The organism is Enterobacter cloacae complex sp. IR5441 (assembly GCF_049238215.1).
GTDB classification, from domain to species: Bacteria; Pseudomonadota; Gammaproteobacteria; order Enterobacterales; family Enterobacteriaceae; genus Enterobacter; species Enterobacter hormaechei_C.
Map to the genome: position 1 here is coordinate 1 of NZ_JBMKIA010000022.1, position 56345 is coordinate 56345.

54 protein-coding genes and 1 pseudogene (1 of these 55 running past the window's edge) are annotated in these 56345 nt (G+C 56.6%); 33 read left to right on the plus strand and 22 right to left on the minus strand.

Translation table 11 applies throughout. The annotated features are described in order from the left end of the window. Nucleotides 1-289 precede the first annotated feature (289 nt). On the plus strand, nt 290-748 hold the full coding sequence (locus ACOTX5_RS19110; protein ID WP_045911297.1) for a YbaK/EbsC family protein: 459 nt from the start codon (nt 290-292) through the stop codon (nt 746-748). Nucleotides 749-779: 31 nt separating this feature from the next. On the opposite strand, the gene bglJ is transcribed toward ACOTX5_RS19110, so the two are convergent. Together bglJ and ACOTX5_RS19120 are read right to left on the minus strand one after the other, a co-directional pair. Beyond that, on the minus strand, nt 780-1421 hold the full coding sequence (bglJ, locus tag ACOTX5_RS19115) for a DNA-binding transcriptional activator BglJ (protein ID WP_058687070.1): 642 nt from the start codon (nt 1419-1421) through the stop codon (nt 780-782). Continuing rightward, entirely contained in the window at nt 1418-2155 is a 738-nt protein-coding gene (locus ACOTX5_RS19120; protein ID WP_017383841.1) for a helix-turn-helix transcriptional regulator, read from the minus strand. Before ACOTX5_RS19120 ends, bglJ begins: the two co-directional genes overlap by 4 nt. A gap of 389 nt (nt 2156-2544) precedes the next feature. Between ACOTX5_RS19120 and ACOTX5_RS19125 the strand changes: the two genes are divergently transcribed. From ACOTX5_RS19125 to ACOTX5_RS19165, 9 genes are all read left to right on the plus strand, one after another. Continuing rightward, the gene (locus ACOTX5_RS19125) at nt 2545-3321 is read left to right on the plus strand and encodes a threonine/serine ThrE exporter family protein (RefSeq protein ID WP_017383842.1); all 777 of its coding nucleotides are present in this window, start codon (nt 2545-2547) and stop codon (nt 3319-3321) included. Further along, nucleotides 3312-3785 (plus strand): threonine/serine exporter, encoded by a 474-nt coding sequence (locus tag ACOTX5_RS19130; protein ID WP_015572605.1) that lies wholly within the window; start codon nt 3312-3314, stop codon nt 3783-3785. The genes ACOTX5_RS19125 and ACOTX5_RS19130 overlap by 10 nt, the downstream gene beginning before the upstream one ends. 44 nt (nt 3786-3829) lie before the next feature. Continuing rightward, complete coding sequence (locus ACOTX5_RS19135; protein ID WP_015572604.1) at nt 3830-4282, plus strand: MarR family winged helix-turn-helix transcriptional regulator; 453 nt, start codon at nt 3830-3832, stop codon at nt 4280-4282. Between the two features lie 84 nt (nt 4283-4366). Then, nucleotides 4367-4795 carry an organic hydroperoxide resistance protein gene (locus ACOTX5_RS19140; protein ID WP_003856578.1) on the plus strand — a complete coding sequence of 143 codons (429 nt, stop codon included), beginning with the start codon at nt 4367-4369 and terminating at the stop codon, nt 4793-4795. Nucleotides 4796-4920: 125 nt separating this feature from the next. Continuing rightward, a complete protein-coding gene (dnaT, locus tag ACOTX5_RS19145) occupies nt 4921-5466 on the plus strand; it encodes a primosomal protein DnaT (protein ID WP_003856579.1) in 546 nt (181 codons plus the stop codon). Further along, nucleotides 5463-6200 carry a DNA replication protein DnaC gene (gene dnaC, locus ACOTX5_RS19150; RefSeq protein ID WP_003856580.1) on the plus strand — a complete coding sequence of 246 codons (738 nt, stop codon included), beginning with the start codon at nt 5463-5465 and terminating at the stop codon, nt 6198-6200. The genes dnaT and dnaC overlap by 4 nt, the downstream gene beginning before the upstream one ends. A gap of 84 nt (nt 6201-6284) precedes the next feature. Further along, on the plus strand, nt 6285-6767 hold the full coding sequence (locus ACOTX5_RS19155; protein WP_045911298.1) for a DUF2501 domain-containing protein: 483 nt from the start codon (nt 6285-6287) through the stop codon (nt 6765-6767). 271 nt (nt 6768-7038) lie between these two features. Beyond that, nucleotides 7039-9330, plus strand: a complete 2292-nt coding sequence (gene opgB / locus ACOTX5_RS19160) for a phosphatidylglycerol--membrane-oligosaccharide glycerophosphotransferase (protein WP_047726795.1) — start codon at nt 7039-7041, stop codon at nt 9328-9330. Further along, nucleotides 9330-9839, plus strand: a complete 510-nt coding sequence (locus tag ACOTX5_RS19165) for a GNAT family N-acetyltransferase (RefSeq protein ID WP_015572601.1) — start codon at nt 9330-9332, stop codon at nt 9837-9839. Before opgB ends, ACOTX5_RS19165 begins: the two co-directional genes overlap by 1 nt. Nucleotides 9840-10023: 184 nt before the next feature. On the opposite strand, the gene tsr is transcribed toward ACOTX5_RS19165, so the two are convergent. Together tsr and hpaR are read right to left on the minus strand one after the other, a co-directional pair. After that, entirely contained in the window at nt 10024-11688 is a 1665-nt protein-coding gene (gene tsr, locus ACOTX5_RS19170; protein WP_017383845.1) for a methyl-accepting chemotaxis protein, read from the minus strand. An 83-nt stretch (nt 11689-11771) separates the two neighbouring features. Then, entirely contained in the window at nt 11772-12212 is a 441-nt protein-coding gene (gene hpaR, locus ACOTX5_RS19175) for a homoprotocatechuate degradation operon regulator HpaR (RefSeq protein WP_017383846.1), read from the minus strand. Between the two features lie 268 nt (nt 12213-12480). On the opposite strand from hpaR, the gene hpaG reads away from it, so the two are divergent. From hpaG to yjiA, 14 genes are all read left to right on the plus strand, one after another. Then, the gene (gene hpaG / locus ACOTX5_RS19180) at nt 12481-13758 is read left to right on the plus strand and encodes a 4-hydroxyphenylacetate degradation bifunctional isomerase/decarboxylase (protein WP_032670602.1); all 1278 of its coding nucleotides are present in this window, start codon (nt 12481-12483) and stop codon (nt 13756-13758) included. After that, a complete protein-coding gene (gene hpaE / locus ACOTX5_RS19185) occupies nt 13755-15221 on the plus strand; it encodes a 5-carboxymethyl-2-hydroxymuconate semialdehyde dehydrogenase (RefSeq protein WP_017383848.1) in 1467 nt (488 codons plus the stop codon). The genes hpaG and hpaE overlap by 4 nt, the downstream gene beginning before the upstream one ends. Before the next feature lie 2 nt (nt 15222-15223). After that, complete coding sequence (gene hpaD, locus ACOTX5_RS19190) at nt 15224-16075, plus strand: 3,4-dihydroxyphenylacetate 2,3-dioxygenase (RefSeq protein WP_033486716.1); 852 nt, start codon at nt 15224-15226, stop codon at nt 16073-16075. Nucleotides 16076-16084: 9 nt separating this feature from the next. Continuing rightward, nucleotides 16085-16465, plus strand: coding sequence for a 5-carboxymethyl-2-hydroxymuconate Delta-isomerase (locus ACOTX5_RS19195; protein WP_023303044.1), 381 nt, complete (start codon nt 16085-16087; stop codon nt 16463-16465). A gap of 154 nt (nt 16466-16619) precedes the next feature. Next, nucleotides 16620-17423 (plus strand): 2-oxo-hept-4-ene-1,7-dioate hydratase, encoded by an 804-nt coding sequence (gene hpaH / locus ACOTX5_RS19200; RefSeq protein WP_015572593.1) that lies wholly within the window; start codon nt 16620-16622, stop codon nt 17421-17423. A 9-nt stretch (nt 17424-17432) separates the two neighbouring features. Next, nucleotides 17433-18227, plus strand: coding sequence for a 4-hydroxy-2-oxoheptanedioate aldolase (gene hpaI / locus ACOTX5_RS19205; RefSeq protein ID WP_017383851.1), 795 nt, complete (start codon nt 17433-17435; stop codon nt 18225-18227). A gap of 21 nt (nt 18228-18248) precedes the next feature. After that, nucleotides 18249-19592 carry a 4-hydroxyphenylacetate permease gene (hpaX, locus tag ACOTX5_RS19210; RefSeq protein WP_015572591.1) on the plus strand — a complete coding sequence of 448 codons (1344 nt, stop codon included), beginning with the start codon at nt 18249-18251 and terminating at the stop codon, nt 19590-19592. Next, a complete protein-coding gene (hpaA, locus tag ACOTX5_RS19215; RefSeq protein WP_017383853.1) occupies nt 19564-20454 on the plus strand; it encodes a 4-hydroxyphenylacetate catabolism regulatory protein HpaA in 891 nt (296 codons plus the stop codon). Before hpaX ends, hpaA begins: the two co-directional genes overlap by 29 nt. Before the next feature lie 195 nt (nt 20455-20649). Beyond that, nucleotides 20650-22212, plus strand: coding sequence for a 4-hydroxyphenylacetate 3-monooxygenase, oxygenase component (gene hpaB, locus ACOTX5_RS19220; protein WP_010427196.1), 1563 nt, complete (start codon nt 20650-20652; stop codon nt 22210-22212). A gap of 17 nt (nt 22213-22229) precedes the next feature. Continuing rightward, the gene (locus ACOTX5_RS19225; protein ID WP_017383854.1) at nt 22230-22739 is read left to right on the plus strand and encodes a 4-hydroxyphenylacetate 3-monooxygenase reductase subunit; all 510 of its coding nucleotides are present in this window, start codon (nt 22230-22232) and stop codon (nt 22737-22739) included. Nucleotides 22740-22859: 120 nt separating this feature from the next. Further along, nucleotides 22860-23117, plus strand: a complete 258-nt coding sequence (locus ACOTX5_RS19230) for an HTH domain-containing protein (protein WP_045330232.1) — start codon at nt 22860-22862, stop codon at nt 23115-23117. A gap of 219 nt (nt 23118-23336) precedes the next feature. Then, entirely contained in the window at nt 23337-25490 is a 2154-nt protein-coding gene (locus ACOTX5_RS19235) for a carbon starvation CstA family protein (protein ID WP_017694565.1), read from the plus strand. Between the two features lie 65 nt (nt 25491-25555). Continuing rightward, the gene (locus ACOTX5_RS19240) at nt 25556-25759 is read left to right on the plus strand and encodes a YbdD/YjiX family protein (protein ID WP_003856610.1); all 204 of its coding nucleotides are present in this window, start codon (nt 25556-25558) and stop codon (nt 25757-25759) included. Nucleotides 25760-25769: 10 nt separating this feature from the next. Further along, a complete protein-coding gene (gene yjiA / locus ACOTX5_RS19245; RefSeq protein WP_045911302.1) occupies nt 25770-26723 on the plus strand; it encodes a GTPase in 954 nt (317 codons plus the stop codon). Nucleotides 26724-26760: 37 nt separating this feature from the next. Here yjiA and ACOTX5_RS19250 read toward each other — a convergent pair whose 3' ends face one another. The 3 genes from ACOTX5_RS19250 to ACOTX5_RS19260 all read right to left on the minus strand — a co-directional run bounded on the left by ACOTX5_RS19250 (nt 26761) and on the right by ACOTX5_RS19260 (nt 30617). Further along, nucleotides 26761-28029 (minus strand): O-antigen ligase family protein, encoded by a 1269-nt coding sequence (locus ACOTX5_RS19250; protein ID WP_045911303.1) that lies wholly within the window; start codon nt 28027-28029, stop codon nt 26761-26763. After that, on the minus strand, nt 28016-29038 hold the full coding sequence (locus tag ACOTX5_RS19255; protein WP_045911304.1) for a glycosyltransferase family 8 protein: 1023 nt from the start codon (nt 29036-29038) through the stop codon (nt 28016-28018). The genes ACOTX5_RS19250 and ACOTX5_RS19255 overlap by 14 nt, the downstream gene beginning before the upstream one ends. A 220-nt stretch (nt 29039-29258) precedes the next feature. Next, nucleotides 29259-30617, minus strand: coding sequence for an esterase-like activity of phytase family protein (locus ACOTX5_RS19260; protein WP_126489781.1), 1359 nt, complete (start codon nt 30615-30617; stop codon nt 29259-29261). A gap of 411 nt (nt 30618-31028) precedes the next feature. Between ACOTX5_RS19260 and ACOTX5_RS19265 the strand changes: the two genes are divergently transcribed. Next, nucleotides 31029-31574 carry a YfaZ family outer membrane protein gene (locus ACOTX5_RS19265; protein WP_006810254.1) on the plus strand — a complete coding sequence of 182 codons (546 nt, stop codon included), beginning with the start codon at nt 31029-31031 and terminating at the stop codon, nt 31572-31574. A gap of 177 nt (nt 31575-31751) precedes the next feature. On the opposite strand, the gene ACOTX5_RS19270 is transcribed toward ACOTX5_RS19265, so the two are convergent. Continuing rightward, nucleotides 31752-33122: an NAD-dependent succinate-semialdehyde dehydrogenase gene (locus ACOTX5_RS19270; RefSeq protein WP_017694568.1), complete on the minus strand. Its 1371-nt coding sequence runs from the start codon at nt 33120-33122 to the stop codon at nt 31752-31754. A 153-nt stretch (nt 33123-33275) separates the two neighbouring features. Here ACOTX5_RS19270 and ACOTX5_RS19275 point away from each other — a divergent pair, with 153 nt between their 5' ends. Genes ACOTX5_RS19275 through ACOTX5_RS19285 form a run of 3 tightly spaced genes read left to right on the plus strand, consistent with a single transcriptional unit; the run spans nt 33276 to nt 35995 of the window. Continuing rightward, the gene (locus ACOTX5_RS19275) at nt 33276-34028 is read left to right on the plus strand and encodes an AraC family transcriptional regulator (protein ID WP_015572582.1); all 753 of its coding nucleotides are present in this window, start codon (nt 33276-33278) and stop codon (nt 34026-34028) included. 38 nt (nt 34029-34066) lie between these two features. Further along, entirely contained in the window at nt 34067-34720 is a 654-nt protein-coding gene (locus ACOTX5_RS19280; RefSeq protein WP_017383862.1) for a LysE family translocator, read from the plus strand. Between the two features lie 3 nt (nt 34721-34723). Continuing rightward, nucleotides 34724-35995 carry a DUF445 domain-containing protein gene (locus ACOTX5_RS19285; RefSeq protein ID WP_015572579.1) on the plus strand — a complete coding sequence of 424 codons (1272 nt, stop codon included), beginning with the start codon at nt 34724-34726 and terminating at the stop codon, nt 35993-35995. On the opposite strand, the gene ACOTX5_RS19290 is transcribed toward ACOTX5_RS19285, so the two are convergent. The 7 genes from ACOTX5_RS19290 to ACOTX5_RS19320 all read right to left on the minus strand — a co-directional run bounded on the left by ACOTX5_RS19290 (nt 35992) and on the right by ACOTX5_RS19320 (nt 40862). Next, a complete protein-coding gene (locus ACOTX5_RS19290; protein WP_015572578.1) occupies nt 35992-37068 on the minus strand; it encodes a DUF2955 domain-containing protein in 1077 nt (358 codons plus the stop codon). The two genes, ACOTX5_RS19285 and ACOTX5_RS19290, sit on opposite strands and share 4 nt — an antisense overlap. After that, nucleotides 37058-38125, minus strand: coding sequence for an HlyD family secretion protein (locus ACOTX5_RS19295; protein WP_234101248.1), 1068 nt, complete (start codon nt 38123-38125; stop codon nt 37058-37060). The genes ACOTX5_RS19290 and ACOTX5_RS19295 overlap by 11 nt, the downstream gene beginning before the upstream one ends. Continuing rightward, complete coding sequence (locus ACOTX5_RS19300) at nt 38122-38592, minus strand: MarR family winged helix-turn-helix transcriptional regulator (RefSeq protein WP_023295868.1); 471 nt, start codon at nt 38590-38592, stop codon at nt 38122-38124. Before ACOTX5_RS19300 ends, ACOTX5_RS19295 begins: the two co-directional genes overlap by 4 nt. A gap of 149 nt (nt 38593-38741) precedes the next feature. Further along, nucleotides 38742-39437 (minus strand): ArsR/SmtB family transcription factor, encoded by a 696-nt coding sequence (locus ACOTX5_RS19305; RefSeq protein ID WP_045348386.1) that lies wholly within the window; start codon nt 39435-39437, stop codon nt 38742-38744. Next, a complete protein-coding gene (locus ACOTX5_RS19310) occupies nt 39412-39807 on the minus strand; it encodes an amino acid-binding protein (RefSeq protein WP_045333469.1) in 396 nt (131 codons plus the stop codon). Before ACOTX5_RS19310 ends, ACOTX5_RS19305 begins: the two co-directional genes overlap by 26 nt. After that, nucleotides 39800-40123, minus strand: coding sequence for an antibiotic biosynthesis monooxygenase family protein (locus ACOTX5_RS19315; RefSeq protein WP_045911306.1), 324 nt, complete (start codon nt 40121-40123; stop codon nt 39800-39802). Before ACOTX5_RS19315 ends, ACOTX5_RS19310 begins: the two co-directional genes overlap by 8 nt. Before the next feature lie 259 nt (nt 40124-40382). Then, complete coding sequence (locus ACOTX5_RS19320) at nt 40383-40862, minus strand: carboxymuconolactone decarboxylase family protein (protein ID WP_045344429.1); 480 nt, start codon at nt 40860-40862, stop codon at nt 40383-40385. A gap of 102 nt (nt 40863-40964) precedes the next feature. Here ACOTX5_RS19320 and ACOTX5_RS19325 point away from each other — a divergent pair, with 102 nt between their 5' ends. Beyond that, complete coding sequence (locus ACOTX5_RS19325; RefSeq protein ID WP_017694575.1) at nt 40965-42353, plus strand: PLP-dependent aminotransferase family protein; 1389 nt, start codon at nt 40965-40967, stop codon at nt 42351-42353. 85 nt (nt 42354-42438) lie between these two features. Here the strand turns inward: ACOTX5_RS19325 and ACOTX5_RS19330 are convergent, their stop codons facing one another. Further along, nucleotides 42439-42600, minus strand: a complete 162-nt coding sequence (locus ACOTX5_RS19330; protein WP_015572572.1) for a DUF1127 domain-containing protein — start codon at nt 42598-42600, stop codon at nt 42439-42441. Nucleotides 42601-42776: 176 nt separating this feature from the next. On the opposite strand from ACOTX5_RS19330, the gene ACOTX5_RS19335 reads away from it, so the two are divergent. Then, nucleotides 42777-44192 carry a PLP-dependent aminotransferase family protein gene (locus ACOTX5_RS19335; RefSeq protein WP_045911315.1) on the plus strand — a complete coding sequence of 472 codons (1416 nt, stop codon included), beginning with the start codon at nt 42777-42779 and terminating at the stop codon, nt 44190-44192. 76 nt (nt 44193-44268) lie between these two features. Here ACOTX5_RS19335 and foxA read toward each other — a convergent pair whose 3' ends face one another. The 3 genes from foxA to ACOTX5_RS19350 form a co-directional block, all read right to left on the minus strand. Then, nucleotides 44269-46377, minus strand: coding sequence for a ferrioxamine B receptor FoxA (gene foxA / locus ACOTX5_RS19340; RefSeq protein WP_103557149.1), 2109 nt, complete (start codon nt 46375-46377; stop codon nt 44269-44271). A 121-nt stretch (nt 46378-46498) separates the two neighbouring features. After that, the gene (locus ACOTX5_RS19345) at nt 46499-47455 is read right to left on the minus strand and encodes a helix-turn-helix domain-containing protein (RefSeq protein ID WP_040117184.1); all 957 of its coding nucleotides are present in this window, start codon (nt 47453-47455) and stop codon (nt 46499-46501) included. Between the two features lie 135 nt (nt 47456-47590). Further along, nucleotides 47591-47824 (minus strand): DUF2171 domain-containing protein, encoded by a 234-nt coding sequence (locus tag ACOTX5_RS19350; RefSeq protein WP_003863067.1) that lies wholly within the window; start codon nt 47822-47824, stop codon nt 47591-47593. A gap of 219 nt (nt 47825-48043) precedes the next feature. On the opposite strand from ACOTX5_RS19350, the gene ACOTX5_RS19355 reads away from it, so the two are divergent. Continuing rightward, on the plus strand, nt 48044-48229 hold the full coding sequence (locus ACOTX5_RS19355; protein WP_015572568.1) for a hypothetical protein: 186 nt from the start codon (nt 48044-48046) through the stop codon (nt 48227-48229). 38 nt (nt 48230-48267) lie between these two features. On the opposite strand, the gene ACOTX5_RS19360 is transcribed toward ACOTX5_RS19355, so the two are convergent. Together ACOTX5_RS19360 and ACOTX5_RS19365 are read right to left on the minus strand one after the other, a co-directional pair. After that, nucleotides 48268-49389 (minus strand): cupin domain-containing protein, encoded by a 1122-nt coding sequence (locus tag ACOTX5_RS19360; protein WP_045911307.1) that lies wholly within the window; start codon nt 49387-49389, stop codon nt 48268-48270. A 134-nt stretch (nt 49390-49523) separates the two neighbouring features. Then, nucleotides 49524-50129: pseudogene (locus ACOTX5_RS19365) on the minus strand (ATP-dependent Clp protease proteolytic subunit); the annotation flags it as partial. Nucleotides 50130-50214: 85 nt separating this feature from the next. Here ACOTX5_RS19365 and ACOTX5_RS19370 point away from each other — a divergent pair. Both ACOTX5_RS19370 and ACOTX5_RS19375 read left to right on the plus strand, forming a co-directional pair. After that, nucleotides 50215-50601, plus strand: a complete 387-nt coding sequence (locus ACOTX5_RS19370; RefSeq protein WP_017383871.1) for a VOC family protein — start codon at nt 50215-50217, stop codon at nt 50599-50601. Between the two features lie 179 nt (nt 50602-50780). Further along, nucleotides 50781-51398 carry a response regulator transcription factor gene (locus ACOTX5_RS19375; RefSeq protein WP_017383872.1) on the plus strand — a complete coding sequence of 206 codons (618 nt, stop codon included), beginning with the start codon at nt 50781-50783 and terminating at the stop codon, nt 51396-51398. A 3-nt stretch (nt 51399-51401) separates the two neighbouring features. Here the strand turns inward: ACOTX5_RS19375 and ACOTX5_RS19380 are convergent, their stop codons facing one another. Further along, nucleotides 51402-56345 carry the 3' portion of a trifunctional serine/threonine-protein kinase/ATP-binding protein/sensor histidine kinase gene (locus ACOTX5_RS19380; RefSeq protein ID WP_045911308.1) on the minus strand. 642 nt of this gene lie beyond the right edge of the window, so 4944 of the gene's 5586 nt are visible here — the last part of the coding sequence; the start codon falls outside the window, past its right edge; it ends in the stop codon at nt 51402-51404.

Sequence of the window (56345 nt, forward strand, 5' to 3'; positions counted from 1 at the left end):
AGTTCGCACATCTTGTTGTCTGATTATTGATTTTTCGCGAAACCATTTGATCATATGACAAGATGTGTATCCACCTTAACTTAATGATTTTTACCAAAATCATTAGGGGATTCATCAGCACTTAGTATTAATCTCTGCATCACGCTCTGCAACCGGTTACTGTAACCGGTTTCTGTGAATGTGAAGGCGATCCAGAAATCGCCCCTGACGGATATTTGTTACTTAAGGGATATTTACAGCGACTAAATTCTTATGACAGATTACGCAGGATATTTGTCAGGAGGAATCAATGAGTTTGCAGTCTGTACAACAGTTTTTTGCCGAACACGCTCCGGATATAGAGATCATTGAGCTTAACCAAAGCACAGCGACTGTTGCCCTTGCTGCTGCCGCGCACAACGTTGAACCCGGCCAAATTGCCAAAACGCTGTCACTGAAAATTAAAAATGACGTGATTCTGGTGGTTGCAAAAGGCGATGCGCGTCTGGATAACAAAAAGCTTAAAGAGACATTCGGCGCAAAAGCCCGCATGCTCAGCAGCGATGAGGTCGTCACCCTGACGGGTCATCCTGTTGGCGGCGTCTGCCCTTTCGGACTGGAAAATCCGCTCTCTGTTTACTGTGACATCACATTAAAACAGTACGCGGAAGTGTTACCCGCAGCGGGTGCCATCCACAGTGCGGTGCGTATATCGCCCGACAGAATGGCGGAGCTGACCGCAGCAAAATGTGTCGATGTCTGCATCTAAACGTTGCGCCAGAAGAACTCTGGCGCACCACTTAACGCTGAGAGAATGAAGGAACGGTGAGAGCTGAACGACGCACTTCCCGGGCAGGGAGATGCGCCAGGATATCCGCCGCATCCAGTAATCCCACGTCAGAATTGACGCCCAGCTTTACCATTGCGTTAAACTTATGCGTCCGGATGGTTTTAATATTGCGTTCAAGCTGCGCCGCAATTTCAGGGATTGAAAAACCCGATGACATATAACGCAGTATTGCCCTTTCGGTTGGGCTTAACATACGATTCTGGCTAACACACCAGTGATTGTACATGTTGTCATTCACCTGATGCGTTTCGCTGAGTAATGTCTCCAGCCCCTCCATTAGCTGTTTTAGCGGAACCGATTTACTGATTATCCCATGCAAGCGAGAAGGCGAAAGATGGCTGACCAGCCTCGCCTCCATTTCGTCTGAGGCCAGCACGATACGCTGGACGTCGCTGTGGGTGAAGGTGAGATCCCGTAAACAGGCCAGACAGTTTCTCCGCTCTTCACGCTCATCAGACAGTGAATAGATAACCGCATAGAATGAGATATCCGAGAGCGCCGCTTTAAAGCTGGCGAATCTGCTAAACAGGTGCACATGGTAATGGCTCAGGGCGGGCATCGCAAAGAGATGCTTCAGCCCTACAGCGCTCATTGAGCAGCTTTCGATGACGGCGATATGTCTTGTTGCAGTGGTCTTTTCCATTCCTCAAACTCTCCATAAGCCGACATTAAACTGAGTTCTCGCATTCCCTGGGTACTGCTTATCCACGCGTACATATCGGCATTACTGCGAAGTGATAAGCGGCGCATTGCACTGTTTTTCTGTGCACTGATCGTTTTATTACTTTTATTCAGCAGCGTGGCAATTTGGTTGATTCCCCAACCTTTACCGAGTAAACGCAACACCTTGCGTTCAGAGTGAGTGAGTGCAATCATTTGCTCACTCTCCTCTTCAATATCGGACGTTTCCGGTATTAATAACGTCTGGCTTATTCGCTCAGCACGTTCACTGCCCGCGCGAATAGCGTTAATAACGCCTTCGATCGGTTCCATATCCGAAAGCAGCGTGCTTTCCGGACGCATAAGAAGCTCTACTGCAAGTGGATAAAGGGGACGCGAGACAAGGAATATCCAGTGAATGTCCCGATACTGATTCATTAATCCATAATACTGCTCAAGCGTGCCGCGAGGATTACGATACTCACCTGAAATATCGGCAATAACGACCCCAGCGCGACGCAATTGTAGTAGCGTCAACTCCTGCATCGAACGGCAGTACGTTATTTCAAAATCAGGAAAATGACGCGTCATGACGCCACCTAGCCCATTTTGCATAACCGGCACTCTACTAATCACCACTCCGTGTTTACCATTCAATGGCAACATAGACCCTCCCTGTCATAAATTCATTATTTAAGAACGAACTAACCCTACGAGTTTAAACACGCTTGCATCCCTCAGTACAAAACGGCTTAATACTCGCAAATCAGAAGAAATGTCACATGGGTTAAGAAACGCCCAATACTGGCTTAATATCGCATAAAGACCACAAAACTTTAATTAAGATTGCGTGAAAAGATTGAAAATATGAAATTAGAAATACTTAATATATTGTCTTTATAAATCTCTATTTTTATATTCATTAAATAAATAGAAAGTGCAGTTTTCTCCCCCTGCTCACGCGACTAATTGCACAAATGTTGATCTGGCCCAGCGCAAAGGGCCCGGCCCTTTGTGTTAAAAGTAAGCAATCTCTCTTCTCTTCAGGGCGTTTCATGCAGGCAGATCGGTCTACGCAACGTGCTACCACGCGGCTATGTATTCAGTGCGGGCTTTTTCTCTTACAACACGGGGCAGAAAGCGCCCTCGTGGAAGAACTTTCCACACGCCTTGGGCTGGCGCTGGGGATGGACAGCGTTGAGAGCTCCATCTCGTCAAATGCCATTGTGCTGACCACCATTAAAGACGGACAGTGCCTGACCTCCACCCGTAAAAATCATGACCGCGGCATTAACATGCACGTCGTGACGGAAGTGCAGCACATCGTGATCCTTGCTGAACACAAGCTGCTCGATCTGAGGGAGATAGAGAAACGCTTCAACCAGATCAAACCTCTCCGGTATCCACGCTGGCTGGTTGTGCTGATGGTGGGACTCTCCTGCGCCTGCTTCTGCAAGCTCAACGCGGGCGGCTGGGACGGCGCTGTCGTGACCTTCTTTGCCAGCAGCATCGCGATGTATGTCCGCCAGTTGTTGACGCACAGGCAACTGCATCCGCAAATTAACTTCTGCATCACGGCGTTCGTGGCGACAACCGTATCCGGCCTGCTTTTGCGCCAGCCTTACTTCGCCAGCACGCCTACTGTTGCGATGGCCGCCAGCGTATTGCTGCTGGTGCCGGGTTTTCCCTTAATCAACGCCGTCGCTGATATGTTCAAAGGCCACATCAACACCGGTCTGGCGCGCTGGGCGATAGCCAGCCTGCTGACGCTGGCGACCTGTATCGGGGTGGTAATGGCCATGACACTCTGGGGGTTACGCGGATGGGCGTGATGGATTTTCTGCTCGCACTGGCGCAGGACATGCTCCTGGCAGCCCTTCCCGCCGTTGGCTTTGCGATGGTGTTTAACGTCCCACAGCGTGCATTACCCTGGTGTGCGCTGCTGGGTGCCATTGGCCACGGCTCACGTATGATCATGATGACCTCGGGCTTTAATATCGAATGGTCGACGTTTATCGCCTCCATGCTGGTCGGCAGCATCGGTATTCAGTGGTCCCGCTGGTATCTGGCGCACCCGAAAGTGTTCACCGTGGCGGCAGTCATTCCTATGTTCCCGGGCATTTCAGCCTATACGGCGATGATCTCCGCCGTCAAAATCAGCCACTTTGGCTACAGCGAACCGCAGATGATCCTGCTTCTGAGCAATTTCCTTAAAGCCTCGTCGATTGTGGGCGCGCTCTCCATCGGCCTGTCGATCCCCGGATTATGGCTTTACCGCAAACGTCCACGCGTATAATAAAATCGCTTGCAATTGTATCGTGCGCTATCTATATTCATTTCATGGACGCAAAAACGAACGACACTACCAACGCGCTTCTGCTGGATAACCAGCTCTGTTTTGCCCTCTATTCGGCAAATCTGGCGCTTAACAAGCTTTACCGGCAACTGCTGGCGCCGCTTAACCTGACCTATCCGCAATACCTGGTGATGCTGGTGCTGTGGGAGCAGGATGATATTACGGTGTCAGACATTGGCGAGCGGCTGTTCCTGGATTCCGCCACGCTGACTCCCCTGCTGAAACGCCTGGAAAGCGCAGGATTAATCTTCCGCCAGCGTTCCCGTCAGGATGAGCGTCAGGTCGCCGTCACCCTGAGCGACGCGGGTCGGGCGCTGCAACAGCAGGCCGTGACGATACCCCACGCCGTGGGCTGTGCAGCGCAGTGTGATACCGACACCATGCTGGCGCTCAAGCAACAGCTCGAACTTTTGCGCCAACAGCTTCATCGCGCGTAAGGCTATACTTTACGCGTCTGATTCTAACTTAATACATCGCGCGCTATTTAATAGTGCATATAAACGTAAGATGAGGAACCTGCCATGTCTTTAGAAAAAGTTGTCTACACTGCCAAAGCCAAAGCAACCGGAGGCCGTGATGGCCGCGCAACGTCTTCCGATGGCGTTCTGGATGTCAAACTGGGTGTGCCAAAAGAGATGGGCGGCATGGGGGGTGAAGTAACCAACCCTGAACAGCTGTTCGCTGCGGGCTACTCCGCCTGCTTCCTGGGCGCAATGAAGTTCGTTGCGGCACGCGACAAATTCGCTCTGCCAAAAGACGCCTTTATTGAAGGCGAAGTGGGGATTGGCCCGCTGCCAACCGGTTTTGGTATCGAAGCGAAGCTGAACATCCACGTTGAAGGGATGGATGCAGCGGAAGCCAAAAAACTGGTGGATGCAGCGCATATCGTCTGTCCGTACTCTAACGCGACGCGCGGCAATATCGACGTGACGCTGAACATCATCGCGTAAACTGCCGCCTGTGATTTTAGCCCCGGTAAGCGTAACGCCGCCGGGGAAATCCTCTCCTTTCCTCTCCTCTCTCTGTGCTACCATAACCCTCAATCACGCCCGTAGTAATCAGTTGAGAAAGTGTTATGTCCTCCAGAATCCTGACCACCAGCATTGCTGGCATCGATGCCTTTATGCGCGATCCTCGCGGTGTGTTGACGCACGCCGAAGGCGGCACGCTCGCGGTATTTGCCGACAACGCCCCGGCGTTTTATGCGGTCACGCCGGAACGTCTGGCGCAGCTTCTGGAAATTGAAGCGAAGCTGTCGCGTCCGGCGAGCGATGTCATGCTGGATAATCAGTTTTTTGACGAACCCGCCAGCGCCCCGGTGGCCGTTCCAATGGGGAAATTTCCCATGTACGCCGGTTGGCAGCCGGACGCCGATTTTCAGCGGCAGGCGGCCTTATGGGGAATAGCCCTCGCGCAGCCCGCGACGCCAGAAGAGCTGGCGGCCTTTACCGCTTACTGGCAGGCTGAAGGAAAAGTCTTCCACCATGTTCAGTGGCAGCAAAAGTTCGCGCGCAGTCTGCAAATCAACCGCGCCAGCAACAATGGCCAGCCAAAACGTGATATCAATGCCTTTTCAGAACCGGACAAAAAAATCCCTGATGGATTCCGAGGTGCGAAATGAAAAACGTCGGCGACCTGATGAAACGTTTGCAGAAGATGATGCCCGCAAACGTGAAGCCCGCCTTCACCACCGGTGAAGAGCTGCTGGCATGGCAAAAAGAGCAAGGTAAAATTCGCGCGGCTGCCCTCGCCCGCGAAAACCGCGCGATGAAAATGCAGCGCACCTTTAACCGCTCGGGCATTCGCCCTCTGCACCAGAACTGCTCCTTCGAGAATTATAAGGTCGAGTCACAGGGGCAGATGAACGCCCTCAACCAGGCGCGCCAGTACGTGGATGAATTTGACGGCAACATTGCCAGCTTCATCTTTAGCGGAAAACCCGGCACGGGGAAAAATCACCTTGCGGCCGCTATCTGCAACGAGCTGCTGCTGCGCGGGAAGTCAGTGCTGATTATCACCGTGGCCGATATTATGTCCGCCATGAAGGACACATTCAGTAACCGCGAAACCAGCGAAGAACAGCTGCTGAATGATTTGAGTAACGTGGATTTGCTGGTCATCGACGAGATCGGCGTCCAGACGGAGTCCCGCTACGAAAAAGTGATCATCAACCAGATTGTCGATCGCCGTTCGTCGTCAAAACGCCCAACCGGTATGCTGACGAACCACAATATCGACGAGATGACCCGACTTCTTGGCGAGCGGGTGATGGATCGCATGAAGCTGGGTAACAGCCTGTACGTCATCTTCGACTGGGACAGCTATCGCAGCCGCGTCACCGGCAAAGAGTATTAAGATATTTCCAGGGAGCACCGGAAGAGCAGAGGTATATACTGAACCCACTTTTGGCCCAAAACGGACCTTGTTGAGTAAATCATTATGAAAAAACAGTTTCTTATCAGCATCCTTACTGGCGCCCTGCTGGTGACTGGCGCAGCGCAGGCCGCATCATGGCAGGAGTCGCTCTCCAGCGCAGCAAGTGAGTTAACCAAAGAGAGCGGCACTTCCCAGGGCGGGCTGTCAGCCTCGTCCCTCACCGGCCTGCTGAGTAACAGCTCCCAAAGCCTGAGCGCCGGAACGATGAACAACGCGGCGGGCATTCTGGAATACTGCGCGAAGCAGAAACTGGCTTCCGTTACCGATACCGAAAACATCAAAAACCAGGTGCTGGGTAAACTGGGTCTGGACACCCAGGAGCAGAAAGTGGACACCAACTATATGGACGGTATTCAGGGTCTGCTGAACGCGCAAAATGGCCAGCAGCTGAACCTCAGCACCCTTGGAAATTCATCTCTGGCGAAACAGGTGAAAACGAAAGCCTGCGATCTGGTGCTGAAACAAGGCGTTAATTTCCTCTCCTGATCGCCTCCCATTTTCTGCAACAACACGCCGGGTTTATTACGTTAGTCTTACACCGCGGCGTGAAGTGCGTTTTTTTACCCCCTGCCACCACCTCAGCCTCCGTGTGCCACGATGCGACTGTATTCAAAAATCCGATTTTATAAACCAAATCCTAACAACAGCACACTTTCGTGACACTAAAATTGCAGCTAAGCGACATCGCAATTACATTGTATTACCCAAAAAATAAGCAATTAGCCGGCTAAGCGTCCGGCATGATGAGGATCTGCTGTTGTCAGAGTTAATGTCCCTTGTCCTTTTCCTGGCTTCCATCGGCGTTTATGCCTGGAAAGCCGGTCGTCACACCTGGTGGTTTGTGGCCACCCTGGTGGTGCTCGGCATTTTTATTGTTTTAAACATTACGTTATATGCCAGCGATTACTTTACCGGCGACGGTATTAACGACGCGGTGCTCTACACGTTGACCAACAGCCTGACCGGCGCTGGTGTGGGTAAGTACATCCTTCCGGGTCTGGGGCTGGTGGTCGCCCTGGTGGGCATCTTCGCCGCGCTGGCCTGGGTTCTGCGCCGTCGCCGTCACCGTCCGCATCATCATGGCTACAGCCTGCTGGCGCTGTGCCTGGCGCTGGCCTCCGTGGATGCCAGCCCGGCATTCCATCAAATTACCGAGCTGGTAAAATCCCAGTCGCGCGATGGCGATCCGGACTTTGCGGCCTATTACAAAGAACCCTCGAAGAAGATCGACAATCCCAGACTCAACCTGGTCTATATCTACGGCGAAAGTCTGGAACGCACCTATTTTGATAACGATGCTTTCCCGAACCTGACGCCAGAGCTTGGCGCACTGAAAAACCAGGGCCTCGACTTCAGCCACACCATGCAGCTCCCTGGCACGGATTACACCATCGCAGGGATGGTGGCCTCCCAGTGCGGCATTCCGCTGTTTGCCCCGTTTGAAGGCAACGCCTCCGCCTCGATGTCGAGCTTCTTCCCGCAGAACATTTGCCTCGGCGATATCCTGAAAAACTCGGGCTATGAAAACTACTTTATGCAGGGCGCTAACCTGCGCTTTGCCGGGAAAGATGTGTTCCTGAAATCCCACGGTTTCGATCACTTGTATGGTTCCGAAGAGCTGAAAACCACGGTGGCCGATCCGGCCTACCGCAACGACTGGGGCTTTTACGACGATACCGTTCTGGATGAAACCTGGAAGAAATTCGAGGAGCTTTCCCGCGCCGGTAAACGCTTCTCGCTGTTTGCGTTGACCGTTGACACGCATCATCCGGATGGTTTCGTCTCACGCACCTGTAAACGTCAGGGCTATGACATTGACGGTAAAAACAACAAGTCGTTCAGCGCCGTGACCTGTAGCCAGGAGCATATCGCGGCGTTAATCGAGAAAATCAAAGCGTCGCCGTATTTCAAAAATACGGTCATCGTCGTCTCATCTGACCATCTGGCGATGAAAAACAGCGCCTGGGATGAGCTGAATAAGCTGGATCGCAGCAACCTGTTCTTTGTGCTGCGCGGCGATAAACCGCAGCAGGAGATCATTGCCGCTAAACGTAACTCGATGGATAACGGCGCTACCGTGCTGGATATTCTGGGTGGCGATAACTTCATTGGCCTGGGTCGCAGTACGCTGTCGGGCCAGTCCCTGTCGGAAATCTTCCTCAACATGAAGGAAAAAATCCTCGCCTGGAAGCCGGATATCATTCGTCTGTGGAACTTCCCGAAAGAGATAAAAGACTTCACCATCGATCAGGATAAAAAAATGATCGCGTTCTCCGGCAGCCATTTCCGCCTGCCGCTGCTGCTGCGCGTGTCGGATAACCGCGTCGAGCCGCTGCCGGAAAGCGAATACTCCGCGCCACTGCGCTTCCAGCTGGCGGAATTTGTCCCGCGCGATAATTTCGTCTGGGTCGACAAATGCTACAAAATGGGCCAGCTCTGGTCGCAACAGCTGTCGCTGTCCACCGACTGGTGCGTTTCTCAGGGGCAACTCGGCGGCGAGCAGACCGTGCAACACGTTGACAAACCGCAGTGGCAGGGAAAAACCGCGTTTAAAGATACGATTATTGATACCGCACGCTATCAGCGCAACGTAGACCTGCTGAAAATCGTCGACAACGACATTCGTTATAAAGCAGACAGCTTCATCTTTAATGTTGCCGGCGCGCCGGAAGAGGTGAAGCAGTTCAGCGGTATTTCACGGCCGGAATCCTGGGGGCGCTGGTCTAACGCGCAGTTGGGCGATGAGGTGAAAATTGAGTATACCCATCCGCTTCCGGAGAAATTCGATCTGGTGATCACCGCCAGGGCATTTGGTCCCAACGCAAACCGTCCTATACCGGTGCGCGTCGGTGATAAAGAACAGACGCTGACGCTGAGCAACGATGTCACCACCAGCACGCTGCATTTCGATAACCCAACGCGCAGCAATACGCTGGTCATTGTGCCACCCGATCCGCAGTCCACTAACGAAGGGAATATTCTCGGTCACGCTCCGCGCAAGCTGGGGATCGGCATGGTGGAGATTAAAATTGTGAGCAGCGCTGGCTGATGACGGCGTTCACTCTTCGCCCGACGCGCCTCGACAACGTCGCTGCCCTGCCCGCCATTGAACGCGCGGCGGGGCAGCGGTTTCGCGACGTTCCTGAGCTGGCCTGGCTGGCAGACAATGAGGTTATTTCTGTTGAAGATCACCTCGGTTACGCCGGACGCGGATTAAGCTGGCTGGCGCTGGCTGACGACAGGCCCGTGGGTTTTATTCTCGCCGAAGCTCATCCATCGTCGCTGTTTATTGTGGAACTGTCGGTTCACCTGGACTGGCAGGGACGAGGTCTTGGACGCCAGTTAATCGCCCGTGCCGCCGCGCATGCCCGCAGTCTGGGGCTGAACTCGCTGACGTTAACGACGTTTCGTGATGTCCCGTGGAATGCGCCCTTCTACAGGCGATTAGGGTTTGAAATGATGACGACGCTGACGCCGGAACTGCGCCAGAAACGCGAGGAAGAGACGGCGCACGGTTTAGCGTATGGTTCCCGCTGCGCCATGCGCCTGCCTCTGTAAGATCGCCCGGTGGCGCTGCGCTTACCGGGTCTACAAAACCCAATTCCGCCGGCCGGGTAAGGCGTAGCCGCCACCCGGCGAAACGCACAATCCGTAGGCCGGGTAAGGCGCAGCCGCCACCCGGCGAAACGCACAATCCGTAGGCCGGGTCAGGCGCAGCCGCTACCCGGCGAAACGCACAGCGTCAGAACGTTTCCCAGTTATCGCCCGCGTCTGCGGTCGCCGGTTTACGCGCCACTACCGGTGCGGCAACGCTTTTCGCCGAGGCGAACTCGCGCGCCTTCATCTGTTCCTGCTGAATACGGAACACCGCAACGGCCTGCGTCAGACGGCTCGCCTGCTCTTCCAGTGCCGCGGCCGCCGCCGCAGACTCTTCCACCAGCGAGGCGTTCTGCTGGGTCACGCGATCCATCTCAGCCACCGCCAGCCCAACCTGGTCAATACCGCGGCTCTGCTCGTCAGACGCAGACGCGATTTCGCCCATGATATCCGTCACGCGCGTTACCGCATTCACGATCTCACCCATGGTTTCACCCGCGCTTTCAACAAGCGTTGAACCAATTTCCACGCGCCCCACGGAGTCTTCAATCAGGCTCTTGATCTCGCGAGCCGCCTGCGCGCTGCGCTGCGCCAAGTTTCGGACTTCACCTGCAACCACCGCAAAACCACGCCCCTGCTCGCCCGCACGCGCCGCTTCTACCGCCGCGTTCAGCGCCAGAATATTGGTCTGGAAGGCAATCCCGTCGATCACGCTGATGATATCGGCGATTTTCTGCGAACTGCCGGCGATGTCACGCATGGTCTGCACCACGTTATCCACCACCTTGCCGCCTTTCTGCGCGGTTTCAGACGCGCTCAGCGCCAGGTTGCTCGCCTGACGGGCGTTCTCGGCGTTCTGCTTCACGGTGGCAGTCAGCTGTTCCATGCTGGCGGCGGTCTCTTCCAGAGAGGCAGCCTGCTGTTCGGTACGGGATGAGAGATCGTTATTGCCCATCGAGATTTCGCTCGCACCGCTGTAAATGGCGTTGGCGCCGTTACGCACGTCACCCACGGTACGCACCAGCTCGCCCTGCATATGGCGCAGGGAGTCAGCCAGTACACCCATCTCGTTGGAGCCTTCCACGTCGATGCGCTTCACCAGGTCGCCGCTGGCGATATGACGAATGCTGTCAATCAGACGGTTCAGCGGCGAAATTAGCGCCTGACGAATACCCAGCCAGACGGCAACAATCACCACCAGCACCGCAGCCAGCACGCTAATCAGCACCCAGATAGCCTGGCGGTAAGAGCTGTTGCTGTCTTCAACCGCGGTCTGATACAGCGCGTCGTTCTGTTGCAGGTAGTTGACGTACTGCTTCTCAAAGCCATCCTGATAGCTCTGGGTCGGCTGGTCGAAGAACTCATTGATTTTGCCCGCCCCCAGCAGCTGGATCAGCTCAGCCAGCGCGCCATGGTAAATATCGTAATTACGTTTGATTTCCAGTGCCGCAGCGTCGCTCTGACGCGGGTCGCGCGGCAGCGCTTCGTAATCCGCCCAGTTTTTTTCCGCCTGTTTCAGAGACGCAGAGGCAATCTGCATCAGCTCGGCGACGGTTGAGCCGCTGCCGATATTGTTCTGATCCATCATATAGCGGATACCCGCGCGGTTCAGGGTGTTACGGGTTTGCAGCAGCGCCACCCAGCTACCGTTCAGGGTGGATTGTTGCTGGCGAATGGTTTGCAGGATGGTGAAATTCTCTTTGTCATGCTTCAGGGCATTGAAGAAAAGACCACCAGACGTGAGTTGTAAAAGGCCAAATATCGCTAAAACCAGCAGTAAGCTGGTGACAATCTTGATTCGGTTTAACATGTTTTCTCTTTCCTCAGGCAGATACAGAATATTCGGCCTGGCATGAGAAAACTTTACGAAAATCATCCTGGAATTTAGGGTTTTTACGCTTCGTCCCTCGCGGCGATATGTCGGTTTCCAAGTTCAATAAACTCTTCCAGCAGCGCCGTGAGCTGCTTCATCTTCTCAGGCGTATATTCCGCCTCTATCTGCTGGTACGCCTCTTCCACCTGAGCCTGAGCACGCTGGTACAGCGCGTTGCCTTCTTTCGTCAGCGACACGTACAGCTTGCGCTGGTCAGTCACCGGTTTTAAGCGCAGCACCAGACCGTCGCGCTCCATCCGCGTCAGAATGCCGGTCAGGCTTGGGCGCAAAATACAGGTGCGGAACGCCAGATCGTGAAAATCCATGGAGGGATGCTCGGCCAGCACGCGGACGATACGCCACTGCTGCTCGGTCAGATTATGCCGCTTCACTATCGGGCGGAAGTAGCCCATCGCCGCTTCACGCGCCTGCAACAGCGCGATGGTTAATGAGTCATGCATCATCTACCCCTTACATCATTAACAAATAAACAATTAAAAACAGATGCTTTTATAGACAACACGTTTTAACCCAAAAAGTCTAACAGAAACAAAGCTATTTTTTTAACTTATTGATTTAAATATCAATTCACCCTTTTATGTAAATTTATTGTTATTTGCATCACAAATTATTCACTTCTGATTGCGAAACGAACAGCAAAAGCATAAAACCAGATCATTAACATATTAATGAAATCAAAACCGGACAGCCGGTTTGAGGAGTATGGGAATGAAAGGTACTGTTTTTGCCGTAGCGCTAAACCACCAAAGCCAGCGTGTGGCCTGGGCTGAGGCGTTTGAAAAAGCCCCCTATAACGCGCCGCCAAAAACGGCGGTGTGGTTTATCAAGCCACATAACACTGTTATCCGCGCAGGCGAACCGATTCCCTTCCCGCAGGGAGAAACCGTGTTAAGCGGCGCGACGGTGGCGCTGGTGGTGGGCAAAACCGCCAGCAAAGTACGCGTTGAAGAGGCGGCGGCGTACATCGCCGGCTACGCGCTGGCTAACGAAATCAGCCTGCCGGAAGAGAGCTTCTACCGTCCGGCGATCAAAGCCAAATGCCGGGATGGATTTTGCCCGCTCGGCGAACCTGTCGCCGTTGATAATGTGGATAATCTGACCATCATCACCGAGATCAACGGCCGCGAAGCGGACCACTGGAACACGGCCGATCTGCACCGCAACGCCGCCGAACTGCTGAGCGCCCTGAGCGAATTTGCAACCCTGAACCCCGGCGATGCGATATTGCTCGGCACTCCGCAAAGCCGCGTCGAAGTTCGCCCGGGCGATCGGGTACGTATTCTGGCAGAAGGATTTCCGCCGCTGGAAAACCCGGTGGTGGAGGAACGCGACGTTGCCATCGCTTCGCGCACGCCGCCGCACGCCACGCTGTTTGCCCTCGGTCTGAACTATGCCGACCACGCCAGCGAGCTGGACTTCAAGCCACCCACCGAGCCGCTGGTGTTTATCAAAGCGCCGAATACCTTTAACGGCGACAACCAGACGTCGGTGCGCCCGAACAATATCGAGTACATGCATTACGAAGCCGAGCTGGTGGTGGTCATCGGCAAAACCGCGCGCAAGGTCAGCGAAGCCGAGGCGATGGACTATGTTGCGGGCTACACGGTGTGCAACGACTACGCCATCCGCGATTATCTCGAAAACTACTATCGCCCGAACCTGCGGGTGAAAAGCCGCGACGGGCTGACCCCCATCAGCCCGAACGTGGTGCCAAAAGAAGCCATTCCTGACCCGCACAACCTTCGTCTTCGCACCTACGTCAACGGTGAACTGCGTCAGGAAGGCACCACGGCAGACCTGATCTTCAGCATCCCCTACTTGATTGCGTATCTGAGCGATTTTATGACCCTGCAACCGGGCGACATGATTGCCACCGGCACGCCGAAGGGGCTGTCCGACGTGGTGCCGGGCGATGAGGTGGTGGTGGAAGTGGAAGGCGTAGGCCGTCTGGTAAACCGAATTGTCAGTGAGGAGACTGCAAAATGAAAAAGATTAACCACTGGATCAACGGTAAAAACGTCGCCGGAAGTGAGTACTTCCAAACCACTAACCCGGCCTCCGGCGAGGTGCTGGCAGAAGTGGCCTCCGGCGGCGAAGCCGAAATCCATCAGGCCGTTGCCGCCGCCAAAGAGGCGTTTCCGAAATGGGCCAACCTGCCGATGAAGGAGCGCGCGCGCCTGATGCGTCGCCTGGGGGATCTGATTGACCAGAACGTGCCGGACATTGCCGCGATGGAAACCGCCGACACCGGCCTGCCGATCCACCAGACCAAAAACGTGCTCATTCCGCGCGCCTCGCACAACTTCGAGTTCTTCGCCGAGGTGTGCCAGCAGATGAACGGCAAAACCTACCCGGTCGACGACAAGATGCTCAACTACACCCTGGTGCAGCCGGTGGGGGTTTGCGCGCTGGTGTCGCCGTGGAACGTGCCGTTTATGACCGCCACCTGGAAGGTCGCGCCGTGCCTGGCCTTAGGGAATACCGCGGTGCTGAAGATGTCTGAACTCTCCCCGCTGACCGCCGACCGTCTGGGCGAGCTGGCCCTCGAAGCGGGCATTCCGGCGGGCGTGCTCAACGTGGTGCAGGGCTATGGCGCCACGGCGGGCGACGCGCTGGTGCGCCATCACGACGTGCGCGCCGTCTCCTTCACCGGCGGTACCGCCACCGGGCGCAACATCATGAAAAACGCCGGGCTGAAGAAGTATTCCATGGAGCTGGGCGGCAAATCGCCGGTGCTGATTTTCGAAGACGCAGACATCGAGCGCGCGCTGGACGCCGCCCTGTTCACCATTTTCTCCATCAACGGCGAACGCTGCACCGCCGGCTCGCGCATCTTCATCCAGCAGAGCATCTACCCGGAGTTCGTCAAACGCTTTGCCGAGCGCGCCAACCGCCTGCGCGTGGGCGACCCGACCGATCCGAACACCCAGATTGGCGCGCTCATCAGCCAGCAGCACTGGGAAAAAGTCTCCGGCTATATCCGCCTCGGCATTGAAGAGGGGGCAACCCTGCTGGCGGGCGGCCCGGACAAACCGACCGATCTGCCTGCGCACCTGAAAGGCGGCAACTTCCTGCGCCCGACCGTGCTGGCGGATGTCGATAACCGCATGCGCGTGGCGCAGGAGGAGATCTTCGGGCCAGTGGCCTGCCTGCTGCCGTTTAAGGACGAAGCGGAAGGGCTGCGCCTGGCGAACGACGTGGAGTACGGCCTGGCATCTTACATCTGGACCCAGGACGTCAGCAAAGTGCTGCGTCTGGCGCGCAGCATCGAAGCGGGCATGGTGTTCGTCAACACCCAGAACGTGCGCGACCTGCGCCAGCCGTTTGGCGGCGTGAAGGCCTCCGGCACCGGGCGTGAGGGCGGCGAGTACAGCTTCGAGGTCTTCGCGGAGATGAAGAACGTCTGTATCTCCATGGGCGACCATCCGATTCCAAAGTGGGGGATCTGATCATGGGAAAATTAGCCTTGGCAGCAAAAATCACACACGTTCCGTCAATGTATCTCTCTGAACTGCCGGGCAAAAACCACGGCTGCCGCCAGTCGGCCATCGACGGGCATAAAGAGATCAGCAAGCGCTGCCGCGAGCTGGGCGTGGACACCATTATCGTCTTCGACACCCACTGGCTGGTGAACAGCGCGTATCACATCAACTGCGCGGACCATTTTTCGGGCGTCTACACCAGCAACGAGCTGCCGCATTTTATTCGCGACATGACCTACGACTACGACGGCAACCCGGAACTCGGCCAGCTGATTGCCGACGAAGCGGTGAAGCTTGGCGTTCGCGCCAAGGCGCACAACATCCCGAGCCTGAAGCTGGAGTACGGCACGCTGGTGCCGATGCGCTACATGAATGCGGATAAGCACTTCAAAGTGATCTCCATCTCGGCGTTCTGCACGGTTCACGACTTCGCCGACAGCCGCAGGCTTGGCGAGGCCATCATCAGTGCCATCGAAAAATACGACGGCACCGTGGCGGTGCTTGCCAGCGGCTCGCTCTCGCACCGCTTTATCGACGACCAGCGCGCGGAGGAAGGGATGAACAGCTACACCCGCGAGTTTGACCGTCAGATGGACGAGCGCGTGGTGAAGCTGTGGCGCGAGGGTCAGTTCAAGGAGTTTTGCAGCATGCTGCCGGAGTACGCCGACTACTGCTACGGCGAGGGCAATATGCACGACACGGTGATGCTGCTGGGGATGCTCGGCTGGGACAAATACGACGGTAAGGTGGAGTTTCTCACCGAGCTGTTCGCCAGCTCCGGCACCGGCCAGGTCAACGCCGTTTTCCCGCTGCCCGCGTAAGGAGCCACCATGCCGCATTTTATTGCTGAATGTACCGACAACATCCGCGAGCAGGCCGACCTGCCAGGGCTGTTCGCCAAAGTGAACGAGGCGCTCGCCGCCACGGGCATCTTCCCCATCGGCGGCATCCGCAGCCGCGCCCACTGGCTGGACACCTGGCAGATGGCAGACGGTAAGCACGATTACGCCTTTGTGCATATGACGCTGAAGATTGGCGCGGGGCGCAGCCTGGAAAGCCGGGAAGCCGTGGGGGAGATGCTGTTTGCGCTGATCAAAACGCATTTTGCAGAGCTGATGGCCGCCCGCTATCTGGCGCTGTCGTTCGAGCTCGACGAGCTGCACCCGACGCTTAATTACAAGCAGAACAACGTGCACGCGTTGTTTAAGTAGCCGTTTGCTCGCCCGGTGGCGCTGCGCTTACCGGGCCTACAACGGCCCCAAACCGTAGGCCGGGTAAGCGCAGCGCCACCCGGCAACAGCAGCACCGAACCGTAGGCCGGGTAAGAGAAGCGCCACCCGGCAACAGCCGCACAAAGGATACGCCATGCTCGACAAACACACCCATACCCTGATCGCCCACCGCCTGCATCAGGCGGAACAATCCCGGGAGCAGATCCGCGCGATCTCGCTGGAGTACCCGGAGATCACCATTGAAGACGCCTACGCCGTCCAGCGCGAATGGGTGAGCCTGAAAATCGCCGAAGGCCGCGTGCTGAAAGGCCACAAGATCGGCCTCACCTCCAAAGCGATGCAGGCCAGCTCGCAGATCAGCGAGCCGGACTACGGCGCGCTGCTGGACGATATGTTCTTCCACGACGGCAGCGACATCCCCGTGGATCGCTTTATCGTCCCGCGCATCGAAGTGGAGCTGGCCTTCGTGCTGGCAAAACCGCTGCGCGGCCCGAACTGCACGATCTTCGACGTCTACAACGCCACGGATTACGTCATCCCCGCCCTGGAGCTGATCGACGCCCGCTGCCATAACGTTGACCCGGAAACCCAGCGCCCGCGCAAGGTGTTCGACACCATCTCCGATAACGCCGCCAACGCGGGCGTGATCCTCGGCGGCCGCCCGATTAAACCCGACGAGCTGGATCTGCGCTGGATCTCCGCCCTGCTCTACCGCAACGGCGTGATCGAAGAGACCGGGGTCGCCGCAGGCGTGCTTAACCACCCGGCGAACGGCGTGGCGTGGCTGGCGAACAAACTCGCGCCATACGACGTGCAGCTTGAGCCAGGCCAGATCATCCTCGGCGGCTCGTTTACCCGCCCGGTTGCCGCCAGCAGAGGCGACACCTTCCACGTCGACTACGGCAACATGGGCTCCATCAGTTGCCGCTTTGTGTAGGAGTGCACCATGGAAAACGCATTTAAGACCGCGCTGAAAGCCGGAAAGCCACAAATCGGCCTGTGGCTGGGGCTGACCAGCAGCTACAGCGCTGAGCTACTGGCCGGGGCCGGTTTTGACTGGTTGCTGATCGACGGAGAGCACGCGCCGAACAGCGTGCAAACCATCCTGACTCAGCTACAGGCCATCGCCCCTTATCCCAGCCAGCCGGTGGTGCGCCCGTCGTGGAACGATCCGGTGCAGATCAAGCAGTTGCTGGACGTGGGGGCGCAAACCCTGCTGGTGCCGATGGTGCAAAACGCCGACGAAGCCCGTCTGGCGGTCAGCGCCACCCGCTATCCGCCTGCCGGCATTCGCGGCGTCGGCAGCGCGCTGGCGCGGGCGTCGCGCTGGAACCGCATCCCGGAGTATCTGCATCAGGCTAACGACGCCATGTGCGTGCTGGTGCAAATCGAAACTCGCGAGGCGCTGAAAAACCTGCCGCAGATCCTGGACGTGGAAGGGGTGGACGGCGTGTTTATCGGCCCGGCGGATCTGAGCGCCGACATGGGCTTCGCCGGTAATCCGCAGCACCCGGAGGTGCAGGCCGCCATTGAACAGGCGATCGCGCAGATCCTCAGCGCGGGCAAAGCGCCCGGCATCCTGATGGCGAATGAACAGCTGGCAAAACGCTATCTCAGCCTCGGCGCGTTGTTTGTCGCGGTCGGCGTGGATACCACCCTGCTCGCCCGCAGCGCCGAAGCGCTGGCGGCCCGCTTTACCGACGTCACCACAGCAGTTGATAACAATAAATCCGTCTACTAAACGTACGATGTGGAGCGCAACATGACGACCTCAACCCTGCATAATAAAGCTGTTGAACATCGCGTTATTAATAAGCTGTTCCGTCGTTTGATCGTGTTTCTTTTTATCCTGTTTGTTTTCTCGTTTCTTGATCGCATCAACATCGGCTTTGCCGGGCTGACGATGGGCAAAGATCTGGGCCTCACGTCAACCATGTTTGGCCTGGCCGCGACGCTGTTTTACGTGACCTACGTGCTGTGCGGTATCCCCAGCAACATCATGCTGGCGAAGGTCGGCGCCCGCCGCTGGATCGCCGGGATCATGGTGGTGTGGGGCATCGCCTCTACCTGCACCATGTTCGCCACCAGCCCCGAAACGCTCTACGTCCTGCGCATGCTGGTGGGCATTGCCGAAGCCGGTTTCCTGCCGGGCATTCTGGTCTATCTCACCTGGTGGTTCCCGGCGTATCACCGCGCCCGCGCCAACGCGCTGTTTATGATCGCCATGCCGGTGACCATGATGCTCGGCTCGATCCTCTCCGGGTACATTCTGGCGATGGACGGGCTGTGGAACCTGAAGGGCTGGCAGTGGCTGTTCCTGCTGGAGGGGCTGCCATCGGTGGTGCTCGGCGTGGTGACCTGGTTCTACCTTAACGACACCCCGGATCAGGCCACCTGGCTGGATGATGACGAAAAGCAGGCACTCAAAACGATGATCGCCCGCGAACAGGAGCTGGCCATTGCGCACGCCGCCACGCCGCGCTCGACGCTGCGCGAGGTGCTGACGCCCGCCGTGCTGCTCTACACGCTGGCCTACTTCTGCCTGACGAATACGCTGAGCGCGATCAACATCTGGACGCCGCAGATCCTGCAAAGCTTCAACACCGGCAGCAGCAATATCGTGATTGGCCTGCTGGCGGCGATCCCGCAGTTTTGTACCATCCTCGGGATGATCTGGTGGAGCCGCCGCTCCGACAGGCTGAAAGAGCGAAAAAAGCACACCATCCTGCCGTATCTGTTTGCAGCGGCGGGATGGATGCTGGCCTCGGCGACCGATCACAGCCTGATCCAGCTGCTTGGCATCATCATGGCCTCAACCGGATCGTTTACCGCCATGGCGATATTCTGGACCACGCCGGATCAGGTTATTAGCCTGCAATCCCGCGCGGTGGCGCTGGCGGTGATCAACGCCATCGGCAACGTCGGGTCTGCCGTCAGCCCATTGCTGATAGGTATTCTGCGCGACGCGACCGGCAGCTTCAGCTCGGGACTGTGGTTCGTGGCGGGTCTGCTGGTGGTGGGCGCGCTGGTGCTGACGCGCATTCCGATGACGCAGCGGGATCAACAGAGGAACGATCATGTGCCAGAGCCCCATCGCCAACATTGATATCAGCAAGGATTACGACGAAAGTCTGGGCACCGACGATGTGCACTACCAGTCGTTTGCCCGCATGGCGGCCTTTTTTGGCCGCGACATGCAGGCGCACCGCCACGACCAGTATTTTCAGATGCATTTTCTCGACACCGGGCAGATTGAGCTCCAGCTCGACGACCACCGTTACTCGGTGCAGGCGCCGCTGTTCGTGCTAACGCCACCGTCGGTGCCGCACGCGTTTATTACCGAATCCGACAGCGACGGCCACGTGCTGACGGTGCGCGAGGATCTCATCTGGCCGCTGTTAGAAGTGCTCTACCCCGGTACGCGGGAAGCGTTCGGCCTGCCGGGGATCTGCCTGTCGCTTGCCGACAGGCCTGACGAGCTGGCGGCGCTGAAGCACTACTGGCAGCTGATTGCCCGGGAATCCACGGAACAACTGCCCGGTCGCGAGCATACGCTGGTCCTGCTGGCCCAGGCCGTTTTTACCCTGCTGCTGCGCAACGCGAAGCTCGACGACCACGCGTCAGGCGGCATGCGCGGTGAGCTGAAGCTTTTTCAGCGCTTTAACCAGCTGACAGATGCTCATTACCACGAGCACTGGACGGTTCCGGAGTATGCCAGCGAATTGCATCTCACCGAATCTCGCCTGACCGATATCTGTCGCCGCTTCGCCAACCGCTCGCCGAAACGGCTGATCTTCGACCGCCAGCTGCGGGAAGCCAGGCGTTTGCTGCTGTTTTCCGACAGCACAGTGAGCGAAATTGCCTGGCAGCTGGGGTTTAAAGATCCGGCCTATTTCGCCCGTTTTTTTAACCGACTGACGGGGTGCTCACCCAGCGCATACCGGGCGCAGAAAGTACCGGTTTCCTGAACGCATAACGGTTCGTAGGGCGGGTAAGCGCAGCGCCACCCGCCGAAAAGCCGCACAGATCACAAAACCACCTCTCACCCGAAAAGTACCTGCCGTTGTCCCAATCGTCCCTTCACGTTCCGCCTGTCTCAAGCTTCAATTAAACAACAAAAACAAAACATAAATTTAACAACCATCTTCCGATACGAGGTCCCTATGAAGCCTGAAGATTTCCGCGCTGATGCCAAACGTCCGTTAACCGGTGAAGAGTATTTAAAAAGCCTGCAAGATGGCCGTGAGATTTATATCTACGGCGAGCGCGTTAAGGACGTCACTACCCACCCGGCATTTCGCAATGCGGCGGCGTCCATCGCCCAGATGTACGATGCCCTGCACAAGCCAGACATGCAGGATACCCTCTGCTGGGGTACCGATACCGGCAGCGGCGGCTACACTCATAAATTCTTCCGCGTGGCGAAAAGTGCCGACGATCTGCGCCAGCAGCGTGACGCCATCGCCGAGTGGTCGCGCCTGAGCTACGGCTGGATGGGGCGTACGCCGGACTACAAAGCCGCGTTCGGCTGCGCGCTCGGCGCTAACCCTGCCTTCTACGGTCAGTTCGAGCAGAACGCCCGCAACTGGTACACCCGTATTCAGGAAACCGGCCTGTACTTTAACCACGCCATCGTCAACCCGCCGATCGATCGCCATAAACCGGCGGACGAGGTGAAAGACGTTTACATCAAGCTGGAGAAAGAGACCGACGCCGGGATCATCGTCAGCGGCGCGAAAGTGGTGGCCACCAACTCGGCATTGACCCACTACAACATGATCGGTTTTGGTTCTGCGCAGGTGATGGGCGAAAACCCGGACTTCGCGCTGATGTTCGTCGCGCCGATGGATGCCGAAGGGGTGAAGCTGATCTCCCGCGCCTCATACGAGATGGTGGCAGGGGCGACAGGCTCTCCGTACGACTACCCGCTCTCCAGCCGCTTTGACGAGAACGACGCCATTCTGGTAATGGATCATGTGCTGATCCCGTGGGAAAACGTGCTGATCTACCGTGATTTCGACCGCTGCCGTCGCTGGACGATGGAAGGTGGCTTCGCCCGCATGTACCCGCTTCAGGCCTGCGTGCGTCTGGCAGTGAAGCTCGACTTCATCACCGCTCTGCTGAAGAAGTCGCTGGAGTGTACCGGCACCCTCGAGTTCCGCGGCGTGCAGGCGGATCTCGGCGAAGTGGTGGCATGGCGCAACATGTTCTGGGCGCTGAGCGACTCCATGTGCTCCGAAGCCACGCCGTGGGTAAACGGCGCGTATCTGCCTGACCACGCGGCGTTACAGACCTACCGCGTGATGGCGCCAATGGCCTATGCGAAGATCAAGAACATCATCGAACGTAACGTGACCTCCGGGCTGATCTACCTGCCGTCCAGCGCGCGGGACCTGAACAACCCGCAGATCGACCAGTACCTGGCGAAGTACGTGCGCGGCTCCAACGGGATGGATCATGTCGAACGCATCAAGATTCTGAAACTGATGTGGGATGCCATCGGCAGCGAGTTTGGCGGACGTCACGAGCTGTACGAAATCAACTACTCCGGTAGCCAGGATGAGATCCGCCTGCAATGCCTGCGTCAGGCGCAAAGCTCCGGCAACATGGACAAGATGATGGCGATGGTTGACCGCTGCATGTCCGAGTACGACCAGCACGGCTGGACCGTACCGCACCTGCACAACAACACTGATATCAATATGCTGGATAAGCTGCTGAAATAACGCAGCGGGAGGTTTCAATGCAATCTGAAGAACGCCTGCGTTTTCGAGACGCGATGGCCAGCCTGTCGGCGGCGGTGAATGTGGTCACTACCGAGGGCGATGCGGGTCGCTGCGGCATTACCGCCACCGCCGTCTGTTCGGTCACGGACACCCCGCCCTCGGTCATGGTCTGCATCAACGCCAACAGCGCCATGAACCCGGTCTTCCAGGGCAACGGCAAACTATGCGTCAACGTGCTGAACCACGAGCAGGAGATCATGGCCCGCCACTTTGCCGGGATGACCGGCATGGCAATGGAGGAGCGCTTTGCTCTCTCCTGCTGGCAGAAAGGACCGCTGGCGCAGCCGGTGCTGAAAGGCGCTCTGGCAAGCCTGGAAGGTGAGATAACCCAGGTGCAAACCATCGGCACCCATCTGGTCTACCTTGTAGAGATTAAGAACATCATCCTCAGCAGCGAGGGGCACGGCCTGATCTACTTCAAACGCCGTTTCCACCCGGTGATGATGGAGATGGAAGCCGCGATTTGATCCCGTTGCACAAAAAAACGCTAAGGTTTCCGCAAAGGTGCGCCGTTAACTATCCATAAGATAAATTTTCCGGGGCGGCTGGCAACGTCGTCAGCCGCCCCCTTAACGCTGGAAAGTCTTATGGCCCCTTCACCCCGAAGCCGCTCGGCTGAACGTCTGGTTGAAATCATTATTGCCCTGCACCGCAACGGAAGCGTTAATCGCCGCGATCTGATGCAAAAATTTGGCATTACCGAACGCACGGTGTACCGCGATTTACAGGCGCTTTCCCCGATTATTGAACACGACGGCAAAGGGCGCTATCAGCTGCTGCCCGCGTATCAGCCCTGCCGCTGCGTGCACTGCCCTGAAGCGAACGACAAAAGCTCACAGGGCTAGATTATTCTTAGTGATCTCAATCACATATTTTCTCCCACCGGGGGTGAGCCTTAACCACTCACCCTCGCTTTTGACCGCTCACGCATCGCTTTCAACCACTCACCCATTTACCGTGCTTTACACGCGCGAGGATCTGGCACGATCGCTCCAGCATTAATCAATACCTCCTCACAACGAACCCTGACCCTTTTTTCTTTACATAAAAAACCAGGTCTTATTATGGATACTAAAAAACTACTTAAGCACGTGCCCTGGGCCATCCTCGGGATCATCGGTGCTTTCTGTCTGGCGGTTGTTGCATTACGCCGGGGCGAGCACGTCAGCGCCCTGTGGATCGTGGTCGCGTCGGTTTCCGTCTACCTTGTGGCTTATCGCTACTACAGCTTGTACATCGCGCAGAAGGTTATGAAGCTCGACCCGACGCGCGCCACCCCGGCGGTTATTAACAACGACGGCCTGAACTACGTGCCAACCAACCGTTACGTGCTGTTTGGTCACCACTTTGCCGCTATCGCCGGTGCAGGCCCGCTGGTCGGCCCGGTGCTGGCCGCGCAGATGGGCTACCTGCCGGGTACGCTCTGGCTGCTGGCGGGCGTGGTGCTGGCGGGGGCGGTGCAGGACTTTATGGTGCTGTTTATCTCCTCGCGCCGTAACGGTTCGTCGCTGGGCGAGATGATCAAAGAGGAGATGGGCCGCGTGCCAGGCACGATCGCTCTGTTCGGCTGCTTCCTGATCATGATCATCATCCTGGCGGTGCTGGCCCTGATCGTGGTGAAAGCGCTGGCCGAAAGTCCGTGGGGCGTCTTCACCGTCTGCTCTACCGTACCGATTGCGCTGTTCATGGGCATCTACATGCGCTTCCTGCGCCCTGGCCGCGTTGGCGAGGTGTCGATCATCGGTATCGTGCTGCTGGTCGCCTCCATCTACTTCGGCGGCGTGATTGCGCACGACCCGTACTGGGGTCCGGCGCTGACCTTTAAAGACACCACCATCACCTTCGCGCTGATCGGCTACGCATTCATCTCAGCGCTGCTGCCGGTGTGGCTGATTCTGGCTCCGCGTGACTACCTGGCAACCTTCCTGAAAATCGGCGTTATCGTCGGGCTGGCCATTGGTATTGTGATCATCAACCCGGAGCTGAAAATGCCGGCGGTGACGCAGTACATTGACGGTACCGGTCCGCTGTGGAAAGGCGCCCTGTTCCCGTTCCTGTTTATCACTATCGCCTGCGGCGCCGTATCTGGCTTCCACGCGCTGATCGCCTCTGGCACCACGCCGAAGCTGATGGCCAACGAAACCGACGCGCGCTTCATCGGTTACGGCGCGATGCTGATGGAATCCTTCGTGGCGATCATGGCGCTGGTTGCGGCGTCGATTATCGAGCCTGGCCTGTACTTTGCGATGAACACCCCGCCGGCGGGTCTCGGCATTACCATGCCAAACCTGCATGAGATGGGCGGCGAAAATACCGCGCTGATCCTGGCACAGCTGAAAGACGCCAGCGCGCACGCGGCGGCGACCGTCAGCTCCTGGGGCTTCGTGATTTCGCCCGAGCAGATCATGCAGACCGCGAAAGACATCGGCGAACCGTCCGTGCTGAACCGCGCAGGTGGCGCGCCAACGCTGGCGGTGGGTATCGCACACGTGTTCCACAAAGTGCTGCCGTGGGCGGACATGGGCTTCTGGTACCACTTCGGTATTCTGTTTGAAGCGCTGTTCATCCTCACCGCGCTGGATGCCGGTACGCGTGCAGGCCGCTTCATGTTGCAGGATCTGCTGGGTAACTTCGTGCCATTCCTGAAGAAAACCGACTCTCTGGTGGCCGGCGTTCTGGGCACTGCGGGCTGCGTAGGCCTGTGGGGTTATCTGCTGTATCAGGGCGTTGTTGACCCGCTGGGCGGCGTGAAGAGCCTGTGGCCGCTGTTCGGTATCTCTAACCAGATGCTGGCGGCTGTGGCCCTGGTGCTGGGTACCGTTGTCCTCGTGAAGATGAAACGCACCAAATACATCTGGGTCACCGTGGTGCCTGCGCTGTGGCTGCTGCTCTGCACTACCTGGGCGCTGGGTCTGAAACTGTTCAGCACCAACCCGCAGCTGGAAGGCTTCTTCTTCATGGCTAACCAGTACAAAGAGAAGATTGCCGCAGGCGGCGCGGATCTGACCGCGCAGCAGATTGCCAACATGAACCATATCGTGGTGAACAACTACACCAACGCGGGTCTGAGCATTCTGTTCCTGGTGGTGGTGTACAGCATTATCTTCTACGGCATCAAAACCTGGATGAAAGTGCGTAACGTTGAGGGCCGTACGGACAAAGAGACCCCGTACGTACCGGTGCCGGAAGGCGGCGTGAAGACCTCCTCACACCATTAATTAAGCATGTTACTGTAGGCCCGGTAAGCGTAGCGCCACCGGGCTTCTTCTATCTGGAACCCTCAATGTTTGGTAACTTAGGCGAAGCAAAAAAATACCTTGGTCAGGCGGCGAAAATGCTGATTGGCATTCCGGACTATGACAACTACGTTGAGCATATGAAGACCAACCATCCGGATAAGCCGTACATGACCTACACTGAATTCTTCCGCGAGCGTCAGGAAGCGCGCTACGGCGGAAGTGGAGAAGGCGGCGTCCGCTGCTGCTAAAGGAGAAACCATGACCCCGATTGCCGTTACCCTGCTGACCGGTTTCCTCGGCGCCGGTAAAACCACCCTGCTGCGCCACATTCTGAACGAGCAGCACGGCTTCAAAATCGCCGTCATCGAAAACGAATTTGGCGAAGTCTCCGTTGACGATCAGCTGATTGGCGACCGCGCCACCCAGATCAAAACCCTGACCAACGGCTGCATCTGCTGCACCCGCTCTAACGAATTAGAAGACGCCCTGCTGGACCTGCTCGACAGCCGCGATCGCGGTGACATCGACTTCGACCGACTGGTGATCGAGTGCACCGGCATGGCCGACCCCGGCCCGATTATTCAGACCTTTTTCTCCCATGAGATCCTCTGCCAGCGCTACCTGCTGGACGGCGTCATCGCTCTGGTGGATGCGGTCCATGCCGACGAGCAGATGAACCAGTTCACCATCGCCCAGTCCCAGGTTGGCTACGCCGACCGCATCCTGCTGACCAAAACCGACGTGGCGGGTGAAAGTGAAAAACTGCGCGAGCGCCTGACGCGCATCAACTCGCGTGCGCCCATTTACACGGTGACGCATGGCGATATCGATCTCGCTCAGCTGTTCAACACCAACGGCTTTATGCTGGAAGAGAACGTCACCGCGAAACCGCGCTTCCACTTTATGTCCGACAAGCAAAACGACGTGACGTCGATTGTGGTGGAGCTGGACTACCCGGTGGACATCAGCGAGGTCTCCCGCGTGATGGAGAACCTGCTGCTGTCATTTGCCGACAAGCTGCTGCGCTATAAAGGGATGCTGTGGATCGACGGCGAGCCGAACCGCCTGCTGTTCCAGGGCGTGCAGCGCCTGTACAGCGCCGACTGGGATCGCCCGTGGGGCGATGAAGCGCCGCACAGCGTGATGGTGTTTATTGGAATACAGCTGCCGGAAGAGGAAATTCGGGCAGCGTTTGCGGGGCTGAAAAAGTAAGATATATCAGGGCCAATTTTTAATGGCCCTGATTTAATTACTGTCTAGCAGTTTCGATTTTTTTATTCTCATCTTTCTGGCAGAGAAGTAATATTACAGCACAAGCACCAATCACCATTGCTGTATTTCGTTGGATGAAGAGGACATCTGTCAATCCCATAAGAAATAGCGCTGACATATAAAGCAGCAACCCAACATTGAACTTATTCTTTTTTTCGCAGGAAGCTAAAAAACCAGTGGCATAAAACAATATAATAGCAATGACGCCAAAAAGCCCCTGTAAACTAAAGCTTTCAATGATATCGTTATGGAAATGGTATTTTATAGCCCTGACTGCTTCTGCGCTTTTATAGTTTTGTTCAATATATTCTCTTGCATTATTATAACGTTGTTCTGCATCCTGACCAAAAAGTGAAAAACTCGCTACGTGCTGTCCTGCGTCAAGCATAACAAAACGTGCTCCTAAAGATGTGTTAGCATTATTTTTTTGTAATTGCTGGATGTTATCATAAGCCTCAACAATTCTCTTTTGCATCTTATAAGCTATACCTCCGCCAATTACGGATATTGCCAGTAATGCTAAAAACCAATAACGAGGCTTTACATTTCTCAATTCAAAACATGCCAGGACGAAGCAGACAATGAAAAAAGTGCCTATGGCGCCTCTGGTTTCTGTCATCAGTAATAAATAAGAGAATATGAAAAATGTAGCAATGTAAAATACAGTACGGTAAAGCTGATTTGAAACTGCTTTTTTAATAAGAGAAAAACACAGAACTGACTGAACAACCATTATATAAGCAGTAGTCGTAGCAGCATCGGCTAGTAATTTAATTCTGGTTATACCAGTCGCTTGTTCCTGGTAACCAAACCAAACGGTGAGTAAACCTAGCACAACGCTAGTGCAAGCAGCGAATTTCCAGCTTTGGATTGAAATTACACTTACGGATTTAAGCAAATAAAATGCCATTACTCCTGACAGGATGAGCAACTTTCCGCCAGCATAATAATTATCTTTAATATCCTTTAAATGTGTCGATGGAAATATCATCGACCAAATTAACTTACTGGCGCCGAGAAGCACAATGCTCAACAAAAATGCTATTGCGATTTTATTACTCAATAGCCATTGACGAAAACCCTTCCAGTTTTCCAAGAAAAGAAGGCCAAAAATAGAAAGATAACAACTAATGTAAAATAGCTTTCTTGGATAAGCCTCTATAAAAAGATCGCTTCCAATTGTAAACACAATAAGAATGAAAATAATGTTAACATTTAACCTTTTAATGTATTCACGACTTAACATGTTTAGTTTGCCTTTTTTCCAAGAAACGAGCCAAATGATAACGAACAAACATACAGAAAGCTTCAATAAACTGTTTCTTATTATTAAGCGTTTTATAGCATTTCTTTAGTTCTTTCGCACAACGTGGACTAACATCTTCAACATCACACCAGGGTGACATTTTTTTATATTTACGATAGTAGGTGCTTATTTGCTGTTGATTCCATAACTGCCATGGTTTATCGCTACCAACATAATGTAACAAAACTGTTTCATTTGGTGGTTCACGCATGAAATCTCCCTTTTTGTGTCCTGCCTTTATTTGGCAATTATACTTGCCATCTATAAACATTATTTTTTCGTTCAGGACAACATTAAGAGCATCTTGATCAAAATACTTAAAGTCAGCCCCGCGCTCCAGTAAGCATTCAAAAACTTTTTGCGATATTTTATTTTCATTCCACGTTCTGGCATCAATATAAAGAACGCCAGAATTAAAATAATCGCAACCAGACATATTAATAGATTCTGAAAGAGCAGTCTGATGCTCCGGCTCCCTAACAGCACAACAAATATTATTTATCGGCTTATGGTTTTCTAATAGATCATAAATACTATCCAGCGCTATAATATCGGCGTCAACATATAAAAAATAACGATATTCTTTAATTACATACGGAGCCAGGAGACGGAAATATATTGAGACCGGGAAAATTGAATTCTTAGGAAAAACATCCAGAGCGTCAGCAGATACAATAATAATTGTCAGTGCATGTTGAGTATTCTTGATAATAGACTGCAATCTGGAAAACTCAACTCCATTGCTTTTATCTGTAATAATGAAAAAATGCAATGGAACTTCCGAAGTTTTTTCCACAATTGATAACATCGAGATCCCACAATGCTTTAGAAAATTTTCATCGACACCATAAACAACTGCTGAATATTGAACTTCAACATCGAGATTAAAATTCGTTACTTGCACGCCCAATATATTTTCGTTTAAATTAAGAATGGTTGGGTTCATCATTATTTATCGAGCTCAAAAATACTTATAATACATAAGATAACAAATAATAGCTGCCTTCCCCAGTACTTTCTCTAATTTGTTTAGCAATCCTACAAAACATGATAACCTTGGAAAAAATGACAGGTTAACCTTTTGAATAACATATAAAAAAGCACTATACCCATAGACGCATGGGTATAGTGCTGCGTTACTTAAGAAATGGTCGATTAACCAACCGCTCTCATTTCAACGCCTCCGGCAGCGTCACAATCCACAGCTCGCTGTCGGACTCCGGTTTCTTCAACGGCTTCACGCTGAGGGTGGTTTCAACCGGTTTGTCATCCAGCGTCAGCGCCCCCTGCGCGTTCACCCGATAATCCTTGAGCTTCTTGCCCTCGACTGGCTTCTGCATCGCCACCTTCACGCCAAAGTCATTATCGTTCGCTACCGCCAGCGTTTTGCTGTCAATCAGCGCCAGCCCTTCGGCCTTTTCCTGCTGCCAGCCCAGCGCACGCAGATCGACCACCTGCGTTTTTTCCGCAAGCGTGATGCCGCGCTGCGCCAGCGTTTTCTCATCATCAAACTCCGGGTATTCGCCCGGCTTGTCGAAGGCCGCCAGATCGCTCGCCTTGCTCAGATCAACCCTGTAGATGAGGTTACGCATTGCGTCATTTTTATCCTCGCCCTGTTCAATCAGCAGGATGGTGTGGTTATCCAGCGCCACTATGTCACCGATTTTGGCGTCGCTGTTTTTGCTGTAGGCCGCGCTGTCGATGGGGTAGCCGTACATCGCGGTTTTCCCGGTCGCCGGATCGAAGCTCACCAGACGCGTAAACAGCGCCTGTTTTTTGCTCTTCCCGTCGATATCCAGCGTGCTTTGCACGGCGGCGATAATGCGTCCGTCCGGCATGCGGGTCAGCCCTTCAAAGCCCCGGTTTGCCTGACGCCATTTGATAACGTTTGGCAGACCGCCCGCGATGGCTTTCTCCCCTTCCGCCGCCTGCGGACCGTGGATCGCGAGGATTTTCCCTTTACTGTCGACGTTAATCAGGAACGGGCCATACTCATCGCACAGCCAGTAACCGCCCTTACCGTCCGGCGTGATGCCTTCCTTATCCAGCCCGCGGTTATCACCTTTCAGCACTTTTAAGGTGTCGCTTAGCGCGACTTCATTGGTAGATCCAATCACGCCGCTTTGCAGCGGCAGGCCGTTGATCTCGCCTTTATCGTCATGCAGCGGTCGCGCGTCCACGGCCTCCGCTTTGCCGTTTAGCACACGGATCGTCATCAGCAGCGGGGCGAAATCCGGGGTAGCAAAGATTTTGGCATCGCTTTTCCCCATTTTTGGCGAATCCGCGTTAGGACCGCGATCGGTCACGGTCGCAAACGTCAGCGCATCGCCCTGCTTGCCCGTGAATAACAAACCCGAACCCATCCCCACCGGGAGCCCGTTCGGGAATGCGCTGGCAAACGCACCGCTGTATTTGACATGCGCGCCTTCGGGAAAGCTGACGACGTAGCGCTTCGCGGTTGGCTGTGCCGCCAGGCCAGAGAAAGAGAGCGCACAACCGATTAGCACAGGAATAATTTTTCTTTTCATATTGTTAGCATCCAGTAAGTGAAGCCAACAACGTAATGAAGAAACGTGTCAGAAAAATGACATGTAATGGCAACGAAGCGGCGCGTACGGACGTATATCAATCACCAGAAATGTAAACCTCTGTCTTTATCTGTGTCAGCTGAAATACTTTTGGAAATTATTAGAAACCCAATTAATTCATGGCGAAGGACTATTTGCGCCTCGTTCATTTTACGTTTAGCCAGGAATGTAAACTGTCCCTAAACGCGAATGTATTGGACATTGACGATTTGCCATATAAACAATTCATCAACATTTACCATTCAAAAACCCAACACAAACAGCATATAAATGCGAGACATATCACATTTGCAGTCATAAACATCGCTTGTTAAGGTGCCCTCAGATTAATTTAATGACGAGGAAACACTCATGAAAAAACTTAACATCCTGATCCTTTCTGCTCTGACCGCCGTATCGGGCTCCGCACTGGCCATGGGTGGCAGCATTGAGCAGGGTAAAAACTTTACTAACCTCAATCTGGAAATGGGGAAATCCTCATCCGGCCTGTATGCGGAGAGCAACTGGCTGAAAAACACCGATGACGGTACCCAGACCGGCGGCGTTGGGGCAGGCTACAACCTGGAAGTGGGTCCGGTGATGCTGAACGCTGGCGCGAAAGCCATCTACATCGGCCCGAAAAAAGGCGATAACGGCGTAGCATTCCCGATTGGCGGCGGCGTTAACGTTGCGCTTACGGACAGCATTCACGTGTTTGGTGAAGGTTATGTGGCGCCAGACGGCCTGAACAACAGCGTGAAGAACTATGTTGAAGCTAACGGCGGCGTAAGCTGGACGCCAGTCAAACCTGTCACGCTGAAAGTGGGCTATCGCCACGTGAGCGTAGACGGTAAAGACGGTCGTCCAAACCACACGCTGATCGACGGTGCATATGTAGGCGGTGGAGTGTCCTTCTAAGCCTGTTTGCGCGTTTCGCCCGGCGGCGCTACGCTTGCACGGGCCTACAATGAAGGGTGCAATGTATTAAAATTATTGCACATTGTAGGCCGGGTAAGCGCAGCGCCACCCGGCAAGAAAGGCGATGCGACCGTTAATAAAAAACCTGCCGGATGGCAGGTTTTTTTTATTACCGCATTACTTGCGAACGACCACCAGCTTCTGGTTCACAAACTCTTTGATCCCCAGGTCCGACAGCTCGCGTCCGTAACCCGAACGTTTTACGCCGCCGAACGGCAGCTCTGCCGCAGTGTCGGTGAGCCAGTTGATGTATACCATCCCGGTCTCAATGCGCGACGCCATTTTCTTCGCGCGCTCGATGTTCTGGCTGAACACCGCGCCGCCCAGACCGTAGTGGGAATCGTTAGCCAGTGCGACCGCTTCGTCGTCGCTTTTCACCACGTAAACCTGCGCTACCGGACCGAAGAACTCCTCGAAGTACGCCGGGTTATCACGCGAGATATGCGTCAGGATGGTCGGCTCAAAGAAGCTTCCGTCACGCTGAACCGGCTTGCCGCCATGGTGCAGCTTCGCGCCATTTTTCACCGCCTCGTTAACCTGTTTAGTTAGCGTCTCCAGCGCGTCTTTGGATGACAAAGGCCCCAGCGTGGTGCTTTCGTCCAGCGGATCGCCAATTTTCACCTGCTTAAACGCCTCGGTGAATTTGCTCAGGAAGGCGTCTGCAATCTTTTCATGCAGGATAAAGCGCTTCGCCGCGGTACAGACCTGCCCGGCATTGTTCAGCCGCGCGTTAACGCCGATCTTCACGGCTTTATCCAGATCCGCATCGTCCAGCACCACGAAGACATCGTTCCCGCCCAGTTCCAGGGTCGATTTTTTGAGGTGCTTCGCAGCCTGTGCCGCAACCACGCTACCCGCTTTTTCTGAACCGGTCAGCGCCGCCCCCTGTACGCGATCGTCGGCGATGATGTTCGCCACCTGTTCGGACGAGATAAACAGGTTGGTCCACGCCCCTTCCGGCGCGCCCGCTTCACGTACCAGCTGTGCAAAGGTCTCTGCACAGTGCGGCACGATGCTGGCGTGCTTGGCGATCACCGGGTTGCCCGCTGCCAGGTTTGGCGCCAGAACGCGCATCAGCTGATAGTACGGGAAGTTCCATGGCTCGACGGCCATCAGCACGCCGATGGGGTGATGTTCAACCCATGCTTCCCCGAGTTCAGAGTCATACTTCACCGGGGCCAGGAACTGCTTCGCGTTGTCCGCATAGTAGCGGGCGATTTGCGCGCACAGCTTCACTTCGCCGCGGCTTTGTTCGATGAGCTTACCCATCTCCTGACTGGCGATTTTCGCCAGATCCTCCACGCGTTCGTCGATCAGGTCCGCCAGCTTATGCAGCACCGGCAGGCGCTGGCTTATGTCGCCTTTCGCCCAGTCGGAATGATAGAGCGCATCGGCTGCCTTCAGCGCCGCTTCAACGTCTGCGTCAGTGTGAGAGGGATATTCTTTGATGAGCTGGTTCGTGGCAGGATTTACTGTCTGGTAAGCCATATCGAATCTCCTTGTTTTACCGCTTAGGGTATTAAGGGTAGTCAATCTGACTGGCTTTGAAGGTAAAGTTGGGTATATACGGAGGGTTCTTAACAAGACGCTGCCAGGCGATGCGCAGACATGGTATAAAAAATGCTCATCAATGGAGTTCCTATGACCGATACCCGCCACATCCGCCAGACCTTTAACCGCGCAGCAGGCCTTGAGCTGCGCAGTACGTGGCAAAGCACCCGGGCATATAAACGTCATTGCCATCCACAGCTCTCCATCGGCGCGATTGTGGAAGGCCAGACCTGCTGCGTAAGTCATGGCAATGCGTACGTTCTTGATCCCGGTGATCTTATCGTGATCCCGGCTTATGCCCCGCACAGCTGCAACCCCGTTGTCGGGAAGCCGCGCAGTTACCATATGCTCTATATCGACACCGATCTTCCCCTGGCGCTACAGGTTATTCGCGATCCCACGCTCTTTAAGCACTTTCTTGCCGTTGTCGGGACGATGTCCTCCGCATCCGTGGAGACCCTGCTTTCTGCCCTTCCCCGTTGCGCGGGTGAGATGAATGCACCTCGCTCAACCAGCCAGCAGGTTCAGCAGGCGTTACTCTCCGACCTTGCCGCACCGCCTTCCCTTGACGAACTCGCCCAACGATTCTCACTGCGCAAGGAGACGCTGATCCGCACTTTCAGGCAGGATACCGGCCTGACGCCGGGCAGTTTCCTCAACATTTCGCGCGTGGAGTACGCCAAAGCGCGGCTGCGCGCGGGGGATGATATCGCCGACGTGGGCTACCAGAGCGGGTTTGCCGACCAGAGTCATTTTCATAAGACCTTCGTGAATTATACCGCTGCCACGCCGCGCCAGTACGCCACGGGCCGATCAATATCAGACAATAATCAGGATACGTAACGTCGTAAGGTGACCTCAGATTTGTCACTGAGGTCGCTATGGAACTGTTATTTCCCTCCGCCTTTCTTGCCCTGGCGCTGGCGCATTTTGTTGCCCTGTTAAGCCCGGGCCCGGATTTCTTCCTGCTGGTAGGCTACGCCGCCCGCTACCGGCTGCGCGGCAGCGCCGGATTGTGTCTCGGCATCGCAGCAGGTAACGGGTTGTATATCTTACTGGTGATTATCGGCTGGAGCGCGCTGCGCCAGTTTGGGTGGCTGTTTACGCTTATCGAACTGTCCGGCGCGCTGTACCTGCTGTGGATTGGCTCGCATCTTGTGCGCAGCCGCCCGCAGCCGCTGGCGCTGGAAGAACCCCGCCAGCGCTGCCCTTCTCTGCGTAAGCAGATCCTGCTGGGGCTGGGTTCGGCGCTGTTAAATCCCAAAAACGCGTTGTTCTACCTGGCGCTAATGACAGCGTTACTCGGGCCGGACGTCACACTGCTTCAGCAGGCGACCTGCGGCGTCTGGATGGTGATGGTGGTGCTGGTATGGGATCTGGCGCTGATATCGCTGATGGGGTTACCGGCGGTTCAGCGAAAGCTCAGCCGTTCGCTCTGGCTGATAGAGCGCACGGCAGGGGTGGTGTTGATGGGGTTTGGTGGGTGGGTGCTGTGGCGGTTTTTGCACTTTTCCCCCGTATCCCTCTATCCTTAACCCATGGAAAAACATACCGAACTCAAACGCGCCAAGCTTCTCGCGCTGTCGCTGCTGCTGATTGCCGTCGCAGCGTTTATCACCACTCTGTTCCTGCCGCAAACCTTCTGGGTGCGCGGCGTAAAGGCCATTGCCGAAGCGGCGATGGTCGGCGCGCTGGCGGACTGGTTTGCCGTTGTCGCGCTGTTCCGCCGGGTGCCAATTCCCTTTATCTCGCGCCATACGGCGATTATCCCGCGCAATAAAGACCGCATCGGCGACAATCTCGGCCAGTTCGTGCAGGAAAAGTTTCTCGATACGCAATCCCTTGTCGATCTTATCCGTCGCTACGAGCCCGCACAGATGATTGGGACCTGGTTCAGCCAGCCCGATAACGCCCGGCGCGTGGGGCAGCATCTGGTGCAGGTGATGAGCGGTTTTCTGGAACTTACCGACGATGGACGCATTCAGCGCCTGCTCAAACGCGCCGTCCACAAGGCTATCGATAAGGTCGATCTAACCGAGACCAGCGCCGTCATGCTGGAAAGCATGACCAAAAACAACCGTCACCAGGTGCTGCTGGACGCCATCATCAACCGCCTGATTACCCTGATTCAGCGGGAAAGCACGCGGGAATTTATTGCCGACCAGATCGTCCACTGGCTTAAGACCGAGCATCCGCGCAAGGCGATGGTGCTGCCCACCGAGTGGCTGGGCGATCAAAGCGCGGAGATGGTGTCGAACGCGGTGAACACGCTGCTGGACGATATCAGCCACGACCGCACGCACCAGATCCGTCAGGCGTTTGACCGCGCCACGATCAAGTTCATCGACAATCTGAAAAACGATCCGGAGATGACGGCGAAAGCCGAGAATATCAAACACTACCTGAAGAATGACGAAGCCTTTAACCGCTATCTGGGGGAAATGTGGGCTGACCTGCGCCAGTGGCTGAAAAATGACATGCAGAGCGATGATTCCCGCGTGAAGCAGCGTATCGCCAACGCCGGGCTGTGGTTTGGCGAAACGCTGACCAACGACGCCAGCCTGCGGGCGTCGCTGAATGAGCATCTGGAGCAAGCCGCGCACCGCGTGGCGCCGGATTTCGCCGCGTTCCTGACGCGCCATATCAGCGACACGGTGAAAAGCTGGGATGCCAAAGACATGTCACGCCAGATAGAACTCAATATCGGTAAAGATCTTCAGTTCATTCGCGTTAACGGTACCCTGGTGGGCGGAACGATTGGCCTGATCCTGTTTCTGCTCTCGCAGTTGCCCGCCGTGCTGGGGCATTAATCCGCTTTTGGCGGCGCGATAACGTAGCGCGTCGCCTCGAAGCGGTTCAGGATCAGGTGCACCAGAAAGACCATCGTCAGCGTGACCACCAGCGCGAAGGTGACGGAGGTGATGCGGTACAGATCGCTGAACACCAGGTCGCTGTCCGGATGCATGTTCTGCCCGAACATAATGCCGATGGTGGTGATACTGGCGAAGCCTACCCCAGCGCCGACCTTCTCCATTACGTGCAGACGCGCGCCAAACGCCAGTCCAAGGCCAATCAGCGGCATCATTAGCAGCATATGGCTGCTGTGATCGTAGAGGATAAGCTGGACGACAAGGATATAAAGACACCCCAGCACCACGCCGACTACGCGCCAGATGGAGCTGATAACCGATCCGCGATAGTGCATCGGGAACAGGATCAAAATGCCCGCCATCAGCGCCGAAAGCGAATCGCTTAAGTCGCTCATCTGGAACACCACGAAAATCAGCGTCGCCACGGTGCCCGAGAGCAGAGACTCGTGGCGCACGCGGGCGTCATCTTTCTCGATCAGCGGCGGCGGCTTACGCGGCTCCACGTCCGGCAGCAGGTAGTTCATCAGCGCGCTCAGGCACACCGCCATCACGCTCGCTTCGATGTTAGAGAATAAAAGCGTGTGCCAGTTGGTGGTGGGGTAGCTCATAAAGTTGAGCATCACGCTCTGGCAAACCACGCCCATCGAGCCGAACAGGAACAGCGGCCCCTTACTCATAAAGCGAAAACGCATCACGTACAGGGCAAACACCACCAGCGTCATAATGACCGGCCACTGGGACAGATAGCCGATGATAAACACCATTTCGATGCAGTTCAGCGAGGCGCTGAAGATAAACTGCTTCGCCACGTGGCGGTTAAACACCGGCACCAGCGAGAGCAGCATGATCGGATAGACCACAAAAAACACGCCGTAGCTGGTGTTGTAGAAACTCGAAATACTGAGCGCAATCATCCCGGCAAAGACGATACGCAGGGTCTGGCGAAAGTCGTTTGCCGTATAGACGATGTTGCCGTGCGGGGTAAATACCCGCGCCAGGGTGCTAATAGACATAGTGAAGCAGGCTCACCAGATGGATTTGCATCCCGGAGAAGAATCGCGCAAACGGCCCTTCGCTATTGTAGAGCTGCACGGTGGCGCGCGCGCCGGTCGGCAGCGACTTCGGTAAGGCTTCGTCCAGCGCCACGTGAATGCGCATACGCAGGGCATCACGCACCCAGCGGTTGGAGGTTTCCGGTTCAGAAAGTTGACCGTTTACGGCCTCCTGTCCGGCGAGGATCCCCGCGTCGCTGCTGGTGACGTGGGCACGGAAAACTTGCCCCGGGAAGGCGTCGAACACCACGGCGGCGTCGGTCCCCTGGTGAGTATGCCGCAGGCTCTTCTCGCGGAAATCCGCCACGATATCGATCCGGGTGTTCACCAGCGCCAGCGCAGCCGAACCGGACGAGGCGTAAAAACCGGGGCTTAATTGCAGGTTACTGACCGTGCCGTCCGCCTCGGCGTAGACCTTCGTCCAGCCAAGATTCAGCTCCGCTTCATCCAGCGCGTTACGGTATTTTTGCAGCGTCACGTTGCGGTGCTCATCCCGCTCGCCGCGCTGAATGCGCAGGTTATGAATATTCGCCTGAATCGAGCTGACGGACTGCTCGCTGCTCTGCCAGGTGGTACGGACCTTATCCAGATCCGCCTGCGACACGTTCTGCAAGGTGCTCAGTTTCTGGTAGCGGTCGAAGGTCACTTTGTCATTACGCGCCGTCAGCACCGCGGTTTTCAGGCTGGCCTGCGCCGCGGCAATCTGCGCGTCCAGCTGATCGTTAGACAGACGCGCCTGTTCCAGCGCAATCTGCGCCGCTTCGACCTTATTGCGAAACGGCGTGGCGTCGAGCTCAAACAGCAGATCGCCTCTCTTAACCTGGCTATTGTTGTGGACATGTACCGCCGCCACATACCCGGAGACGCGGGCAGACACCGGGGTCACCACGCGCATCACGGTGGAGTCCGGCGTCAGCGGGATCCAGATATCCGCGACGATAAAGTAGACAAACATCAGCAGGAAAGAGGCAATACTCACCCTTACCCAGCGGGCAAACTTTTGTTCAGGAGTCATTATTTTTCGGTCTTATTATCTTCTTCGCGGATTGTCCGCAAATTGCAGGCGATTTGATTGAGTGTGGCGCTGAAAATATTGATATGTTCCGGCGCGATGTTTTGCGATACGCGCGCCTGATACGTCTCAATCACCTGAGAGAGCCTTTCAAGAATGGCTTTTCCCTCAGGCGTCAGCGTCAGCAGCCGGATACGCTTGTCATACGGCGAGACGGTGCGCAGCAGGTAGCCCTGCTTTTCCAGCTGTGTCAGCGTACGCATTAGCGGAGGCAGTTCAATCCCCTGCACTTCCGCCAGCTCGCTGACCGAGACGTTATCCCCGAGTTGATGAAGCTGCATCATCACCGTCCAGCTCGACTGGGTTAACCCGGTGTCGAGAATGGCGTCGTCGATGACTGCGCGCCACTGACGCACGATCATCGCCATCCGCATGCCCATCGGCCTGCGGTTAAACAGATCTTCTTCACTCATGGGGAATCCTCTCGTAGTACGCCATTACGATAATAGTTATCATGGTAAGTATCAAGAAACGAGAAGTTAAAGCGCAGGAATTGCGAAACGATGTTCTCCCTCTCCCTGTGGGAGAGGGTCGGGGTGAGGGCATCAGCCCGCAACGGCGTTTAGCGGCTAAAATGCTTCCTGACGGCACTTTTCCCCGAAGCCGTCACCACCACCTCCCTGTACCCCGCCACCCGCTGGATCCAACCTTTGCTTTCCATGTGGATGAGCAGCGCCGCGCCGGCCTCTCCCCCCAGATGAAACCGCCGCTCGCTCCAGTCCAGGCAAGCGCAGCACGCCTTGCGACGGGTATTGGGATTTAACGGAATACCAAGCTTCAGAAACTGCTCGCGGCCATGTAGCGTGAGCGCTGAACCGTCTGCCTCAAGCCAGCCTTCCGCCTGCATGAATTCATAGATATGCACCGCCACCGTTCCGGCAAGATGGTCGTAGCAGGTTCGTGCTTCGCGCAGGGCTTTTGGCGCGGAGGTTTCCGGCGGCGTGATGCGGCTCCAGGAGAGCCCCATCATCTGCTCGACAAGCGCCGCCACGTCGTGTCCCGCCAGGCGATAGTAGCGATGCCGCCCCTGAGACAGGCAGGTAATCAACTTTCCCTCCACCAGCCGCGCGAGATGCCCACTGGCGGTCGACGGCGCAACGTCTGCCGCCACGCTCAGCTCTGTAGCCGTCCACGCCCGCCCGTCCATCAGAGCACAGAGCATCTTCACGCGCGACGGATCGGCCATTGCAGCCGCTACAGCGGCAATGGCCTGTTCCAGCATCGCGCTGTTATCAGAGGGTAAGCTCGTCTTTAACATTCGTCGCCCAGGATTCGGTGATCTCTGCGGCCAGCTTATCATCATCCGTCAGCAGAATAAGGTGATTCGCATGGTCGCTGTACTGAGTCAGGATAGACACGCCGCGTGCCGCCAGCGCCGCCGCAATTTCACCCAGCTCGCCAGGACGCTCCTGCTTAAGCTTTCTGATCACCGGCTTTCGCAGCGCCTGCACGGTAAACCCGGCGTCGAGCAGCACACGGTGGGCTTTTTCCCCGTCCTCCACCAGGAAATGGGCATCCGTACCGAAAACGCCGCCCCCCTCCAGCCCCACGCCGTTGCGGCCTAACAGTTGTCCAAAGCTCGCCAGCTCGCCGGGCCTGTCGCTAAAAATCACATGAACGTCATACATCCGCGTGCCCTCCGGTTTCGGAACTGTATTCCCGCACCAGTTGCGCCACGCGAATACGGTAGAAAGAAAAAATCGACGCCCGGCCTTCGGCCTGCGCGGCCTGATGGAAGACATTCTGCTTCCAGCGGCGGACGGCCTCTTCATCCCGCCACCAGGAAAGGGACAGGATTTTGCCGTCGGTCGTCAGGCTCTGGAACCGTTCGATATCAATAAAGCCGTCGATGTCGGCCAGTAAAGGCTTAAGCTCTACGGCCAGTTGCAGATAGCGCGCCTGATAAGCGGGTTCGGCTTTGGCTTCGAAAAGGACTGCGATCATGGTTTTCTCTCCGTTGTGATGTTGGGGAGAGAATGCAGAATGAAGAGGTACAATGCTTCGGTATGGAGCGAAGTGTTTGCCGGATGGCGCTGCGCTTATCCGGCCTACGGTGTTTTGTAGGCCCGGTAAGCGTAGCGCCACCGGGCAGGGTTTAACCCACAATCGACCTCGGCTCCATAAACGCCCGAATCCCCCACTCGCCATCGTCACGTCCCGCCAGGCTTACGGGCGCTGGTGGCGATAATCCGCGGGCGCGGGATTACTCCAGGTTAGCCTTGTTCAGCCCATATGCCGCATCCAGCGAGCCCGGCTCCATGCGGGAGGTAATGCCCAGGCGGTTCCAGGCGTTGATCGCTACGATGGCGAAGTTCAGCTCTGAAATCTCCACGTCCGAGAAGTGCTCCGCCACGCTGCGGTACAGCGCGTCGCTCACGCCGTGAACGCTAATCTGGGTCAGCGCTTCGGTGAAGGCCAGCGCGGCTTTCTCGCGGGCGCTGAACAGCGGCGACTCGCGCCATGCCGCCAGATGGTACAGGCGCAGCTCGCGCTCGCCGGCAATTTTGGCCTCTTTCGAATGCATATCCAGGCAGAAGGTACAGCCGTTCAGCTGCGAGACGCGAATGTCGATCAGGTGCTTCAGCGCCGGATCAATGGAGGTTTTCGCCACTTCCATGCTCAGGGCGGAAAGCGCGTTGGCGAGTGCAGGTGTGGCTTTGTGGTGGTTTACGCGGGTGCTCATTGTCTTTCCTCTTTTTTGTGCGGTTTTTATCATGCGATGAGGCAAATCTACGCCGTTAATGACATAGTAAAAAGACACAAAAAACCTGAAATGAGGTAGGACATGAAGCCGGGCTATCACGACATTTATACCCGCTATCGCGATAACATCACGCGCGGCGTACTGAAGCCCGGCGACAAAGTGCCTGCCATCCGCGTGCTGGCTGAAGAGCTTAAGGTCGCGCGAAAAACCGTTGAAACAGCCTATGCCATTCTGACGGGGGAAGGATATCTGGTAAGCCAGGGCGCGCGCGGCACGCGGGTGAATCCGGATCTTCTGCTGCCCGCGCAAAACGCTCCGGCAGAACAAGCGACCGGCACGCTGCCGGCGTCGTTGATTAGCCAGCGCGAACGGGCCGGTTTTCTGCGCCCCGGCATTCCCGCGCTCGACAGCTTCCCCTATAAAAAATGGCTGCTGCTGGCAGGCCAGGCGACGCGCGCCATGCGTCAGGATGAAATGCTCAACCCGCCGGTGCTGGGCTGGTATCCGCTGCGCGAGGCAATTGCCCGCTATCTCAATATCTCGCGCGGGTTGTCCTGCACCGCAGAACAGGTGCTGATCACCAGCGGCTACAGCGGCAGCCTGCGCCTGATCCTCGACACGCTCGCCAGCCGCAGCGATAAGGTGGTATTTGAGGATCCGGGCTACTTTATGGGCCAGCAGTTGCTCAAGCGCATTGTGCCCCGCCTGCACACCGTGCCGGTCGATCGCGCAGGGATGGATACGGACTACCTGCTGCGTAATCACCACGATGCCCGCTTCGCCATCGTTACTCCGTCGCACCAGAGCCCGCTGGCGGTGACGCTCTCCCTGCCGCGCAAGCAGCAGCTGCTCGACTGGGCGTCACAAAACGAGGCGTGGATTATCGAAGATGACTATGACGGCGAATTTCACTACACCCGCAAAGTGCTGCCGTCGTTGAAAAGCCTCGACCAGCATGACAGGGTGATCTTTATGGGCACCTTCAGCAAAACCATCATGCCTTCACTGCGCATGGGCTACGTGGTGATGCCCGCCAGCACCGTCGGCGCGTTTACCGACAGCGCGGACATCCTCACCAGCGGCCAGCCGGTCCTGACGCAAAAGATCCTCACAGCCTTTCTCAACGAGGGGCATTTTTTCCGTCATCTGAAAAAGATGCGCGCGCTCTATCAAACCCGCCGCGACTGGATGATTGCCGCCCTGCGTGAGGTCTATGGTGATCTGTTCTTCACCGAGCAAAACGACGGTGGAATGCATATTGTCGCGTTCCTCGCAAAGGGAAGCGCTGACCGGGAGATCGCCCGCTGCTGGCAGGAACAGCAATTGCAGGTCAATGCGCTTTCGGCGTGGTATCGCGGGTCGGGCAAACGCTACGGGCTGGTGATGGGCTATAACAACGTGCGGTCATATCAGGAGGCGGTTGAGCTGCTGGAAAGGCCGAAACGGCAGACGCTTGCGCTGTTGAGCTGAAAACCGCCAGGTGGCGGCTGCGCCTTACCCGGCCTACGGTCTCCTGTAGGCCCGGTAAGCGTAGCGCCACCGGGCAACCCTATGCTCACACATCATATCGCGATAACCCGACGTCCTTGAGCTGCTCGTCGCTCATCTGGCTCAGAATACGGCGGGTACGGTTGATGCGATACCAGTTACGCAGCGTTTTCGCTATCCAGACAAACGCGATAAACGGACGTTTTGAACGATTCTCGTAGAATTCCATGATGCTCTCCTCGCTGTGCCAGTGGAGTTATCATCATGGAAAACGGCCAGTACAATACAGATTCAAAAACTGCTTTTGTTTACCATACAGATCCGCTAAAACGGTATCTGCATGGTGGTTTACCCATCAATCTGTACTGGTTTAATGCTCTGTATGGTGAAAAAAAAGGATACAGCATGACGCGCTATCAACATCTGGCCAACCTCCTGGCGGAACGTATCGAACAAGGGCTGTATCGCAGCGGTGAACGTCTGCCGTCGGTACGCACGCTGAGCCAGGAGCACGGCGTGAGCATCAGCACCATACAGCAGGCCTACCAGATCCTCGAAAACCGCCAGTTGATTACGCCTCAGCCGCGCTCCGGCTATTTTGTCTCGAAACGCAAAGCCCAGCCGCCCGTCCCGGCGATGACGCGCCCGGTGCAGCGCCCCGTGGACGTCACCCAGTGGGACGAAGTGATGATGCTGCTGGACGCCCGCGCCGACAAAGAGATGATCTCCTTTGGCGGCGGCTCACCGGACATTAACCAACCGAGCCTGAAGCCGCTGTGGCGTGAGATGAGCCGCATTGCGCAGCATAATCCGGGCGAAATGCTGAGCTATGACGTGCTCGACGGGCGCCTGGAGCTACGCGAGCAAATCGCCCGTCTGATGCTGGATGGCGGCTCCACCGTGGCGGCAAACGAGATTGTCATCACCAACGGCTGCCACGGCGCGCTGTCGATCGCCCTGCTCTCGGTGTGCAAGCCGGGTGACATCGTGGCAGTCGAGTCACCATCGTTTCACGGCACCATGCAGATGCTGCGCGGCTTTGACATCAAGGCCATTGAAATTCCCACCGATCCCGAGACCGGGATCAGCATCGAGGCGTTAGAGCTGGCGATGGAGCAATGGCCGATCAAGGCGGTGATCCTGGTGCCGAACTGCAATAACCCGCTCGGGTTTATCATGCCGGAGTCTCGCAAGAAGCAGGTCTTAGCCCTGGCACAGCGGCACGATATCGTGATTGTTGAGGATGACATTTACGGCGAGCTGGCGGCGGAGTACCCGCGTCCGCGCACCATTCATTCTATGGACATAGATGGCCGCGTGCTCTTATGCAGCTCGTTTACCAAAACCGTGGCGCCGGGCCTGCGCGTCGGCTGGATCGTGCCGGGGCGCTATTACGACCGGGTGATGCACATGAAGTACGCCGCGGGCGGGTTTAACGTGCCGGGCACGCAGATGGCGGTGGCGGCGTTTATTCGCGACGGCCATTACCATCGCCACGTGCGCCGTATGCGTCAGATTTATCAGCAGAATATGGAAACCTATACCTGCTGGGTGCGGCAGTATTTTCCGGCAGAGATATGCGTCACCCGCCCGCAAGGAAGCTTCCTGCTGTGGGTTGAGCTGCCGGAGACGGTCGATATGGTGTGCGTCAGCAAGCAGCTGTGCCGTCTGAAGATCCAGGCTGCGGCCGGGTCGCTGTTTTCTGCCTCCGGGAAGTACCGCAACTGCCTGCGGATCAACGTGGCGTTGCCGCCGACGGAGAAGAACCGCGAAGCGCTGAGGAAGATGGGCGAGGCAATTGTGATTGCGATGGAGGAGTAGTGCGGCCTGTTGCCCTCACCCCAACCCTCTCCCAAAGGGAGAGGGTGGAAACCGCCACCGGGCAATGGTCAACGACTCAGAACTTCCACGAAACGCTGCCCACAATGCTGCGTTCTGCACCGAAGTAGCAGTAAGAGAGCGAGTTACACGCCGCGACGTAGCTTCTGTCCGTCAGGTTATTGACGTTCAACTGCGCGCTCACGCCCGTGAGCCCCACTTTCGACAGGTCATACCCCACGGTCATATCCACCAGCGTGTACGACGGAAGCGTATGGGTGTTCTGGCGATCGCTGGCGATCCCGTTGACATAGCGCACGCCGGAGCCGACGGTCAGGCCATCCAGAGGGCCGGTTTTGACGTCGTAACTCAGCCAGGCGCTGGCCATGTTACGCGGGGCATAAACGGCGCGCTTGCCCTCCTCTTCCGGGCTGCTCTTCTTGTAGCGAATATCCGTGTAGGTGTACGCGGCCTGCATACGCAGGCTGTCGGTCAGCTGACCAATCGCCTCCAGTTCAACGCCTTCGGATTCGATTTCACCGATGGAACGGTACGGATCGGTCGGCTCCTCTTTAGTGGCAATGTTCTTCTGGTTAATGCGGAACACCGAGGCGCTGAACTGGCTGTTCATCCCCTCCGGCTCATACTTCACACCCGCTTCCCACTGCTTGCCCTTCATCGGATCCAAAATGTTGCCCTGCTCGTCGGCAAAGCTGGTCGGCGTAAAGGCGGTAGAGTAGCTGACGTACGGCGCGACGCCGTTATCAAACAGATACAGCAGCGCCGCGCGGCTGCTGAAGTTATTTTTATCCAGATCGCTGCGGGTGTGGTTGAAGTTGTCGACGTTCGACACGCTCACCTGGTCGTAACGCCCGCCCAGCGTGAGGCGCCAGCGGTCAATGGACATCTGATCCTGTAGGTAGTAGCCGGTCTGGCGCAGCTTGTGTTTTTCCCTGCTGTACTGGGTGATGTAGTCCGGCTTCGCGCCGTAAACAGGATGGAAAGCGTCAATCGGCGGGAAGCCGCCGTAGTAGCCAGTGACGTTGTTGGTGCGGTCCTGGTAGTCCATGCCGATCAGCACGCGGTGGTTTACCGCCCCGGTATCGAAGCTGCCGTCGACCTGGTTATCCAGGGTGATGGCGTTCATCTTCTCGTCGGAGCCGGAATAGCCGCGGTTCAGCTCGGTGTCATTCAGCCAGCCTGCGGCATACACCTGGTTCAGCTCGACTTTGGTGTGCAGGTAGCGCAGCTTCTGGCGCACGGACCAGCCGCTGTCAAACAGGTGCTCGATGTTATAGCCGACCATGTTTTCCCGACGATCGTACTTGTCGTAATCGTCCTCGCCCTCGAAGAAGGTGTTGGAGATTTTCTTACCGCTGTGCGGTACAACAGTGCCCTCATATGGCAGGCCGGAGTGGCTGCCGCCTTCCGGATCGCGGTGCAGGTAGGCCATCAGATCCAGACGGGTGTTGTCGGTGATACGCCAGGTCAGGCTCGGCATCAGGGCGTAACGCTCTTCCTTCAGCGGATCGAACTGGGAATCGGCATAGCGGGTCATCCCGCTGAGGCGCACCGCCACGCGGTCGTTATCATCAACCGGGCCAGTGACGTCGAACATCGCCCCACGCTGGTTATTGTTACCGGCGAAGAGCTTGATCTCCCCGCCAGGATCGAACGATGGCTTACGGGAGGTGAGCGCCACAATCCCGCCCGGCGATGAGCGACCATAGAGCACGGAGGCCGGACCGCGCACGACTTCGATACTGTCCAGGAACCACGGGTCAACCACCAGCGAGCTGTGGGAGTTGGTGTCGCCCATCATCTTCAGGCCGTCGAGGTAGACGTTATCCAGGCTGCCGTCCGAGAAGCCGCGCAGCACCATGTAGTCAAAGCGGTTTGACGCCCCGATCTGGTTGCTGTAGACCCCCGGCGTGTAGCTCACGGCCTGACGCACGCTGGTTGCGCCCTGCTCTTCGAACTGCTCGCGAGTGACGATAGAGACCGACTGCGGGGTTTCAATATCCGGTGTTTCAAGCTTGGTGGCCGCAGACTGCATCTGCGAGGTCACCACCACGGTGTCAGTTTTTTGGGCATCCTGCGCCAGTAAAGGAAAAGCAACGCTACCGGTAACCCATCCCACCAGCAGTGCCAGACGCGATTTAACAAACATAACCCTCTCCAGAGATATTTCTTATTGTTAATAAGAATTATTACCTTTTTGAGAGTGCAAACGGCTATGCGTGCCGCCAGGTTACGTATGCGCGATGCTAAACCACACGAAATGCATTCGCGCGACAGGAGAAATTACGTTAGCGGAGTTTGCGCACGTCCCCCGGTGAAATCCCGTAATGACGACGAAACGCGGTGGCAAAGTTGGTGGCATGCTGATACCCGCACATCCAAGCCGCCTGCTGCACGCTGTGGCCTTCCAGCAGATAGCGGCGCGCCAGCGCAAGGCGACAGTCGCGAAGGTAATCGAAGAGCGTGCAGCCGTAGCGCTGACGGAACTTGCTGCGCAGGCTGCTTGGGCTCATTGCGGCAAGGGCTGCCAGCTGCGCGAGAGTATGATCCCGTTCAGGAGACTGTTCCAGCAGGCTCCGCACGCGTTCAAGACGCGCATGCTCAGGCCGGCGCGGGCAAGGCTGCTGGCGCTGGTTGAGGCCATGGCCGAGCAGCTGATACATCAGCCCCTCCAGCAACAGCTTGCGTGAGAGCACGCTTCCCCCCTGCCGCTGCGCATGCAGAATACCTGACATCACAAACTCGGGAACCTGCCAGACAAAGGCGGGTGCATTCAGGCTTTGCCATTCCAGAAGCAATGACTCAAGCAGGGCTTCACGTCCGGCATCGTGCGGGTAGACGCCAAACGAGAGCGTTTTCAGCGTGCTGTCGGCATCGTGACGCGCGCTCATCACCTGATCTTCACTCAGACGTGAGCTGAACGCCATGCCCGGGCGGACGGGATAATTGATACCATTGAGCGTGAGCGTCACGCACCCTTCCAGCACCACCAGCATATAGAGCGGGCTGCTGTGGCGAGAGGTGGTTTCATAGGGCTGTAGTACACGTACGTCGGAGTGGGTCAGCGAAATGCCGGACGAGAGCATCATCTCTTCAACATTCCCCTGCAACACGGGGCTACAGCTGACCTGCGCCTCTTTTAACTGGGGGAAACGGTAGTCGATGCCGTAGCGCTCGCCGAATACCTGAAAATCTTCAACAAAAAATATGCGTTTCGCTGATCTATTTTCACTCTGGAGCATCATTTGGGGCCTGCATCGGGGAAAGGACAGGCAAAACAGTACCATCCATTTGTAATGGCAGCAATCACCGGGCGCAGACACTATTACGCTCCGGACGAAGCCGGAGCGAAGGCATATATTTCCTTGCGAGAAATATATTTATGCTTCCTGCCACTCAGCAAAAACCTCTTTATGGTTTTTGGTCAGGACAACTTTATTATCTTCGACCTTATCAACCCAGCCGAGAGGAATAAAGTGGTGCTTGCCGCCCGATTCCGGATCGCTCTTCGCAAGCTTGATACGCTCACCATCAAGATGGTCCACAACCCCGACGTGCGTTCCGCAGCTGGCGACAACCTGAGTGTGATCCTTAATTGCGCTTTTATCTACCATAATTATTCTCCTGTTTCGGTTATTTGCCTGTTGCACGAAATTAACTGTAGCGCATAAATTCAGGCTTAAACGTCTTATTAGCATTTTGAAACATCATTGACAGAACCGAATATTAAGTCTACTTAACGCCGAAATGAAAAAATAAGAATGAGATGAATTATTACCGACTGATTATTTCCCGTTCATAATTAAATTATCGCAACCAACGAGGAGGTATTTATGACGATTCGCAATAATCGGGCAGAAATTTCACTGGCTCTTGGTGAAGCGGTTTTAGACATCGTGCAAAAAGGCCATGAAGTATCGCGAGAAAATCTTGCCCGGGCGATGAAAATCAAAGCGGAGAAAGAGCGCGACGATGAGCGGCTTCTTAACTACTGGAAGGCCTGTAATATGCTGGTCTGAACCTGGCGGCGTTTAGCCTGACTAAACGCCGCCTGCTGTTACTCGTCGAAGAACCAGTAGCCCTGGTTAATCAAACCGGTCAGCTCTTCCACAAACGCCGGATTATTCAGCGCATCGCCCAGCTCAGCCTGGCCGAGCTCGGTGAAGCGGCACAGCGCATCCGCACCGTTCACATCCGCCGTTTCCAGCTGTTCGCTGTTGATAAAGACGCTGCCGTTGATGTTCAGCACGCGCAGCCCGCTCAGGCGGGAGAGCGTTTCGCCCCCTTGCAGCGCGTCGAGCACCTCTTCTACGGAATACGGCGGCTCGGCGGCGGCAATATCCAGCTCGTGACGCGGCGTGGAGACGAAGCTGCCAAACCATTTCGTAAAATCATCTGGCTTGCTAATCATGTCGATCATCATCTGGCGAATGCGATCGAGCTCGTACTGCTCCACGTGGCCAGGGTGTTCGCGGCAGGTCAGATCCGGATCGCTGTAATGTTCGCCGCCCAGATCGTTCTCCAGCGCGTAGTCGGCAAAGCTGCTGATCAGATCGCGACCGTTCGGCCCGCGGAAACCGACAGAGTAGTTGAGCGCGGTTTCATGGGTGAAGCCGTCATGCGGGAATCCAGGCGGAATGTAGAGGATATCGCCCGGGGCCAGATCTTCGTCGATGATCGGCTCAAACGGATCGACATGCAGCAGGGCCGGATGCGGACAGAACTGACGCATCGGCAGCTTGTCCCCCACGCGCCAGCGGCGGCTGCCCATCCCCTGGATAATAAACACATCGTACTGATCGATATGCGGCCCAACGCCGCCACCCGGGACGGAGAAGGAGATCATCAGGTCATCAAGACGCCAGTCCGGCAGGACGCGGAACGGACGCACCAGCTCTGCTGCGGGCATATGCCAGTGGTTCACCGCCTGCGCCAGCAGGGACCAGCCGGTTTCACCGAGGTTATCGAAATGCTCAAACGGGCCATTGCTCGCCTGCCACTTGCCGTTAGCATGGCTTACCAGGCGGCTATCAACTTCCGGCTCCATCGCCAGACCCGCCAGTTCATCAGGGGTAATGGGGTCGACAAAATTCGGGAAGGCATTTTTCAGCACAACGGGTTGTTTTTGCCAGTATTTTTCAAGAAATTCCGGCCAGTTCAGGTTCAGTTGATACGCCATGGGTAGCACCAGTGAGAGGGGAGACAGGCGCGATTATAGAAGAGACAGCGAGGGGGGAACTTGTCATGGGTCAATCGAGCGCGCGTAGGTCGGGTAAGGCGAAGCCGTCACCCGACGCACACGCGGGCTTAAACTTAATCCAGGTTCAGCTCGTCATAATGGGTGATCAGTTTACCCACGATGCCGTAGTCCAGCGCTTCCGCCGGTGACATCCAGAAGTTACGGTCGGTATCTTTCTTCACTTTCTCCAGCGGCTGGCCGGTGGCGTCAGCAATCAGCTTGTTCACGCGCTCCAGCATGCGGATGATCTCGCGCGCTTCGATTTCGATATCCGTTGCCTGACCGCGCACGCCGCCCAGCGGCTGGTGGATCATAAAGCGGGTATTCGGCAGAGCGTAGCGGTGCTCTTTTTTCGCCGCCAGGAAGATGGTGATCCCGGCGCTCGCCACCCAGCCGGTGCCGATCACATGCACTTCCGGACGGATAAACTTAATGAAGTCGTGGATGGTGTCGCCCGCTTCTACATGGCCGCCCTGACTGTTGATGTACAGCTTGATCGGATCGTTGCTGACGCTTTGCAGCAGGATCATCTGAGTGATGACCTTCTGGGCCAGCTCCTGGTTAATCTCTCCGGAGATGACAATCGAACGGGATTCCAGCAGTTTTTGCTGTAGAGCGCCCGCGCCGTTTGTTCCTTCCGCTTTTTCCTTGTCGCTTTCTTTCAGTGTGTAGTGCATTGTTGTTTCCTCAGCTTGTCGCGCTCAAAACCAGAGTGTAGCCTGTTTTACCGGTGAAAGTCCTCACAGACAAATAACGAGGGATCTTATGAATATTGCACATGTCGCACTCTGGACCCGCAGCCTGGACGCGCAGGTTCAGTTCTGGGAAACGGTGTTTGGCGGCCGCAGTAATGACCGCTACGTCAGCAAAAATCGTCCGGGGTTTAAATCTCACTTTATTACCCTGGATGACGGGCCGACCATCGAGCTGATGACGCTGCCGGGCCTGCCCAGTGCACCTTCGCACCCGGAATTTGTCGGCTGGGCGCATATCGCCATCAACGTCGGCAGCAAAGCGCAGGTGGACAGTATGGCAGCGCAGGCGCAGGCAAGCGGCTCCCTGCTCAGCGCCCCGCGTATGACCGGGGACGGTTTCTATGAAGCGGTGATTGCGGACCCGGACGGCAACCGTATTGAGCTTGTCGGTGCATAAAAACAGCGTTTCGTTCCTTCATCGCCTCCGCTCCAGCTCGCTATACTTCATATGGTTATCATATTGCTAAATGATAATGATATTTAATGTGTTAAGATGAAAGTCAGCATAAACAGTCTCTTACGTAGCCATAGTGACTGTTTACATCCTCGACATTTAAATCAACACCGGGGCGGTGAATGGAACACATTGTTTATGTGGTTGATGACGATGACACAGTCAGGCAGTCCGTTGTCAGGCTGCTGGAATCTGCGGATATACATGCCCTTGGCTTTTCCTCAGCAGAGGCCTTTCTCAGCCATCCCTTTGAGGATCTGCCCTCCTGCGTGATCCTCGATATGCAAATGCCCACGATAACCGGGTTTGATGTCGCAGATGCGCTGAAAGACAGCGGGCGGGAAATACCGATCATCTTTCTCACCGGCCACGGCACCATCCCTATGTCCGTCCGGGCGATCAAAGGCGGGGCCTACGAATTTCTCACTAAGCCCGTTGAATCCAGCGCGCTCATCGGCTCCATCGAATCCGCGCTCAGGCTGGCACAGCACAACGCCGCCCGCGTCAAAGAGCACTACGCCCTGAAACAGCGCCATCTGTCCCTCACGCCGCGCGAGCATGAGGTGCTTGAGCTGGCCGTCAGCGGCAAGCTCAACAAGCAGATCGCCGCCGAGCTGGGCGTCAGTGAGATTACGGTGAAAGTGCACCGCCGCCGAGTGATGGAGAAAATGCAGGTCCGCTCCGTGGCTGAACTGGTCAGGGCCGTCGAGCGCCTGACCAAACATCAGCCAGCGGAATAACCGTTACATCTCCTGTCCGGCAAGCGGCAACGCGAAGGTAAACACCGTGCCGTACGGCTCTCTGCGGCGCGCGCTCAGTTTCCCCCGGTGCCGTTCAATGATGCTGGCGCTGATGGTCAGCCCCATCCCCATTCCCTGCGCTTTGGTCGAATAGAACGAGTCAAAGATCCGCTCGGTGAGCTCTGGCTCAATGCCGCTGCCGGTATCGGCGATCTCAAAGATCACCTTCCCCTCAGCGCAGTTCGCGGTGGCGATCGTGATGCTGCACGGGCGATCCGTCACTTCCGCCATCGCTTCCATCGCATTCATCACCAGGTTAAGCAGCACCTGCTGGATCTGCACGCTGTCGCCGATGATAAAGCTGTCGTCAGCGTTCAGAAGATAATCAACGCTTATGTGTCGCAGCTCAAGTTCGCTGCGGGAAAGCATAATGATGTGGTGGATCAGGAAGTGCAGATCGATTCGCGTAAACGTGGGGTCCTGTTTGCGCGTCAGAGACTGAATGCTGCGGATGATCTCCCCTGCCCGCTCGCCCTCGGCGGCGATCTCCTCCAGCCCCTCGCGCACTTTTTCCAGCCGCGCCGGATCGCGGTTGAGCCAGCGCAGGCTCGCGCCGGCGTTCGAGACAATCGACATCAGCGGCTGGTTGATCTCGTGCGCGATCGAGGAGGTCAGTTGCCCGACGGTAGTGGCTCGTGAGACCCGCGCCAGATCCGCCTGCGCCACCCGCATCGCATCCTCCGCCGCCCGCTGGCTGGTGATGTCGGTAATGATGCCGTAATACTCATTCACCTCGCTGCCCACCCCCACCGGATCGCCAATCCCGAGGAGGTAACGAACGGAGCCGTCGGTGCGGATGATGCGAAACTCCACGCGCATCGACAGCCCGTCACGCACGCTCTGATTAACGAGGGTGCTGATCCGGCCATAATCATCCTCATGCACGAAGGTCAAAAACTCCGCCATTGAGATCATCTTTTGCTGCTCCGGCAGGCCAAGGATACGGGCGTACTCTTCGGACATAAACATCAGATCCTGCACCAGCTCCCAGCGCCAGCTGCCGGTATGGCTGATCTGCTCGCCCAGCATCAGCGAGGTCTGGCTGGCGCGCAGCTCTTTCTCCACCCGTCGGCGCTGGATGTTTTCCGCCAGCAGCTCGGCGTAGAGCCGCGCCGTCTCCAGCGAAACCGCCGCCTGCGCGCCCAGCAGGCTGACCACGCGCGAATGTTCGGCGGTAAACACCTCCGGCATCAGGCGGTTTTCCAGATACAGAATCCCCACCAGCCGCGCCTGTTTGAACATCGGCACGCACATCACGGCGGCGCCGGACGTCACCAGATACGGATCCTGGCTGAACGGGTGGAACTCCTCCGGTTTGCCGGTGCGGATCTCCTGCCCGGTGCGGATCACCGCGGCCAGCACCGACAGCGGCATGTCCGTCGCCATCGGTGACGCTTTCAGGATACGCACCCGCACGCCGTCGGTACTGGTCCAGGCGCTGGCTTCAATTTCCGGGATGTGATTATCGCTGACGCGCAGCAGCAGGCCACGCTGCGCCCCGGCCCGTTCAAGCAGCAGCGTCATCAGGTTTTCGATTAAACGTTCAAGGTTGATCTCTTCGGATAAGGCGCGTGAGGCTTTGATGACGCTCTGTAAATCGCGGATCACCTCGTTCTGGGCAAACGCCGCCGTGTCATACGCGCGGCTCTGCCCGGAGGCCAGCAGATGGGGGAAATCCTGCTCCAGCTGGCGCACCTTGGCCTGCGCCCCGACGCGCCCCCAGGCGGCAATCGCGCCGCGGAAATGGGCGTCGGAGGCGGTCGGGTAGCCGCAGGCCAGCGAGAAACGCCCGGCCAGCTCGTGCGCCAGGGCATTGATCGGGTTAAACCCGCCCTCCCGCGAGAGTCGCACCGCTTTTTCATACTGCTCCAGCGCGATGCTGTTCATGCCGTCCAGACGGACGATTTCGGCATAAATCAGCGCCTCTTTATCGGCAAATGTGCCCGGATTGATCCGCGCCCAGAGGGCAATTTTGTCGTAATGGTGATGAATACTGCGGCGATAATCCGCCGAAAAGGTTTCCGGCGTGAGCTGGCGGGAGAGCGCCAGCGCGCTGTAAAAATGGTAATCCAGCAGATGAATATGACCCGGCGCGGACCACGCATACCAGCCCGCCATTTCTAAATCCGCCTGTGCGTCGGCGTATTCGCCGCAGGAAAAGTGCGCCATCCCGCGATAGAGCCAGTACCAGAAGAGCATGGTCGAGGTCTGCTCGGGCGCCTGCTCCGGCGGCGCGGGCAGCAGATCGTCAGGCAGCGCCTGGGCGGCGCTCCATGGGCCCGTCACCGGCGTGCGTAAAAACTCCACGTAGCGGCGCTGAATGTGCAGAACGGTTTCAATGTCCTGGTAATCCGTTTTGCGCACAAAGGCCAGACCGCGATCGATGCTGGTCAGCACGCCATCCAGATGGTCGCCCCGGGAGAGGAAGTTAATGATCTGATGACAGGCCGCGAAGCAGGCCATCGTCATGTCGCCGTGGGTCACCGCTGAGGTAAAGCAGGCCTTGGCGCACTCGATAGTGTACGACAGCGGCTGGGTCCAGACGCTGAGCTGGTCGAGCGGCAGCAGGGTTTTGGCTTCATAGGCATCATAGCCGTGGCGGTTCACCAGCTCACGAGCCAGCGTGCCGTACTCAAACCCGAGACGGTATTCGGCGTAGCGGTGGCCAATCAGCACGCCAAACCAGGCCATCGCCGTGGTGGAGGCGCCGGTGATCCCGTGATCGAGCGTGAGGTGCATCATCCGGCACAGGAGTAAAAAGTGCAGGCGCGGGCAGGTAAAGCTGGCGAAAATACTGGCGCTGTAAAGCAGGTTCATCACCGCTTCGGTCTCTGCGTTCTCCATCAGCTTAAGCTGAGAAAACGGGTTCTGCGGCGCGTCGGCGGTGCGTTGACAGAACTGCTGCCAGGCCTCGTCACATTCGGCATTTTCCGGGTAGCGGCTGATCTGGATCCCGAACACGCCCAGCCAGCATAACGACGCCTCCAGCGCCAGGCGGATCTCCGACTGGCGCATATAAACTTCCGCCAGCAGGTTGGCGGCCAGCGCTTTCTCCGTCAGCCCGCCCGGTGAACCGAGGATCGCATCGCACAGCGCACGCGTGCGCTCCAGGTGTCCGAGCGCAAACTCACAGCCCGCCTCTTCGATATCCAGCATAAAGTCCGAGACCGGGCCCGCATTCCCCAGCGCTCTGGCGGTCTGGATATAGCTTAAGGCGGAAAGGTAATCGCCGGTACGCTTCGCACGCCGCGCGGCCTGAAGGCTCAGCTCCCGGAATCGCTGCCGCTGGGGTGCAGGCTGGATGCAGTTCAGCGCGGCGCTGACGTGGTGAACCGCGCGGAACAGCAGTTCGTTGCCCGCCGTCTGCCGCGCGGCATCCGCCAGCAGGCTGGCGGTGGTCAGGTGCAGATGGCTTTTCTCGCCCTCATCCAGCAGGGCAAAGGCGGCTTCCTGCACCCGATCGTGGGTAAAAGCGTACTCTTTCTCCGTCAGCACAATCAGCTGAGCGGTCACCGCCGGATGAAGCGCGTAGCGGATTTCCGCCGCCGACCGCCCCACCACGCGGCACAGCATCTCCAGCTCGCCCGTGCAGCCGAGGCAGGCGATGCTGCCCAGCAGGCGGCGCGTCTCGTCGGGCATCTCCTTGAGCTGTTCAAGCACCAGCGTCACCACGTTCTCGGTGTAGTGCCGGGCGCGGATGGCCTGGAGATCGTAATGCCATTTCCCCTGATATTTGTTGTGCACCACCAGTCCGTCATCGACGATGCGGCGGAAAAATTCCTGCACGAACAGCGGGTTGCCGCCGGTTTTTTCATGGATCAGCGTGGCAAGATCGGCGGTACCGGTACTGCGGGTATGAAAAATCCCCCCGAGCCAGCGCGCCACGGCCTTCACCGACAGCGGCTGCGGCACGATCGTCGTGGCGTGTTGCGCCGCCTCCGGCAGGTTCGCCAGCGCGGTCTGCAAGGTGGGCTCAGAAAGCGAACTGAGATCGCGGTGCGCCACCACCACCAGCAGCGGGATGGCGCCGCAGGCGCGCAGCAGGTGATCGAGCGTTTGCAGGCTGGCGGCGTCGATCCACTGCACATTATCCAGCAGCAGCACCAGCGGCGCGCCCTGGGTGGCGAAGGTTTTCACCAGCGCCAGCACCATATGGCTGAAGCGCGCCCGCGCGTCGATGGAAAAGGTATCCGCAGAGAAACGCGGTTTGTTCTCAAGGAGTAAATTCAGCTCCGGCACCAGGCTAACGGCCAGCTCCTCGAAGCCTTCCAGCGCCCGCGACAGGCGGATTTTCCACGTCGCTACCTCCCCGGCTGGCAGCCCGAGCAGATGCAGCGTGAGCGTCCGAAACGCCGAACTCAGCACGCCGTAGGGCAGCGTGGGAGAATATTGATCGACCTTGCCCACCGCCAGCAGCACCTTGCGCTGTTGCAGCGATTTCAGCGTGGTGGCGATCACGGAAGATTTGCCGATCCCCGAAGGCCCCCCAATAGTCACCAGTTCCGGCGCACCGCTCTGGCTGACCCGCTCAAACGCGGCGATGACGTCGCTGGCCTGCGGATGCGCAGAGAAAAGCGAATCGGCAAGATGGATCGCCGGAGAGCGATCCTGCTGGCCGGGAATAAAGTCGACGATCTCACCTTCGGCGGTCAGCGTCGCCTGGCAGCGCCTGAGGTCGGCAATCAGCCCGTCGACGGTCTGATAGCGATTCTCCGGATTCTTCTCCAGCAGCTTAAGGATAATGGTCGACAGCATGCCGGGTACGTCCGGGCGCACCCGCCCCGGCGCAAGCGGCTCAGAGGCAATGTGGTAATGCGCCCAGTTGGTCTGGTCATCAGCGCTCAGTTCAAACGGCAATCGCCCGGTCAGAAGTTCATAAAGCACGAT

Bases quoted from the DNA above. Each gene is read 5' to 3' on its own strand.
- ACOTX5_RS19110 (WP_045911297.1), top strand. From the start codon at position 290: ATGAGTTTGCAGTCTGTACAACAGTTTTTTGCCGAACACGCTCCGGAT.
- bglJ (WP_058687070.1), bottom strand. From the start codon at position 1,421: ATGAGCGCTGTAGGGCTGAAGCATCTCTTTGCGATGCCCGCCCTGAGC.
- ACOTX5_RS19120 (WP_017383841.1), bottom strand. From the start codon at position 2,155: ATGTTGCCATTGAATGGTAAACACGGAGTGGTGATTAGTAGAGTGCCG.
- ACOTX5_RS19125 (WP_017383842.1), top strand. From the start codon at position 2,545: ATGCAGGCAGATCGGTCTACGCAACGTGCTACCACGCGGCTATGTATT.
- ACOTX5_RS19130 (WP_015572605.1), top strand. From the start codon at position 3,312: ATGGGCGTGATGGATTTTCTGCTCGCACTGGCGCAGGACATGCTCCTG.
- ACOTX5_RS19135 (WP_015572604.1), top strand. From the start codon at position 3,830: ATGGACGCAAAAACGAACGACACTACCAACGCGCTTCTGCTGGATAAC.
- ACOTX5_RS19140 (WP_003856578.1), top strand. From the start codon at position 4,367: ATGTCTTTAGAAAAAGTTGTCTACACTGCCAAAGCCAAAGCAACCGGA.
- dnaT (WP_003856579.1), top strand. From the start codon at position 4,921: ATGTCCTCCAGAATCCTGACCACCAGCATTGCTGGCATCGATGCCTTT.
- dnaC (WP_003856580.1), top strand. From the start codon at position 5,463: ATGAAAAACGTCGGCGACCTGATGAAACGTTTGCAGAAGATGATGCCC.
- ACOTX5_RS19155 (WP_045911298.1), top strand. From the start codon at position 6,285: ATGAAAAAACAGTTTCTTATCAGCATCCTTACTGGCGCCCTGCTGGTG.
- ACOTX5_RS19165 (WP_015572601.1), top strand. From the start codon at position 9,330: ATGACGGCGTTCACTCTTCGCCCGACGCGCCTCGACAACGTCGCTGCC.
- tsr (WP_017383845.1), bottom strand. From the start codon at position 11,688: ATGTTAAACCGAATCAAGATTGTCACCAGCTTACTGCTGGTTTTAGCG.
- hpaR (WP_017383846.1), bottom strand. From the start codon at position 12,212: ATGCATGACTCATTAACCATCGCGCTGTTGCAGGCGCGTGAAGCGGCG.
- hpaG (WP_032670602.1), top strand. From the start codon at position 12,481: ATGAAAGGTACTGTTTTTGCCGTAGCGCTAAACCACCAAAGCCAGCGT.
- hpaE (WP_017383848.1), top strand. From the start codon at position 13,755: ATGAAAAAGATTAACCACTGGATCAACGGTAAAAACGTCGCCGGAAGT.
- hpaD (WP_033486716.1), top strand. From the start codon at position 15,224: ATGGGAAAATTAGCCTTGGCAGCAAAAATCACACACGTTCCGTCAATG.
- ACOTX5_RS19195 (WP_023303044.1), top strand. From the start codon at position 16,085: ATGCCGCATTTTATTGCTGAATGTACCGACAACATCCGCGAGCAGGCC.
- hpaH (WP_015572593.1), top strand. From the start codon at position 16,620: ATGCTCGACAAACACACCCATACCCTGATCGCCCACCGCCTGCATCAG.
- hpaI (WP_017383851.1), top strand. From the start codon at position 17,433: ATGGAAAACGCATTTAAGACCGCGCTGAAAGCCGGAAAGCCACAAATC.
- hpaX (WP_015572591.1), top strand. From the start codon at position 18,249: ATGACGACCTCAACCCTGCATAATAAAGCTGTTGAACATCGCGTTATT.
- hpaA (WP_017383853.1), top strand. From the start codon at position 19,564: ATGTGCCAGAGCCCCATCGCCAACATTGATATCAGCAAGGATTACGAC.
- hpaB (WP_010427196.1), top strand. From the start codon at position 20,650: ATGAAGCCTGAAGATTTCCGCGCTGATGCCAAACGTCCGTTAACCGGT.
- ACOTX5_RS19225 (WP_017383854.1), top strand. From the start codon at position 22,230: ATGCAATCTGAAGAACGCCTGCGTTTTCGAGACGCGATGGCCAGCCTG.
- ACOTX5_RS19230 (WP_045330232.1), top strand. From the start codon at position 22,860: ATGGCCCCTTCACCCCGAAGCCGCTCGGCTGAACGTCTGGTTGAAATC.
- ACOTX5_RS19235 (WP_017694565.1), top strand. From the start codon at position 23,337: ATGGATACTAAAAAACTACTTAAGCACGTGCCCTGGGCCATCCTCGGG.
- ACOTX5_RS19240 (WP_003856610.1), top strand. From the start codon at position 25,556: ATGTTTGGTAACTTAGGCGAAGCAAAAAAATACCTTGGTCAGGCGGCG.
- yjiA (WP_045911302.1), top strand. From the start codon at position 25,770: ATGACCCCGATTGCCGTTACCCTGCTGACCGGTTTCCTCGGCGCCGGT.
- ACOTX5_RS19250 (WP_045911303.1), bottom strand. From the start codon at position 28,029: ATGTTAAGTCGTGAATACATTAAAAGGTTAAATGTTAACATTATTTTC.
- ACOTX5_RS19255 (WP_045911304.1), bottom strand. From the start codon at position 29,038: ATGATGAACCCAACCATTCTTAATTTAAACGAAAATATATTGGGCGTG.
- ACOTX5_RS19260 (WP_126489781.1), bottom strand. From the start codon at position 30,617: ATGAAAAGAAAAATTATTCCTGTGCTAATCGGTTGTGCGCTCTCTTTC.
- ACOTX5_RS19265 (WP_006810254.1), top strand. From the start codon at position 31,029: ATGAAAAAACTTAACATCCTGATCCTTTCTGCTCTGACCGCCGTATCG.
- ACOTX5_RS19270 (WP_017694568.1), bottom strand. From the start codon at position 33,122: ATGGCTTACCAGACAGTAAATCCTGCCACGAACCAGCTCATCAAAGAA.
- ACOTX5_RS19275 (WP_015572582.1), top strand. From the start codon at position 33,276: ATGACCGATACCCGCCACATCCGCCAGACCTTTAACCGCGCAGCAGGC.
- ACOTX5_RS19280 (WP_017383862.1), top strand. From the start codon at position 34,067: ATGGAACTGTTATTTCCCTCCGCCTTTCTTGCCCTGGCGCTGGCGCAT.
- ACOTX5_RS19285 (WP_015572579.1), top strand. From the start codon at position 34,724: ATGGAAAAACATACCGAACTCAAACGCGCCAAGCTTCTCGCGCTGTCG.
- ACOTX5_RS19290 (WP_015572578.1), bottom strand. From the start codon at position 37,068: ATGTCTATTAGCACCCTGGCGCGGGTATTTACCCCGCACGGCAACATC.
- ACOTX5_RS19300 (WP_023295868.1), bottom strand. From the start codon at position 38,592: ATGAGTGAAGAAGATCTGTTTAACCGCAGGCCGATGGGCATGCGGATG.
- ACOTX5_RS19305 (WP_045348386.1), bottom strand. From the start codon at position 39,437: ATGTTAAAGACGAGCTTACCCTCTGATAACAGCGCGATGCTGGAACAG.
- ACOTX5_RS19310 (WP_045333469.1), bottom strand. From the start codon at position 39,807: ATGTATGACGTTCATGTGATTTTTAGCGACAGGCCCGGCGAGCTGGCG.
- ACOTX5_RS19315 (WP_045911306.1), bottom strand. From the start codon at position 40,123: ATGATCGCAGTCCTTTTCGAAGCCAAAGCCGAACCCGCTTATCAGGCG.
- ACOTX5_RS19320 (WP_045344429.1), bottom strand. From the start codon at position 40,862: ATGAGCACCCGCGTAAACCACCACAAAGCCACACCTGCACTCGCCAAC.
- ACOTX5_RS19325 (WP_017694575.1), top strand. From the start codon at position 40,965: ATGAAGCCGGGCTATCACGACATTTATACCCGCTATCGCGATAACATC.
- ACOTX5_RS19330 (WP_015572572.1), bottom strand. From the start codon at position 42,600: ATGGAATTCTACGAGAATCGTTCAAAACGTCCGTTTATCGCGTTTGTC.
- ACOTX5_RS19335 (WP_045911315.1), top strand. From the start codon at position 42,777: ATGACGCGCTATCAACATCTGGCCAACCTCCTGGCGGAACGTATCGAA.
- ACOTX5_RS19345 (WP_040117184.1), bottom strand. From the start codon at position 47,455: ATGATGCTCCAGAGTGAAAATAGATCAGCGAAACGCATATTTTTTGTT.
- ACOTX5_RS19350 (WP_003863067.1), bottom strand. From the start codon at position 47,824: ATGGTAGATAAAAGCGCAATTAAGGATCACACTCAGGTTGTCGCCAGC.
- ACOTX5_RS19355 (WP_015572568.1), top strand. From the start codon at position 48,044: ATGACGATTCGCAATAATCGGGCAGAAATTTCACTGGCTCTTGGTGAA.
- ACOTX5_RS19360 (WP_045911307.1), bottom strand. From the start codon at position 49,389: ATGGCGTATCAACTGAACCTGAACTGGCCGGAATTTCTTGAAAAATAC.
- ACOTX5_RS19370 (WP_017383871.1), top strand. From the start codon at position 50,215: ATGAATATTGCACATGTCGCACTCTGGACCCGCAGCCTGGACGCGCAG.
- ACOTX5_RS19375 (WP_017383872.1), top strand. From the start codon at position 50,781: ATGGAACACATTGTTTATGTGGTTGATGACGATGACACAGTCAGGCAG.